The sequence below is a fragment of the Pseudorhodobacter sp. MZDSW-24AT genome (assembly GCF_002794355.1).
GTDB lineage: Bacteria > Pseudomonadota > Alphaproteobacteria > Rhodobacterales > Rhodobacteraceae > Pseudotabrizicola.
Window position 1 is genome coordinate 1 of sequence record NZ_PGOI01000001.1, and the last position, 55,478, is coordinate 55,478.

Annotated in this window: 57 protein-coding genes, 1 pseudogene and 1 riboswitch (1 of these 59 running past the window's edge); of the genes and pseudogenes, 16 read left to right on the forward strand and 42 right to left on the reverse strand. The window is 63.4% G+C overall.

The window, feature by feature from the left end; genetic code table 11:
* The 9 genes and pseudogenes from CUR21_RS18500 to CUR21_RS00055 all read right to left on the reverse strand — a co-directional run.
* Positions 1–1,302: pseudogene (locus CUR21_RS18500) on the reverse strand (chromosome segregation protein SMC); the annotation flags it as partial.
* Complete coding sequence (locus tag CUR21_RS00015; RefSeq protein WP_100194969.1) at positions 1,299–2,417, reverse strand: metallophosphoesterase; 1,119 nt, start codon at positions 2,415–2,417, stop codon at positions 1,299–1,301. The pseudogene CUR21_RS18500 and the gene CUR21_RS00015, both read right to left, overlap by 4 nt.
* 113 nt (positions 2,418–2,530) lie before the next feature.
* Positions 2,531–4,375 carry a response regulator gene (locus tag CUR21_RS00020; protein ID WP_100194970.1) on the reverse strand — a complete coding sequence of 615 codons (1,845 nt, stop codon included), beginning with the start codon at positions 4,373–4,375 and terminating at the stop codon, positions 2,531–2,533.
* A 2-nt stretch (positions 4,376–4,377) separates the two neighbouring features.
* Positions 4,378–5,229 (reverse strand): protein-glutamate O-methyltransferase CheR, encoded by an 852-nt coding sequence (locus tag CUR21_RS00025; protein WP_100194971.1) that lies wholly within the window; start codon positions 5,227–5,229, stop codon positions 4,378–4,380.
* Entirely contained in the window at positions 5,226–8,333 is a 3,108-nt protein-coding gene (locus CUR21_RS00030) for a response regulator (protein ID WP_232622624.1), read from the reverse strand. The genes CUR21_RS00025 and CUR21_RS00030 overlap by 4 nt, the downstream gene beginning before the upstream one ends.
* 395 nt (positions 8,334–8,728) lie before the next feature.
* Positions 8,729–9,058 carry a hypothetical protein gene (locus CUR21_RS00040; protein WP_100194973.1) on the reverse strand — a complete coding sequence of 110 codons (330 nt, stop codon included), beginning with the start codon at positions 9,056–9,058 and terminating at the stop codon, positions 8,729–8,731.
* A gap of 179 nt (positions 9,059–9,237) precedes the next feature.
* Positions 9,238–9,903: an HAD family phosphatase gene (locus tag CUR21_RS00045; protein WP_100194974.1), complete on the reverse strand. Its 666-nt coding sequence runs from the start codon at positions 9,901–9,903 to the stop codon at positions 9,238–9,240.
* A complete protein-coding gene (locus tag CUR21_RS19030) occupies positions 9,896–12,373 on the reverse strand; it encodes an ATP-binding protein (RefSeq protein WP_100194975.1) in 2,478 nt (825 codons plus the stop codon). Before CUR21_RS19030 ends, CUR21_RS00045 begins: the two co-directional genes overlap by 8 nt.
* Positions 12,370–13,125, reverse strand: coding sequence for a winged helix-turn-helix domain-containing protein (locus tag CUR21_RS00055; RefSeq protein ID WP_369802487.1), 756 nt, complete (start codon positions 13,123–13,125; stop codon positions 12,370–12,372). Before CUR21_RS00055 ends, CUR21_RS19030 begins: the two co-directional genes overlap by 4 nt.
* A gap of 222 nt (positions 13,126–13,347) precedes the next feature.
* Between CUR21_RS00055 and CUR21_RS00060 the strand changes: the two genes are divergently transcribed.
* From CUR21_RS00060 to CUR21_RS00070, 3 genes are all read left to right on the forward strand, one after another.
* Complete coding sequence (locus CUR21_RS00060) at positions 13,348–14,376, forward strand: ABC transporter substrate-binding protein (protein ID WP_100194976.1); 1,029 nt, start codon at positions 13,348–13,350, stop codon at positions 14,374–14,376.
* Between the two features lie 74 nt (positions 14,377–14,450).
* Complete coding sequence (locus CUR21_RS00065; protein ID WP_100194977.1) at positions 14,451–16,607, forward strand: iron ABC transporter permease; 2,157 nt, start codon at positions 14,451–14,453, stop codon at positions 16,605–16,607.
* Between the two features lie 11 nt (positions 16,608–16,618).
* Positions 16,619–17,668, forward strand: a complete 1,050-nt coding sequence (locus CUR21_RS00070; RefSeq protein ID WP_100194978.1) for an ABC transporter ATP-binding protein — start codon at positions 16,619–16,621, stop codon at positions 17,666–17,668.
* Positions 17,669–17,723: 55 nt separating this feature from the next.
* Here the strand turns inward: CUR21_RS00070 and CUR21_RS00075 are convergent, their stop codons facing one another.
* The 19 genes from CUR21_RS00075 to CUR21_RS00165 form a co-directional block, all read right to left on the reverse strand.
* Positions 17,724–18,371 (reverse strand): nucleoside triphosphate hydrolase, encoded by a 648-nt coding sequence (locus CUR21_RS00075; RefSeq protein ID WP_100194979.1) that lies wholly within the window; start codon positions 18,369–18,371, stop codon positions 17,724–17,726.
* Between the two features lie 254 nt (positions 18,372–18,625).
* Positions 18,626–19,321 (reverse strand): urea ABC transporter ATP-binding subunit UrtE, encoded by a 696-nt coding sequence (urtE, locus tag CUR21_RS00080; protein ID WP_100194980.1) that lies wholly within the window; start codon positions 19,319–19,321, stop codon positions 18,626–18,628.
* Positions 19,318–20,067: an urea ABC transporter ATP-binding protein UrtD gene (urtD, locus tag CUR21_RS00085; protein ID WP_100194981.1), complete on the reverse strand. Its 750-nt coding sequence runs from the start codon at positions 20,065–20,067 to the stop codon at positions 19,318–19,320. Before urtD ends, urtE begins: the two co-directional genes overlap by 4 nt.
* On the reverse strand, positions 20,064–21,296 hold the full coding sequence (gene urtC, locus CUR21_RS00090; RefSeq protein ID WP_100194982.1) for an urea ABC transporter permease subunit UrtC: 1,233 nt from the start codon (positions 21,294–21,296) through the stop codon (positions 20,064–20,066). The genes urtD and urtC overlap by 4 nt, the downstream gene beginning before the upstream one ends.
* Positions 21,297–21,384: 88 nt before the next feature.
* Entirely contained in the window at positions 21,385–23,346 is a 1,962-nt protein-coding gene (urtB, locus tag CUR21_RS00095) for an urea ABC transporter permease subunit UrtB (RefSeq protein WP_100194983.1), read from the reverse strand.
* Positions 23,347–23,413: 67 nt separating this feature from the next.
* A complete protein-coding gene (gene urtA / locus CUR21_RS00100) occupies positions 23,414–24,691 on the reverse strand; it encodes an urea ABC transporter substrate-binding protein (protein WP_100194984.1) in 1,278 nt (425 codons plus the stop codon).
* Between the two features lie 411 nt (positions 24,692–25,102).
* Positions 25,103–25,747 carry an urease accessory protein UreG gene (gene ureG / locus CUR21_RS00110; RefSeq protein WP_100194986.1) on the reverse strand — a complete coding sequence of 215 codons (645 nt, stop codon included), beginning with the start codon at positions 25,745–25,747 and terminating at the stop codon, positions 25,103–25,105.
* A complete protein-coding gene (locus tag CUR21_RS00115) occupies positions 25,744–26,379 on the reverse strand; it encodes an urease accessory protein UreF (RefSeq protein ID WP_100194987.1) in 636 nt (211 codons plus the stop codon). The genes ureG and CUR21_RS00115 overlap by 4 nt, the downstream gene beginning before the upstream one ends.
* A 9-nt stretch (positions 26,380–26,388) precedes the next feature.
* On the reverse strand, positions 26,389–26,943 hold the full coding sequence (locus CUR21_RS00120; RefSeq protein ID WP_100194988.1) for an urease accessory protein UreE: 555 nt from the start codon (positions 26,941–26,943) through the stop codon (positions 26,389–26,391).
* 252 nt (positions 26,944–27,195) lie between these two features.
* Positions 27,196–28,932: an urease subunit alpha gene (ureC, locus tag CUR21_RS00125; RefSeq protein ID WP_100194989.1), complete on the reverse strand. Its 1,737-nt coding sequence runs from the start codon at positions 28,930–28,932 to the stop codon at positions 27,196–27,198.
* A gap of 16 nt (positions 28,933–28,948) precedes the next feature.
* Entirely contained in the window at positions 28,949–29,263 is a 315-nt protein-coding gene (locus CUR21_RS00130; protein WP_100194990.1) for an antifreeze protein, read from the reverse strand.
* 11 nt (positions 29,264–29,274) lie between these two features.
* The gene (locus CUR21_RS00135; protein WP_100194991.1) at positions 29,275–29,580 is read right to left on the reverse strand and encodes an urease subunit beta; all 306 of its coding nucleotides are present in this window, start codon (positions 29,578–29,580) and stop codon (positions 29,275–29,277) included.
* Between the two features lie 10 nt (positions 29,581–29,590).
* The gene (locus CUR21_RS00140) at positions 29,591–30,163 is read right to left on the reverse strand and encodes a HupE/UreJ family protein (protein ID WP_100194992.1); all 573 of its coding nucleotides are present in this window, start codon (positions 30,161–30,163) and stop codon (positions 29,591–29,593) included.
* 13 nt (positions 30,164–30,176) lie between these two features.
* On the reverse strand, positions 30,177–30,479 hold the full coding sequence (locus CUR21_RS00145) for an urease subunit gamma (RefSeq protein WP_100194993.1): 303 nt from the start codon (positions 30,477–30,479) through the stop codon (positions 30,177–30,179).
* Positions 30,480–30,489: 10 nt separating this feature from the next.
* Positions 30,490–31,320: an urease accessory protein UreD gene (locus CUR21_RS00150; protein WP_100194994.1), complete on the reverse strand. Its 831-nt coding sequence runs from the start codon at positions 31,318–31,320 to the stop codon at positions 30,490–30,492.
* A 54-nt stretch (positions 31,321–31,374) separates the two neighbouring features.
* Positions 31,375–31,575: a hypothetical protein gene (locus CUR21_RS18505; RefSeq protein WP_157791900.1), complete on the reverse strand. Its 201-nt coding sequence runs from the start codon at positions 31,573–31,575 to the stop codon at positions 31,375–31,377.
* A gap of 72 nt (positions 31,576–31,647) precedes the next feature.
* A complete protein-coding gene (rbsK, locus tag CUR21_RS00155; RefSeq protein WP_100194995.1) occupies positions 31,648–32,568 on the reverse strand; it encodes a ribokinase in 921 nt (306 codons plus the stop codon).
* Between the two features lie 2 nt (positions 32,569–32,570).
* A complete protein-coding gene (locus tag CUR21_RS00160; RefSeq protein ID WP_100195251.1) occupies positions 32,571–33,023 on the reverse strand; it encodes an RbsD/FucU family protein in 453 nt (150 codons plus the stop codon).
* 87 nt (positions 33,024–33,110) lie between these two features.
* Positions 33,111–33,785: a Crp/Fnr family transcriptional regulator gene (locus CUR21_RS00165; RefSeq protein WP_100194996.1), complete on the reverse strand. Its 675-nt coding sequence runs from the start codon at positions 33,783–33,785 to the stop codon at positions 33,111–33,113.
* Between the two features lie 430 nt (positions 33,786–34,215).
* On the opposite strand from CUR21_RS00165, the gene CUR21_RS00170 reads away from it, so the two are divergent.
* A complete protein-coding gene (locus CUR21_RS00170) occupies positions 34,216–35,241 on the forward strand; it encodes a sensor histidine kinase (protein WP_100194997.1) in 1,026 nt (341 codons plus the stop codon).
* Here CUR21_RS00170 and CUR21_RS00175 read toward each other — a convergent pair.
* On the reverse strand, positions 35,238–36,152 hold the full coding sequence (locus CUR21_RS00175) for an exopolysaccharide biosynthesis protein (protein WP_157791901.1): 915 nt from the start codon (positions 36,150–36,152) through the stop codon (positions 35,238–35,240). The genes CUR21_RS00170 and CUR21_RS00175 overlap by 4 nt on opposite strands.
* Before the next feature lie 7 nt (positions 36,153–36,159).
* Between CUR21_RS00175 and CUR21_RS00180 the strand changes: the two genes are divergently transcribed.
* Entirely contained in the window at positions 36,160–36,663 is a 504-nt protein-coding gene (locus CUR21_RS00180) for a hypothetical protein (protein ID WP_157791902.1), read from the forward strand.
* A 176-nt stretch (positions 36,664–36,839) separates the two neighbouring features.
* Here CUR21_RS00180 and CUR21_RS00185 read toward each other — a convergent pair whose 3' ends face one another.
* Positions 36,840–37,013, reverse strand: coding sequence for a DUF1328 domain-containing protein (locus CUR21_RS00185; RefSeq protein ID WP_100195000.1), 174 nt, complete (start codon positions 37,011–37,013; stop codon positions 36,840–36,842).
* Positions 37,014–37,273: 260 nt separating this feature from the next.
* Here CUR21_RS00185 and CUR21_RS00190 point away from each other — a divergent pair, with 260 nt between their 5' ends.
* Genes CUR21_RS00190 through CUR21_RS00200 form a run of 3 tightly spaced genes read left to right on the forward strand, consistent with a single transcriptional unit; the run spans position 37,274 to position 38,968 of the window.
* A complete protein-coding gene (locus CUR21_RS00190) occupies positions 37,274–37,480 on the forward strand; it encodes a PLD nuclease N-terminal domain-containing protein (protein ID WP_232622625.1) in 207 nt (68 codons plus the stop codon).
* Between the two features lie 21 nt (positions 37,481–37,501).
* Complete coding sequence (locus tag CUR21_RS00195; RefSeq protein ID WP_100195001.1) at positions 37,502–37,882, forward strand: phage holin family protein; 381 nt, start codon at positions 37,502–37,504, stop codon at positions 37,880–37,882.
* 24 nt (positions 37,883–37,906) lie between these two features.
* On the forward strand, positions 37,907–38,968 hold the full coding sequence (locus tag CUR21_RS00200) for a hypothetical protein (RefSeq protein WP_157791903.1): 1,062 nt from the start codon (positions 37,907–37,909) through the stop codon (positions 38,966–38,968).
* A gap of 79 nt (positions 38,969–39,047) precedes the next feature.
* Here CUR21_RS00200 and CUR21_RS00205 read toward each other — a convergent pair whose 3' ends face one another.
* From CUR21_RS00205 to CUR21_RS00220, 4 genes are all read right to left on the reverse strand, one after another.
* Positions 39,048–40,607: a phospholipase D-like domain-containing protein gene (locus CUR21_RS00205; protein ID WP_100195003.1), complete on the reverse strand. Its 1,560-nt coding sequence runs from the start codon at positions 40,605–40,607 to the stop codon at positions 39,048–39,050.
* Between the two features lie 75 nt (positions 40,608–40,682).
* A complete protein-coding gene (locus CUR21_RS00210) occupies positions 40,683–42,482 on the reverse strand; it encodes a sensor histidine kinase (RefSeq protein ID WP_100195004.1) in 1,800 nt (599 codons plus the stop codon).
* A complete protein-coding gene (locus tag CUR21_RS00215; RefSeq protein WP_100195005.1) occupies positions 42,479–43,054 on the reverse strand; it encodes an RNA polymerase sigma factor in 576 nt (191 codons plus the stop codon). The genes CUR21_RS00210 and CUR21_RS00215 overlap by 4 nt, the downstream gene beginning before the upstream one ends.
* A complete protein-coding gene (locus CUR21_RS00220; RefSeq protein ID WP_232622626.1) occupies positions 43,051–43,212 on the reverse strand; it encodes a NepR family anti-sigma factor in 162 nt (53 codons plus the stop codon). Before CUR21_RS00220 ends, CUR21_RS00215 begins: the two co-directional genes overlap by 4 nt.
* An 89-nt stretch (positions 43,213–43,301) precedes the next feature.
* Between CUR21_RS00220 and CUR21_RS00225 the strand changes: the two genes are divergently transcribed.
* The gene (locus CUR21_RS00225; protein WP_100195006.1) at positions 43,302–44,111 is read left to right on the forward strand and encodes a response regulator; all 810 of its coding nucleotides are present in this window, start codon (positions 43,302–43,304) and stop codon (positions 44,109–44,111) included.
* A gap of 152 nt (positions 44,112–44,263) precedes the next feature.
* Positions 44,264–44,746: a hypothetical protein gene (locus CUR21_RS00230; RefSeq protein ID WP_100195007.1), complete on the forward strand. Its 483-nt coding sequence runs from the start codon at positions 44,264–44,266 to the stop codon at positions 44,744–44,746.
* A gap of 105 nt (positions 44,747–44,851) precedes the next feature.
* Here the strand turns inward: CUR21_RS00230 and CUR21_RS00235 are convergent, their stop codons facing one another.
* From CUR21_RS00235 to CUR21_RS00250, 4 genes are all read right to left on the reverse strand, one after another.
* A complete protein-coding gene (locus CUR21_RS00235) occupies positions 44,852–45,346 on the reverse strand; it encodes a Dps family protein (protein WP_100195008.1) in 495 nt (164 codons plus the stop codon).
* A 48-nt stretch (positions 45,347–45,394) separates the two neighbouring features.
* Positions 45,395–46,378 (reverse strand): GGDEF domain-containing protein, encoded by a 984-nt coding sequence (locus CUR21_RS00240; protein ID WP_232622627.1) that lies wholly within the window; start codon positions 46,376–46,378, stop codon positions 45,395–45,397.
* 99 nt (positions 46,379–46,477) lie between these two features.
* A complete protein-coding gene (locus CUR21_RS00245; protein WP_100195254.1) occupies positions 46,478–47,065 on the reverse strand; it encodes a heme NO-binding domain-containing protein in 588 nt (195 codons plus the stop codon).
* Positions 47,066–47,151: 86 nt separating this feature from the next.
* A complete protein-coding gene (locus tag CUR21_RS00250) occupies positions 47,152–48,885 on the reverse strand; it encodes a DUF4153 domain-containing protein (RefSeq protein WP_100195010.1) in 1,734 nt (577 codons plus the stop codon).
* A gap of 367 nt (positions 48,886–49,252) precedes the next feature.
* Between CUR21_RS00250 and phoU the strand changes: the two genes are divergently transcribed.
* From phoU to CUR21_RS00270, 4 genes are all read left to right on the forward strand, one after another.
* Complete coding sequence (gene phoU, locus CUR21_RS00255; protein ID WP_100195011.1) at positions 49,253–49,975, forward strand: phosphate signaling complex protein PhoU; 723 nt, start codon at positions 49,253–49,255, stop codon at positions 49,973–49,975.
* A gap of 8 nt (positions 49,976–49,983) precedes the next feature.
* Positions 49,984–50,676, forward strand: a complete 693-nt coding sequence (gene phoB, locus CUR21_RS00260; RefSeq protein ID WP_100195012.1) for a phosphate regulon transcriptional regulator PhoB — start codon at positions 49,984–49,986, stop codon at positions 50,674–50,676.
* A 70-nt stretch (positions 50,677–50,746) separates the two neighbouring features.
* A riboswitch (FMN riboswitch) is annotated at positions 50,747–50,885 on the forward strand.
* 74 nt (positions 50,886–50,959) lie between these two features.
* Positions 50,960–51,439, forward strand: a complete 480-nt coding sequence (locus CUR21_RS00265; RefSeq protein WP_100195013.1) for a 6,7-dimethyl-8-ribityllumazine synthase — start codon at positions 50,960–50,962, stop codon at positions 51,437–51,439.
* A gap of 89 nt (positions 51,440–51,528) precedes the next feature.
* Positions 51,529–51,885: a thiol-disulfide oxidoreductase DCC family protein gene (locus CUR21_RS00270; RefSeq protein ID WP_100195014.1), complete on the forward strand. Its 357-nt coding sequence runs from the start codon at positions 51,529–51,531 to the stop codon at positions 51,883–51,885.
* Here CUR21_RS00270 and CUR21_RS00275 read toward each other — a convergent pair.
* The 4 genes from CUR21_RS00275 to CUR21_RS00290 form a co-directional block, all read right to left on the reverse strand.
* A complete protein-coding gene (locus tag CUR21_RS00275; protein WP_100195015.1) occupies positions 51,882–52,259 on the reverse strand; it encodes a YigZ family protein in 378 nt (125 codons plus the stop codon). The genes CUR21_RS00270 and CUR21_RS00275 overlap by 4 nt on opposite strands.
* Before the next feature lie 49 nt (positions 52,260–52,308).
* The gene (locus tag CUR21_RS00280; RefSeq protein ID WP_232622628.1) at positions 52,309–52,572 is read right to left on the reverse strand and encodes a DUF6455 family protein; all 264 of its coding nucleotides are present in this window, start codon (positions 52,570–52,572) and stop codon (positions 52,309–52,311) included.
* Positions 52,573–52,636: 64 nt separating this feature from the next.
* Positions 52,637–53,929: a DUF2254 domain-containing protein gene (locus CUR21_RS00285; protein ID WP_157791904.1), complete on the reverse strand. Its 1,293-nt coding sequence runs from the start codon at positions 53,927–53,929 to the stop codon at positions 52,637–52,639.
* Positions 53,930–54,005: 76 nt separating this feature from the next.
* Entirely contained in the window at positions 54,006–54,746 is a 741-nt protein-coding gene (locus CUR21_RS00290; protein ID WP_100195256.1) for a M48 family metallopeptidase, read from the reverse strand.
* A gap of 144 nt (positions 54,747–54,890) precedes the next feature.
* Between CUR21_RS00290 and CUR21_RS00295 the strand changes: the two genes are divergently transcribed.
* Both CUR21_RS00295 and CUR21_RS00300 read left to right on the forward strand, forming a co-directional pair.
* Complete coding sequence (locus CUR21_RS00295) at positions 54,891–55,133, forward strand: hypothetical protein (protein ID WP_100195017.1); 243 nt, start codon at positions 54,891–54,893, stop codon at positions 55,131–55,133.
* Positions 55,134–55,256: 123 nt separating this feature from the next.
* Positions 55,257–55,478 carry the 5' end (the start) of a nitroreductase gene (locus tag CUR21_RS00300; protein WP_100195018.1) on the forward strand. It continues 351 nt past the right edge of the window, so 222 of the gene's 573 nt are visible here — the first part of the coding sequence; the start codon lies at positions 55,257–55,259; its stop codon lies off the right edge, out of view.

The window sequence follows — 55,478 nt, forward strand, 5'->3', positions numbered from 1 at the left end:
CAGCCGGTCCAGCACCGCCTGCGCCGCCTCGGCCCGCTCCAGCGCCGCCGGGGTCACGCGCAGCACCGCGCGCGCCGCACTCTGCGCTTCCCAATGCCGCCGCTGCGCCTCGGCCTGCGCCAGCTGCGCCGCCAGTGTCACCGCCCGTGCCCGGGCCGCGCGCGCTTGATCGGCCCGGCGTGCGCGCTCCACCCTGTCGGCCGCGACGCCAAGAGCTGTCACCGCCGCGCCATGCTGGCCCTGCGCCGCCACCACCTCCGCCGCAGCCGCCGCCACCAAGCCTTCGGCGCGGTCAGACGCGACCACGCGCTCGGCATGGGCCGCGGCGGCCTTGTCCAAGCGCCCTTGCAGATCCTCGATCCGGCGGATCTCGGCCCGCGCCTGCGCCAGCGTCACCTGCGCCAGCCGCACATCGGCCGCTGCCTTCCGGCTTTGCTCCGCATGGCTTTCGGCGGCCTGCAGCGCCGCTTCGGCCCGGGCCAAGGCCTCGGCCTCGCGCGCCTGCGCCTCCGGGTCAGACAGCGCCTGCAGGCGGCGCAAAAGCCCCCCGCGCTGGCTCAGCGCATCTGTCAAGCGGCGCGCCTTTTCTTCCAAAGCGTCGCGCGCGGCCTCCAGACCGGCGGCCTCCTCCACCGCCCGCGCCCATTCGCCCCCGGCCTTGGGTTTCAAGGTGCTGGTCGCCAGCCGTGCCAGCGCCTCATTCACCCGCGCCAGCACCTGATCCATCCGGCGCCCGCCCGTCATCGCCTCGATCTCGCCCGCGACCGAAGACACCAGATCGCGCCGCGTGGCAAAGGCACGGTCCCGCTCGGCCCGGTCGGCGGCGGTGCTGCCTTCCGGCTCCAGCCCCAACAGCCCCTGCCGCACCCACAAAAGACCCGAGGGCCCCGCCAGCCCCTGCCCCTGTCCAGCCAGCCCCTGCCCCGTCAGCCCCTGACCCGCCAACCGGTCGATCCACGCCTCGGCCTCATCCTCCTGCGCGATCACCCGCCCGGACGCATCCAGCACCCGCGCGCTCTGCCGCGACAACCAGCGCTTTTCCAGCCGGAACCGGCCCTCGGCCACCTCCACCTCCACCGCAGCCTCAGGCGCGCCTCCGGCATGCGGCTGCAAGGCCCGCGTCTGCGCCGTCTTGCTGCGATGCGGCTGAAAGAACAGCGCATGAAGCCCGTCGAAAAACGTGGATTTGCCGAATTCATTGGGCTGGGACAGCACCGAAATCCCATCCCCGATGCCCTCGATCCGCGCCCGCTGCCCGCCAAAACGGCGCAGATTGGTCAACTCGATCGCCCGGATCTTCATGGCTGCACCTCCTGCACCAGCGCGAACAGCCGCGCCAGCGCCGCCTCGGCCAACGCGCGCTCGGCCGCGCCCAAAGCCGGGTCTTGCGCTTGCCCCAACAGGGTTTCCGCCGCCTCGCGCAGCGCGCCGCTGCGGTCGATCGCCTCCAGATCGCCCCGGCCCACATCGGTGCCCAACCGGCTCAGGTCCCCCTCGAACCAACCGAAATCCGGGCCAAGCCCTGCCAGTTCGGCCTCCAGCCCCGCGCGCTCGGCCAAGGTCAACCGCCCCGTCACCTCGATCCGCATCAGCACATCGCGCCGCGCGGCCTGCGGCGGCAGCACATCCGACAAACGGCGCGCCACATCGTCACCGGGCAACAGATCCAGCCCGGGCCGCCGCCAGTGGAACTGCCCTGTCGGCACCGGCTCGGCCACCGCCCCGCCCCCTGCCAAGCACACCCGCACCGCCCCCGGCGCGCTTTCGTGCTTGAACCCATCCGCTTCCGGCGTGCCGCTATACCATGTCGCCGGGCCAACCTGCATCCGCCCATGCCAATCGCCCAACCCCAGATAATCCAGACCCGACAGCCGCGCGCGGTCCGGCGGAATGATCCCCGCGCCGCCGTCCTCGCCGCTGAAATCGGTGATCGCCCCATGCCCCAGACCAATGCGCAGGCAGCCTGCCGGGGTCGCCCCCGACATCGCCTCGGTCAGGTCCCGCCCCGGACGCCGCTGGGTGCAAGGCGCCGGCAACAGCCACACATCCGGTTTAAGCGCCTGTGGCTCCGGCGTCAGCAACACCCGCAGATTGGCAGGCGCATCGCCGCTGATCCGCCGCCACAATTCCGAGGCCGCCAGACTGTCATGATTGCCGGGCAGCAGGAACCAGCGCAGATCCGACTCCGCCGCCATCGCCCGCAAGGCATGGCGCAGCGTTTCGGGCGAAGGCGTCTCGGCGTCGAATGTGTCGCCCGCCAGCAGCACATCTTGCGCACCCCCCGCCCGCGCCGCCGCCGCCAGCCGCTGAATCACCCCATGCCGCGCCTCGCGCAGGCGGCCCCGGATTCCTTCGGGAAAACTGCCAAAGGCCTTGCCCAAGTGCAGATCCGCGCTGTGCAGGAAAGTATAGGTCATGCGTCATCCGTCCCCAACAGCGGCGGCTGCGCCCTTGTGGCGCCTCCACCGTGCCGGGCCGACCTTCCCGCAAAGGAAAGGCCGCGGCAACCCCTTGCGCCCTGCGCGTGCCTTCAGCCTGCCAGCGCCACCGGTTGCCCCATCGAGTCAGACACCATCTTTTCCAGCACCAGCCGCAGCTTCGCCGGGTCCACCGGCTTTTGCACCATTGGCACAGACTGGAAATCCGCCGGCAGATGCTCCGGCCCATAGCCAGAGACAAAGCAGAACGGAATGTTGCGCTTGCGCAGGATCTTGGCCACGCCATCCACCCGCTCGCCGCCCAGATTGCCGTCCAGCAGCGCCAGATCGACCGTCTGCTCTTCCGCCGCCACCAGTGCATCGCGCAAGGTGCGGGCCACGGCCACCACCTCGGCCCCGGCATCCTCCAACTCGCAGCTCAGATCCAGCGCAACCAGCGGCTCGTCCTCGATCAGCAGGATGCGCCGACCGATCAGCAAATCCTCGGACAAGGTCACCGGCGCCGCCACAGGGCGCGCGGCCGCGCTGCCTTGCAGGAGGGTCACGCCTTCGGTCAGACGAATGGTCCAGACCACGCCGGTCGGCTGCCAGTCCACCGCCACCGTGCCTTCTTCGCCGCCAGCACTCGCCCCGATCAGCGTGTGGCCAAAGCCCTTGCGCGTGGGCGGCACCACCGTAGGGCCGCCGCGCTCCTGCCATGTCAGGATCAGCCCGTCGCCCTCACAGCGCCACGACAGGATCACCTCGCCCCCGGGCACTGAAAACGCGCCGTATTTCTGCGCATTGGTCCCCAATTCGTGCAGCGTCAGCGCAAGCCGCAGCATGTTCTCCGGGGAAATCTGCACCTGCGGCCCATGGCGCTGCAAACGGTCGCCCACAAGCGTGCCCGCCTTCACCTGATCCTCGATCAAGCCATCCAGTGGCGCGCTCGACCATGTGGCATCCGACAAAATCGAATGCGCGCGCGACAGTGCCTGCAAGCGGCCCGAAAAGCTCTGATCAAAGGCTTGCAGACTGGCCGATTGCCGCAGCGTCTGCCGCGCGATGGCCTGCACATTGGCCAAGGTGTTCTTGATCCGGTGGTTCAGCTCCCCGATCAGCAACGAGCGCATTTCTTCCGCCTGCCGCCGCTCGGTGATGTCCAGCACCTGCAAGGTCAGCGACATATGCTTGCCATCCGCCTCGCACAGCGATGATCCGTGCAGCTCGCAGGCGATCTCGCGACCATCGGCACCAAAGGCCACCGCTTCCATCGTATAGCGTGGCGCCGCTTCGCTCGCGTTGTCGGCGGCGATCCACCCCCGCAGCACCTCGATCGTCTCGGGTGCAAGCCAGCGCGTCTCGCCCACCGGACGGCCCAGCATGTCGCGCGCCTTGTAACCAAAGATCCGCTCCGCCCCCTGCGACCATGCGCGCAGCATCAGCGCGCAATCCAGTTCGATCGTCGCCAGCGGCGAATTGTCGGTATGCGCCTTCAGCCGCGCCATCGCCTGATCGCGGTGCTGCGCAATCGCACGCATCTCGTCGCGCTGGCGGGCCAGATCGCGCGCCTGCTGGCCCAGTTGGAAAAACACCTCCGACTTGGACTTCAGCACCACGGGATCAATCGGCTTGAAGATGAAATCCACCGCCCCCGCTTCATAGCCCCGAAAGCGGCGGGTTTCGTCCACATCGGCGGCGGTCACAAAGATGATCGGCAGCCGCCGCGTTTTCTCGGCCCCCCGCATCAGCTCGGCCAGTTCGTAGCCGTCGGTGTCGGGCATATGCACGTCAAGCAAGGCCAAGGCGTAATCATTGACCAGCATCAGCTCCAAGGCCTCGGCCGCCGATTGCGCCTTGTGAATCTCCAGCCCGTCCCGCCGCAGCAAGGCTTCAAGCGCCACCAGATTTTCCTTGATGTCGTCCACCAGCAGAAAGCGGATCGCTCTATCCGGCATGGTCACCCTCCCTGAACTGCATTGCGGCGCCAAATGCGCTGAGACTCGTCAAACGCCGAATACAGCGGCGCATGCGCTGAAAAGCGCAAGGTCTCATGCGCCCCAAGGCCCAAGAACCCGCCCCGCGCCAAGGAGTCTGCGAACAGCCCCAACGCGCGGTCCTGCAACGTCGTATCAAAGTAAATGAGCACATTGCGGCAAGACACAAGATGCACTTCCGAAAACACCTGATCCGAGGCCAGATTGTGTTCGGTGAACACCGTCTTGCGCCGCAGGCTCCGGTCAAAGGCAGCCCGGCCATAAGCTGCCGTGTAGTAATCCGACAAAGAGGCCCGCCCCCCCGCCTGATGGTAATTTTGTGAAAACTGCGCCATTCGGTCCATATCATAGACCCCCGCCTCGGCCTTGGCCAGCGCGCGGCGGTTGATCTCGGTCGCATAAAAGATGGTGCGGTCGAACAGCCCCTCTTCCCGGAAGAGGATCGCCAGCGAATACAGCTCTTCGCCATCCGCACAGCCCGCCACCCAAACCTTGAGCGAAGGGAAGGTGCTCAGATGCGGGATCACCTCGCGCCGGATCGACAGATAATAGCTGGGGTCGCGGAACACCTCGCTCACCTGAACGGTCATCGCATCGATCACCGTCGGCAACACATCGGGTTCATGCAGCAGGCGGCGCTGCAAATCAGACAGCGTCGCGCACTCCAGACGGCTGCGCGCAAGATCGGCGCGCCGCTGCAAGGACGTGCGCGAATACGACCGGAAATCATAATGATACCGCCGGAACAGCGCTTCGAGAAACAAATCCAGCTCAACATCCGCCGGAGCGGGAACAGGCACAGGCGCCGGGATCATCGCGGCATCCAGACACGGGTCAGCGACAACAGCTTGTCCACATCCAGCGGCTTGGACAAATAGTCATTCGCCCCCGCCGCAAGACATTGGTTCTGGTCATCGGCCATCGCCTTCGCCGTCAGCATGATGATGGGCAACCCCTTCCAGCGGTCGATCTTGCGGATCTCGCGGGTGGCGGTCAGCCCGTCCATCTCGGGCATCATCACATCCATCAGCACCAGATCAATCTTGGGCTGCGCCCCATCCGCGATCCGCCCCAGCACCTCCAGCGCCTCGCGCCCGTTGCGGGCAATCTGCACCGTGGCGCCATGAGGCTCGAAGATCCCGGTCAGCGCATAGACATTGCGAATGTCATCCTCGACAATCAGGATACGCCGCCCTTCCAGCATCGCATCGCGGTTCAACGAGGCCGCCAGCATCTCGCGCTGCTTTTCCGGCAGGTCCGACACCACCTGATGCAGGAACAGCGTCACCTCGTCGATCAGCCGCTCGGGCGATTTCGCGCCCTTGATGATGATCGATTTCGAATGCCGCCGCAGCCGCTGCTCTTCCGCCTCGCTCAGCGCGCGGGCGGTGTAAACGATCACCGGCGGGAAGCTCGGGTCATCATCGGAATCCAGCATCTCCAGCAGGTCAAACCCGCTGGCATCCGGCAAGGTCATATCCAGCACGATGCAATCCACCCGCTGGCTGCGGAAGGCGGCCAAGGCCTCGGCGGCGGTGGCCGCACCCACGGCCTCCACCTCGTCATTGCCAAGCAGCGCCTTCAGCCCTTCCAGCTGGGCCGGATCGTCTTCCACGATCAGCACCCGCCGCACCCGCTGCTCCAACCGCTGCTCCAGCCGCTGGATGGCCTGCGAAAGCTCATCGCGCTGCACAGGCTTCATCATATAGCTGATCGCCCCCTGCGACAGCGCCTCATGCGTGTAATCCTCGGCCGAGCACATGTGCACCGGAATGTGCCGCGTCGCCACATCGCGCTTCAGCTGATCCAGCACCGACAGGCCCGAATGGTCGGGCAGCCCCACGTCAAGCACAATCGCATGCGGCTTGTAATGGCGCGCCGCCTGAATGGCCTCATCCGCCCGGCCCACGCACAGGCATTTGAACCCAAGCTCGGTCGCCAAATCACGCAGCACCTGCGCAAACGCCACGTCATCCTCGACCACCAGCATCACCCGGTCGCCGGGCGACAGGGCCTCGCGGTCATCGGTGATCCCCGGCAGCGGCGTCAGCGCCGGGGGCAGCGTCTTGCCTTGGGCGCTTTGCTCGGGAACAGGCGCAGCCAGCGGCGTGCGCGGCACTTCCGCCGCAACCGAAGGCGCGCGCGTCATCCCCGCTTCCTGCGGCAGATCCAGCGGCAGCGTCAGCGTGAAGGTGCTGCCCTTGCCCGGCGTGCTGGCCAAGGTGATCTCGCCGCCCAACAGATCCGCCAACTCGCGCGAGATCGACAGCCCAAGCCCGGTCCCGCCATAGCGGCGCGAAATCGTGCCATCCGCCTGCCGGAACGCATCGAACACCGCCTCCTGCTCGCTTTCGGAAATCCCGATCCCGGTGTCCTGCACCGCAAAGGCAATTCCCTCCGGCACCGGAGAGATCAGCAAGGACACCCGGCCCCGGTCGGTGAACTTCAGCGCATTCGACAGGAAATTGCGCAGCACCTGCTCCAGCCGGTTGCTGTCGGTGTGGAAAGCCGCGATCCCCGGCGCCACTTCCGCCGTCAGCTGCAAGCCTTTCGATCGCGCCTGCACCTCGAATCCACGCAACAGCTTGCGCGCCACCGCTTGGGGGTCAACCTCGGTGCGGATCAAGTCCATCTTGCCCGCTTCGATCTTCGACAGGTCCAGAATGTCATTGATCAGCGTCAGCAAATCCTGACCCGAGCTTTCAATGGTCTGCGCCCAGCGCACCTGCTCTGCCGTCAGCGTGCGGCCCCGGTTTTCCGCCAGCAAGCGTGACATGATCAAAAGCGCATTCAGCGGCGTGCGCAACTCATGCGACATGTTGGCCACGAATTCCGATTTGTAGCGGCTCTCGCGCTCCAGCGTTTTTGCTTGCTCTTCCAAGGTCTTGCGCGACTGCACCAGCGCATTGCGCTGATCTTCCAGCAGTTGCGTCTGGCTTTCCAGCTGGGCGTTCTGCTCTTCCAGCTCGGATTGCTGATGTTCCAGCATCTGCTGGCTTTCCTTCAGCGCGCGCGTCTGCTCTTCCAATTCCTCATTGGTCGCCGCCATCTCTTCGCTATAGCTGCGCAACTCTTCCGCCTGACGGCGGCTCTCTTCCAGCAATTGCTGCAACTGCGTGCGGTATTGCGCCGACCGGATCGCCACACCCACCTTGTCGCTCACCCGCTCCAGCAATTTGCGCGCAGGCTCGCTCAGCGGGGCGTCCAGACCAATCTCAATCGCACCATTGCAGGAAATGCCATCATGGGTCGGGACAATCACGCTATAGGCGGCATGCCCGCGCATCAGCCCCGATCCCCAGCCCAGCGCCACCGACGGATCGGCCTTCAGGCTCACGATCGCATTGCTCTGTGTCGCCCGTGTCAGGTGGCCGTCACCCTCGGCAATCGTCTTGGGCAGACTCTCGGCATCCGTGCCCCACTGGCCGAACCGCTCAAACCCGCCGCCTTGGCGAAGATACACCACCGCCGCCCGCGCGCCCAGTTTCTCGCCAAGCGAGGTCAGCACCTGCGCGCCCAGCTTGTCCAGCGACATGTCGCCCTGCACGGCGCGCGACATCTGAACCTGTCCTTGCTGCACCCAGTCCGAATCCGCCAGCCGCATCCGGCTGATAATCAGATAGCGCCCGGCCCAGCCCAGCATACAGGCCAGACTGCCCGCCATGATCCGGTTGGCGGCGGCGATGGTGGGGTCTATCCCGACGCGGTCCAGCGCAAAGCCCGCCGCAAGTCCAAGGATGATCACGCCCGACACCGCGACAGGCAGGATCGGCCGCGTGCTGACAAAGCTCAGGATCAGCGGAATAAAGTAGCCCAGCCACACCGCTGTGCCCAAGGGGAACATCAGATCCAGCACGAACACAAAAGCAAGCGCAACGCCCACAACGGCGATGACGCCGCTATCCTGCCTGAAATTCACGAACGCTGTCCCCTTCACGCATGCCGATATGGGCGGCCGGGCTCCGCCCGCACCGTCCGAGTGCCTTAAACGCCGCGCAGTGTGACGCAGTTCCCTGCCATGTGAAATTTCTTTTTACATATCTACAGCCGCCATCGGGCGATGACAGGGCAAACATCGCTGGCCTGCCGGACCCGCCGCCAAGCCTCGGTCTTCCGCCACTTGGCAACCCGCACAGGCACCGTGCAAATCGGCAAAAGCCCCGGCGTCTTGGGGCCGGAGTGGGCATCCAGCCCCCCACCCGCCATCGGCAGCCGCACGCGCTGCAATCCACGGTCTTTTCGGCCACGCAGGCATCCGAACCTGCGGACGGGTCGCGGGTCAGTCTTGCCTTGTCGAAAGCCAAGGTGCCGGGCTCAGGCGCTGCCCGGCAACCTGCGGTAAATCACATGATGGTGGCGCCCGTCATAAAGCGGGCGCACCCGTTCCAGCGCCTGCATCGCCGCGATCCGGCGCGGCGAGGCCAGTGCCTCGTCAATCGCCGCGCGGCTGGGGTAGTCAATCTCTTGCACCAGAAACACATCGCTCAGCGCGGCTTCCGACTCCATCGGCTGATACACCCGCACCGCCTGTGCATGCAGCATCTGCGACCACGCAGGCACCAGAAATTGCGCCACCTCCGCGTAGAACTCCTCCTCGCGTCCGGGCTTGATCCGCCCACGAAAAATCGCGCTTCGGGTCCACATCGCGGCATCCTCTCCGGGTCACATCCCGCCAGCCACAGGCGGCTTGGCGGTGTTATCGTTATCATAACCCGGGATCTGCAAAAGTCCACCCATCGCAAAGCGGATAGCCGCAAGCAACACGCGGCCAAGGCCCTGAAAGATCTTTCAGATCTGCGGCTCGCCCCCGCTTTGCGCGGTGCTCAGCCGCGGGTCAGGGCGGCGCGGTGGGCCGTGATCTGCGCCACCAAGGCCTGCGCCCGCGCCGGCCAGTCGGGGCGGCGCACATCCGCCCACGCCATCCCCGCCGCCTGCGCCGCCGCGATGCCCTGATCGCTGTCCTCCAGCACAAGGCACCCTTTCGCCGCCACGCCCAAGCGCGCGGCCCCCGTCAGATACAGGTCCGGCGCGGGCTTGGCGCGCGGCGCATCCTCCACCGCGACGATGGCACCGAACAGCGGGGCCAGCCCGATGTGATGCAGCACCGCCCGCGCGATCTCGCCCTCGCAATTGGTCACCACCGCCATCGGCAGCACCCCCGCCCCCGCCCGCGCCAGCGCCGCCACCGTCGGATTCTCGCGCGCCTGCCGTGCCATGCGCGCCGTCTGTGCCACAGACTCCGCCACCAGCCGCGCGATGTCCGGCGTGCGCCCGAAATCCTCGGCGAATTGCGCAAACAGCCCGCGCCGGTCCAGCCCGGTCAGCCCCAGATACCACGCCCGCGGCAATTCCAGCCCCTGCGCCGCAAAGGCCTGTGCCATGCCGTTGAAATGCATGTCGGCGGTCAGCGCCAAGGTGCCATCGCAGTCGAACAGCAAGGCGGTGGGCAGGTCTGGCCCGGCACCGGGCATCACAGGCAAATCAGGCATCTTCCGTCTTTCTCAGCAAAAAGGTCAGCGCCGCCCCCACCGCCTCGGCGGTGAGGGGCTTGGCAAGGGTGGTGATCCGCCCCGGAAACCGGGACGACATAGGGTCAACCTCGGGCAGATGGCCCGACACAACCAGCGCCCGCGCGGCGGGCCAGCGCTGCAACGCCGCCTCCGCCAGCCGCCAGCCTTCGATCCGGCCCGCCAGCGACAGATCGGTCACGATCAGATCCAACGGCCGCGCCAGCTGCAAAAGCGCGCCCGCCGCCTCCTCGGCCACGCGCAGCTCTGCACAAAGCGGGCCCAGCAAAGCCAGCGCCGCCTTGCGTTCCTCCGGGTTGTCCTCCACCAGCAGCACCCGCCCCAGCCTCGGCACCGCCACCGGCACCGCCCCATGCAGCGGCAGCGTCAGGCGCACCACCGTGCCTTGCCCGGGGGCCGAGGTGATCGCAATATCCCCGCCCGATTGCCGGATGAACCCGTAAACCATCGCCAGACCCAGCCCGGTCCCGGTGCCATCGGCGCGCGCGGTGAAGAACGGCTCCATCGCATGGGCCAGCACCTCGGGCGGCATCCCCGCCCCGGTGTCGGCCACCTCGATCACCGCCAGATCCCCCGCCCGCGCCACCCGCAGCGTCACCCGCCCCGCGCCCTCGATCGCCTGCCCCGCGTTCAGGCACAGGTTCAACAGCGCGCTCTCCAGCTGGCCCGGGTCCACCCGCACCGGCAACGACTCCTCTGGCACCGTCGCCACCACCAGCTCCACCCGGTCGGGCAGCGCCAGCCCCACCAGATCCACGATCCCCTCCACCAAGGCCGGCAATTCCACCAGTTCCGGCTCCAGATGCTGGCGGCGCGCAAAGGCCAGCAGCCGCCCCGTCAGCGCCGCCCCCAGATCCACCGCCGAAGCCATGCTCTGCCGCAGCGCCGCCTGCCGCTCGGGCGGGGCGCGGTCCATCAGATGCAAACTGCCCGAGATCGTCGACAGGATATTGCCGAAATCATGCGCCACCTCGCCCGTGACCTTGCCCAAGGCCTCGATCCGCTGGATCTGGCGCAGCCGCTCTTCCATCTGCCGCCGCTCGGTCGCGTCCGCGATCAGCACCACCGACCCGCCCGCCGGCAGCGTGCTTTCGCGCAGCTCAGCCCGATGCGTCTCGCCCAAGGACAAGATCCCCAGCCCCGGCTGCCCAGCATCCGGCACCCAGCCCGCCTCGCCGATCACCTCCATCAGCCGGGGCCGCCCCGCCAAGCGCGCCGGGTCCACCCGCAGCACCGGGGCCAGCCGCGCGTTCTGCGCCACGATCTGCCCCTGCTCCGACAGGATCGCCACCCCGTCACTGATCCCCGCCATCATGTTTTCGTAAAGCGCGGTCCGCTGCGCCATCTGCCGATGCGACCGGTCCAGCCGCAGCGCATTGGCGCGGAAAATCCGAAAGGCATGAAACAGCTTGCCAATCTCGTCGCCCTGCCCCGCCCCACGCGGCAGCCGCGTCTGCCGGTCGCCCGAGGCCAGCCGCATCATCGCCTCGGAAATCGCCCGCAGATTCCCCGTCACATAGCCCGACACAAACAGCGCCGCCACCAAGGCCAGCGCCGCACTGGCCAGCACCACCAACAGCAGGGTCGATTTGGCAAAGGCAATCGCCGTGGTGGTGCTCGCCCGCTCTGCGGCAATCGCCGCCTGCGCCCGCGCGGTCGCCGCCGCGCCCTCGGCCGTCACCTGCGCCGCGCCCAGCCGGATGCGCACCAGCGCCGCCTCGGCGCCGATCTGCCGCGCCAACTCGCGCCGCCGCAACTCGAACATGCCTTCCGGCCCTTCGGCAATGGCGCGCAGGCGGGTCAGCTCAACCGCCTCATCCGCCGGACGCTGCCCGGTGATCCGCTGCATCAGCCGCGTGTATTCGCGCTGAAACTCGCCCACACCCACCAGATTTTCCGACCGTCCCGCCCCCAGCAGCGCCGCCGCACTCCGCTGCAAGGTCAGCCAATCCTGCCGGGCCTGCAAAGGGGCTGTCACCCGCGCCGACTGCGCCGCATAGCGCCGCTCGGCCGCGGCCAGTTCCGCATTCAGCCGCAAGGTGCGGTCGCGCAGTTCCGCCCGCACCGAGGCATCGCGCACCAGATCGGCAATCGCGCCGCGCATCTCGGCCAAGGTCGGGCGCAAGGCATCCTCCGCCGCCAGCCCCGCCGCGATCCCGTCCACCAGCCGCGTGGCCTCTTGCCCTTCCTGCGCCACGCGGAAAGGGCTGTCCAGCGTCAGCAGATAGGGCGCAAGCGTGGCCAGATCCGCCGCTTGCCGCGACAAGGTCAGCGCCTGATCCACCCCGGCCAAGGTGTCGCCCAAAAGCCGGTCCATCCGGTCATTGCCGCGCGACAGCGCGCCCCAGGCGATGATCCCCACAATCAGCACCGCTGCCGCCAAAAGCCCCAGCGCCCCCAAAAGGCGGCTGCGCACCGAAAGGCGTGTCACGCCGCCGCCCCGGTCACAAAAATATACCCTTGGCCGCGCCGGGTCTGCAAATGCACGGGCTTTGACGGCACCGCCTCGATCTTGCGGCGCAGCCGCAGGATCAGGACATCGATCGTGCGATCCATGTAAAGCGACAGGTCATTGCCCAATTCGGTCAGCAATTCGGTGCGCGGGATGATCCGGCCCGGATGGCGCAGGAAATAGTCCAGCAGCCGGTATTCGGCATTGGTCAGCGCAATCTCGGCCCCTGTCTCATCCAGCAATTCCCGCCGGGTCAGATCCAGCCGCAAACGGCCAAAGGCGCGCAGGTTGCTGGCGCTGCGGTCGGGGGGCAGCACGCCGGGGTGCCCGGTGCGGCGCAGCACGGCCCGCAACCGCGCGATCAGCTCGCGCGGGTTGAAGGGCTTCATCATGTAATCATCCGCCCCGGTTTCCAGCCCGATGATCTTGTCCATCTCGTCGCCGCGCCCTGTCAGCATCACGATGGGAATCCCCATCGTCTCGCGGATGCGGATGGCCAGTGTCAGGCCATTCTCGCCGCGCAGCCGCAGATCGATCAGCGCCAGATCCACCGCCGGGCGCGGCCCCAGCGCCAGAAAAGAGGCACCATCCGGCAACGGCAGCGGATCAAAGCCGTTTTCCGCCAGCAGATCCGCCACCGTGCGGCGCAGATCCGCATCATCATCTATGATGGCCACAACCGGAGACTTGCCCAAAGGCATCTCCCCCTGCGGCATGGACGCATGTTCCATGGCCTTTGTCCTCCCTGCCGCCATGATGGGCAAAGCGTCGCGGGGTGCAATCTTATTCCGGTTGCGAAAATTCTGGCTTTTCTGGCGGTTTGTAACATTGTTCATCATAATCCCCGCTTGCGGTCAGTCTGTTAACCGGGCCACCCCTCCCCCCCGGCCAGCCTCCTGTGCAACTCTTTGCCGGGGCCACTCGGGAGAGGTGGCCATTCCGGGAGGACCACGATGAAAACCACACTGATCAGTGCTTTGGCACTGGCTGCCGCCATGGCCGCAAGCGGCGCTTCGGCGCAAAGCCTGAACGTCGTCTGCTCGAACGAGCAGGCATGGTGCGACCTGATGGCGCAAAACTTCAAGATCGACACTGGCATTGACGTGGCGATGGTGCGCAAATCCACCGGCGAGGTTCTGGCGCAGATCCGCGCCGAAGCCGGCAATCCCAAGATCGATGTCTGGTGGGGTGGCACGGGCGACCCGCATCTGATCGCCGCCAATGAAAACCTGACCGTCGCCAGCGGCGTCGATGTCTCTGAACAGCTCGGCTGGTCGCAGAACATGACCGAAATGTCGGGCGGCAAGGCGGTGGGTGTGCATGTGGGCCTTCTGGGCATCCTGTACAACACCGAAGTTCTGGCCGAAAAGGGCCTGCCCGCGCCAGCCTGCTGGAAGGATCTGGCCAAGCCCGAATACAAGGGCGAGGTCACGGTCTCGAACCCGCAATCCTCCGGCACGGCCTATACCCAGCTTGCCACGCTGGTGCAGCTCTTTGGCGAGGACGAGGCGTTCAAGATGCTGGCCGACATCGGTCAGAACGTGAACCAGAACACCAAATCCGGCTCGGCCCCCAGCAAGATGGCCGCGCGGGCGGAAACCACCATCGCGGTCGGCTTCATGCATGACATGGTGAACCTGAAAAAGCAGGGCTTCCCCGTCGAGATCGTCTCGCCTTGCGAAGGCACCGGCTATGAGGTCGGCGCCGTGTCGGTGATCGCCAACACCCCCAATCTCGAAGCCGCGACGAAATGGGTGGAATATGTGATCTCGGCCGAAGCGCAGTCGCGCGGGCTCGAGGTCGGCGTGTTCAACATCCCCTCCCACCCCGCCGCCGAAACCGACCCCGAGGCCCCCGACATGGCCGCGGTCAAGCTCATCGACTACGATTTCGCCACCTATGGCGCCTCTGAAACCCGCGAGCGTCTGCTGGCCCGCTGGGAAGCCGAAGTGAAGTCCAAGGGCGGCAACTTCGAACAGTGATCGCCTGACCGGCCCGCCCCCATCCGGGGCGGGCCCTTCGCGCATCCACCGGCAGTTTTCCAAAGGATAAGACAATGCGGCGCACGGCGGGGCTTTGGCTCTTGATCGGGCTGGCAGGCTATGCCCTGCTGCCTTGGTATATGGTGGCAGGAGGATTCTGGTCCTTCGGCTGGATCTCTTCACTGGGCAGCGACGCGCGCCCCGCCCTGCTCTGGGCGATGGAGGCGCGCGGCTGGCTCTGGCTGCCGCTTCTGGGCTTTGCCATCGCCGCCGCCGCCCTCGCGCTCCGCCGCGACCACCTCACCACCGCCCGCGGGCTCGTCCTTGGCGGCGGCCTCGGCCTCGCGCTGATGGCCGCTCAAGGCCTTGTGATCCTTGGCAACGGCACCCGCTTTGGCCTGCTGGACGGCGCCAGCCAGCCCGGCATGGGCGGCGGCGCCTTTGTCACCGCCACCGCACTGCTCTTTCTCCTCACCACCGGCATCTCCGGCATGGGCCGTGGTCGCGGAGACGCCTTCATCACCGGCCTCATCGGTGCCATCATCGCCCTCGTCGGCATCTTCGTCTTCTACCCGATGAGCTTCATCCTGATCCGCGCCTTCGAGCTGCGCGGCGGCGCGGGCCTTGGCGTCAGCGAATTCCTCCCGCGCTTCTTCGCCCCCGAAATCTGGTCCGCCGCCTGCCTCACCGGGCGCGGCACCTGCGGCGCGGCGCTCAACTCGCTCTTGCTCGCCCTTGCCACCGCCACCGGCACCACCCTCATGGGCCTTGCCTTCGCGCTCATCTTCACCCGCACCAATTTCCGCGCCAAAAAGCTCCTGCGCGTCCTCACCATCCTGCCCATCATCACGCCTCCCTTCGTGATCGGGCTCGTCCTCATCCTCCTCTTCGGCCGCGCCGGCACCATCACCGAGTTCTTCTCCGACACCTTCGGATGGGAGAAAACCCGCTGGCTCTACGGCTTTTACGGCGTCTGGCTCGCCCAGATGCTCTCCTTCACCCCGATCGCCTTCCTCGTGCTGATCGGCGTGGTCGAAGGCGTCAGCCCCAGCATGGAGGAAGCCTCGCAAACCCTCGACGCCGACCGCTGGCAAACCTTCCGCTTCATCAGCCTGCCGCTGATGCGCCCCGGCCTTGCCAATGCCTTCCTGCTCGGCTTCATCGAAAGCCTTGCCGATTTCGGCAACCCGCTCGTGCTCGGCGGCAATTTCAACGTGCTGTCCACCGAAATCTACTTCGCCATCGTCGGCACCGTGGCCGACCCGGCCAATGCCGCCATCCTCTCGCTCATCCTTCTGGTGATGACGCTGGGCGCCTTCCTTGCCCAACGCAAATGGCTGGGCCGCAAGAACTATGCCACCGTCACCGGCAAGGCCGACTCGGGCCGCAACGCCGCGCTGAACGATGGCCTGCGCTGGACCTGCTATGCCGTCGCCCTGCCTTGGGCCGCCTTCACGCTGGTGCTTTACCTGCTCATCGTCTTTGGCAGCTTCGTCAAGCTCTGGGGCTATGACCACACGCTCACCTTCGAGCATTACACCCGCGCCTTCGGCATCGTCTATCGCAACGGCATCCACTTCACCGGGGCCGCATGGAACAGCTATTTCACCACTCTGACCATCGCGGCCATCGCAGCCCCGCTCACCGCAGCCGTCGGCCTCGCCACCGCCTATCTGCTGGTGCGCCAGAAATTCGCGGGCAAAGAGGCGTTCGAGTTTTCCACCATGCTCTCCTTTGCCATTCCCGGCACGGTGATCGGGGTGGCCTATGTGATGGCCTTCAACTTCCCGCCGATTGAATTAACCGCCACCGGCCTGATCCTGATCATCGTCTTCGTGTTCCGCAACATGCCGGTGGGCGTGCGCGGCGGCATCGCCGCGATGAGCCAGCTCGACAAATCGCTGGACGAGGCCTCGATCACCCTTGGCGCCAATTCGGCCACCACCTTGCGCCGGGTGATCCTGCCCTTGATGGGTCCGGCCATTCTTGCCGCGCTCACCTACAGTTTCGTGCGGGCCATCACCTCGGTCTCTGCCGTCATCTTCCTTGTCTCGGCCCGCTACAACATGGCCACAAGCTTCATCGTCGGCCGGGTCGAGAATGGCGAATTCGGCATCGCCATCGCCTATGCCACCGTGCTGATCGTCACCATGCTGGTCGCCATCCTTGCCCTGCAACTGATCATCGGGCGGCGCAAACTGCGCCGGGCCGATCGCATCGAAGCCCATTGAAAGAGGCCGCCATGAAAGGCTCTGTCCGTTTCGAAAATGTCACCAAGACCTTCGGCGATGTTGTGGCGCTCAAGCCGCTGTCGCTCGACATCACCCCCGGCACGCTCGTCACCCTGCTTGGCCCGTCGGGCTGCGGCAAGACCACCACGCTGCGCCTGATCGCAGGGCTTGAAAGCGCAAGCTCTGGCCGCATCCTGATCGGGGGGCAGGATGTCACCCATCTTTCGGCCACCTACCGCGCGGTGTCGATGGTGTTTCAGTCCTACGCGCTGTTCCCGCACATGACCGTGCTCGAAAACGTGGGCTACGGCCTCTCGGTCAAGGGCACGGCCAAATCCGAACTCCGCGACCGCGCCGAAGCCGGGCTCGAGATGGTGGGCCTCAAGGGCTTTGGCGCGCGGCTGCCGTCCGAGCTGTCGGGCGGCCAGCAGCAGCGCGTCGCCGTGGCCCGCGCCATCGTGCTGGAACCCGAGGTTCTGTTGCTCGATGAACCGCTCTCGAACCTTGATGCGAAATTGCGCCGCCATGTGCGCGAGGAAATCCGCCAGATCCAGCAGCGCCTGGGCCTGACGGCGGTCTATGTGACGCATGACCAGGAAGAGGCGATGGCGGTGTCGGACCGCATCATCGTCATGAAAAACGCCGAGATCGCCCAAGAAGGCGCGCCGCAAGATCTTTATGATCGCCCGGCCTCGGCCTTCATCGCCGATTTCATCGGAGACGCGAACCTGATCGATGTCGAGGTGACGCGCGCGGGCGACACCACCGAAGTGGCCCTGCTCGACCGCCGCCTCGCCCTGCCCTTGGCCAGTGCCGCCACCGGCCCTGCCCGCATGGTCTTGCGCCCGCATCATGTGCGCTTGTCGCGCGATCCGGCACCGCACAGCCTCCCGGCCGAGGTCACCTATGCCGCATGGCTGGGCAATTCGGTGCAATACACCTTGTCCACCGCCGCAGGCTCGATCTTTGCCATCGGCGCGCCCCAGCCCTTGCCCTTCCGGCAGGGCGACACGGTCCACATGGGCTTCGCGCCCGAAGATGTGCGGCTGGTCCCCGCCTGACCGCGGGCCGGACAGGTTTTCTCTTGGGGGGGCGGGCATCTGCCCCCCCTCTTTTTCAGTCTGAAGCCGTGTCTTGGCGCAGGGTCACATCCGCCGCGCGCGAGTGCGCCACCACCAGCCGCGCATTGGGAATGTCATTGCTCAGCGCCCGTGCCCGCGCCGCCTCGGGCGCATGGCCATAATGCAGCCAACGCGCCACAAGGCGGCGCTCCAACTCGGCCTCGGGCACCTCGACAAACACCGTCATGTCGAACATCGGGGCCAGATCGCGCCACGGCGCCTGATCCAGCAGCAGGTAATTGCCTTCGATCACGATGATCGGCACCTCTGGCCCCACTTCGCGCGCGCCAGCCCGCGCCAGATCCAGATCGCGGTCGAAGACGGGCAGAATCACCGGCCTGTCCGCTGCCCGGACCCGCGCCAGATCACGCGCCAGCCCGTCCACGTCAAAGGTCGGAGGAGAGCCTTTGCGGTCGCGCAGGCCGCGTGCGTCCAAAAGGGCATTGTCCAGATGATAGCCGTCCATCGGCATCACCACCGCCACCCCCGGCTGGCGCTGGTTCAGCGCGTCGCACAAGGCCTCGGCCAGCGTCGATTTGCCCGCCCCGGGTGCGCCCGCGATGGCCACCACCATCCGCGCGCCTGTCATCCGCGCGCCCGTCATCCGGCCCAGCACGGCCTCGGCCAAGGCTTGCGTCTCCATCGGTTCCTCCCTTGCGGCCTCGCCTCCCTTTCTTGGCCAGCCCCCACCGCTTCGCAAGGGCAAAAGCGGCGCCGACGAAACGGGGAACTGTGGCCGCGAAAGGGTGGTGGCCTGTCCCGCCTGCGCGTCCCACACCACCACCCGCCCCGTGTTCAAACGTTAAGTTTTGGTAAATTCCCGCAGCCAAGAGCTTGATTTCAAATGACTTCAAAAATGACCCCCTGTGTGACAGCGCGTGTGTCACACACCCGGCGTCAAACCGAAACCGTCGCCTTCAGAACCTCTTTCGACAGCGTGGCCTTGTCTCCCTCCAAAGCCACCTCCCCCCGCTTCAGAACATAAAACCGGTCGGCCAGCCCATAGGCAAAGTCAAAATATTGCTCGACCAGAATGATCGCCATGTCCCCCTTCCCCTTCAGGTAGTCAATGACCCGCCCGATCTGCTGGATGATGTTGGGCTGGATGCCCTCGGTCGGCTCATCCAAAAGCAAGACCCGCGGCTTCATGATCATCGCCCGGGCGATCGCCAGCTGCTGCTGCTGCCCCCCCGACAGATCCCCGCCCCGCCGATGCAGGAACTCTTTCAGGATCGGGAAAAGCTCGAAGATCTCGTCAGGGATGCGATGCTCCGCCCGCGGCAGCAGCGCATAGGCCGTCTCCATGTTTTCCCGGACAGTCAGCAAGGGAAAGATCATCCGCCCCTGCGGCACCACCGCCAGCCCCCGCCGCGCCATGCCCTGCGGCGGCACGACGGGCACCTCTTCACCGCCCAGCCACAGCTGCCCGCCCGACCGAGGATGTGTCCCCGCCAGCGCCTTCAACAGCGAGGTCTTGCCCACCCCGTTGGTCCCCATCACGCAGGTCACCTCGCCCGCGCGCGCCTCCATGCTGATCCCGTGCAGGATCTGGCTGCCCCCATAGTGCAGTGTCAGGCCTTCGGTTCTGATCATCTCTCGGACCGCCCCAGATAAACGTCGATCACCTGCGGATTGCGGGTGACATGGTCCAGACTGCCCTCTGCCAGCACAGACCCTTCGTGCAGCACCGTGACCTTGCAGTTCAGGCGGCGCACGAATTCCATGTCATGCTCCACCACCACCACCGCGCGGGTCCGCGCCAGATCCACCAGCAGGCGCGTGGTGTGCTCCCGCTCGGCCAGCGTCATGCCCGCGGCGGGTTCGTCCACCAACAGAAGCTGCGGCTCTTGCGCCAGCAGCATCCCGATCTCCAGCCATTGCTTTTGCCCGTGGCTAAGCTCGCCCGACTTGCGCGCCAAAGCGTCGCCCAAGCCCACCTCGGCCGCGAGCGCCGCCACCCGCGCATGATCCGCCACCTTGGGCGACCAGAACAGCACCGCCAGCGGCCCGCGCGCGGCCTTCAGCGCCATCATCAGATTGTCAGCCACCGTCTGATCCTCGAACACTGTCGGTCGCTGAAACTTGCGCCCCACTCCGGCCCGCGCGATCTGGGCCTCGGACATCGACAGAAGCGATTGCAGCCGCGAACCCCACAACACACGGCCTTCGTCGGGACGGGTCTTGCCGGTGACGATATCCATGAAGGTGGTCTTGCCCGCCCCATTCGGCCCGATGATCGCCCGCAACTCGGCCGGACCGATCGAGAAGGACAGGTTGTTGATCGCGCGAAAGCCGTCAAAGGTGACCGAGACGCCGGACACTTCCAGAAGCTGGGTCATTCCTTGGCCTCCTTTTCCAGCAAGGCACCATCATCGGGGCCAAGGGCTGCCCCTTTGCGGTCGGGGTGGCGCAGGCCTTGCCACAGGTCGAACAGACCCCCGATGCCCTTGGGCGCGAAAAGCGTGACGCAGACAAAGGTCAGGCCCAACAGGATCAGCCACCAGTCGACCCAGTTGACGGTGTAGAAGCCCAGGTTGAGCGATGGCGCCCGCCCGCCGGTGAACCATGAGGACAAGAGCGACACCAGCGCCGCCCCGATCACCGCGCCATAGAGCCGCCCGCGCCCGCCAATGGCGACCCAGACCGCCAGATAGATGCTGGCGATGGGGGCAAGCTCGGCCGGGTTGATGATGCCGGCCTGAGGGTAGTAAAGCGCGCCAGCGATGGCGGCGATGATGGCGGTGAGGGTGAAGACAAAGAGCTTATACCCTTCGACCGAATAGCCAAGGAAGCGCACCCGCGCCTCGTCATCGCGGATGGCGCGGATGACGGAGCCGAACTTGCCCGAGACGACCCAGGCCACCAAAAGGTAGCCAAGCCCGAGCGCCGCCGCCGAAGCCCAGAGGAACCAGACCGAGATCCGGTCCTGAGAGACAGCGTCCAGACCGGGGATGTTCTGCAAGCCCGAAAGCCCGTTGTTGCCCCGCAAGCCGGAATCGTTCTGGAAGAGGTAAAGGGCAAGCGCAAGCGTCATGGCCTGGGTCAGGATGGAGAGGTAAACCCCCGTCACCCGGCTGCGAAAGGCAAGCCAGCCGAAGATCAGCGCGAGGAGGCCCGGGACCAGCACGACGAGCAGAAGTTGAAGGGGGAGCGAATGGGCAAAGACCCAGACGCCGGGCAATTCGGATGCCCCCACCACACCAAAGATCTGGGCGGCGATGCCGTTCTGGATTTCCTGCGCGGTGGCGGGCAGCGCCTCGTTCGAGAGGGCGGTGATGACGATGGCCTCGGTGCGGGCATACATCAGCCACATGCCGATCATGTAGCCGCCAAGCGCGAAGAAGGCCATGTGGCCGAGGCTGAGGATCCCCGCATAGCCCCAGATCAGATCCATCGCGAGCGCGGCCAAGCACAGGCAGAGCGTCTTGCCCAGCGTCTTGATGAAGGAGGTGGAGATCAAGGCCAGGCCGTAAGCCTCGGACAGGAGTGTGACCCCCAGCGTGAACAGCGACAGGAGCAGCAGGAACCAAAGGACCGATGGGTTGCGGGCGAGAAAAGTTCGGGTCATGCGCGGCCTCTGGCGTTGGCAGCGGGGGTTTCACACCCCCGCACCCCCGTGGGATATTTGTGAACAGATGACAGGGGGAGCATGGGTCTTAATCCCCCGCGGCGCGGCCCTTGAGGGCGATGATGCCCCTTGGCCGGAACTGGATGAAGAGGATGATGAACAGGATCATATAGGTTTGAGCGGCCAGGGTGTTGGAGGGGTTGAACCACTCGATCCCCTTTTGCAGTGTGCCAATCATCAGCGCGCCCGCCAGCGTGCCCCAGATGTTGCCGACGCCGCCCACCACGACCGTCATGAAGCTTTGCACGATGTAATCATTGCCGAGTTCCGAGGTGACCTTGGCGAAGAGGCCGATGGCGATGCCAGCAATGCCCGCAATGCCGGAGCCCAGGCCAAAGGTGAGCATGTTGATGCGGTCGGGGTTGATGCCCATGGAGGCGGCCATGGAGGGGTTTTGCGTGACCGCCCGCACTTCGAGGCCGAGCCGGGTGCGCTTCATCAGCCAGAGGAAGACCATCAGGAACAGGATGGCCAGAACAAAGATGCCAACGCGGATGTAGCTGATCGAGACAATGTCATTGAAGGTGAGGGCGCCATCGAGCCAAGCCGGGGAGGTGAGCGGGCGCGCTTGAGTGCCGAAGATGTTCTTGGCCAATTGTTGCAGCGCGATCGAGATGCCGAAGGTGGCAAGCAGCGTTTCCAGCGGGCGCTTGTAGAGATGGCGGATCACCAGCCGCTCCATGGCGACCCCGGCGGCGAAGGTGACGAGGAAGGCCAGCGGCAGCGCCACGATCAGCGACAGCGTATAATTGGGGATGAACAGTTGCACCACATAGCCGGTGTAAGCGCCCATCATGATGAATTCACCATGCGCCATGTTGATTACCCGCATCACGCCAAAGGTGATGGCAAGGCCGATGGCGGCGAGGAAGTAGATGGAGGCCAGAGACAATGCGTCGAGGGCAAGGTCGGCTGTCTGCATCGCCCCCAGTTTGATCTCGATCCCGGCCAGCACCTCTTGGGCCGCGGTGGTGATGGCGGGGTCAGGCTCGGCATAGGTTTCGACGAACTGGTGGCTCGCAACGATCTGCGTCACCTCTTCATCGGTGGCGGCCACGGGCACTGTGCCTGCCACCTCCAGCGCGGTATAGGCGCGGTTGCGGGCGGCTTGGGTGTTGAGATCGGCCAGCGGGATGCCGGCAACGGCGCCGTCGACGATATTGGCGGCGAGAGAGGCTTTCAGCTCGGCGGTCGTCAGGCGTGGGGGGGCAAGACCGGCGGCGACCAGACTGTCATAGGCCTCTGTCTCGGTCAGGTCATCGCCGGGCTCGAGCGTGCGCGCGATGTTGCCGTCGAAGGCGGCTCCCTCGGGCGCCGCGCGGCGGGTGGTGGCCAGCAGTGGGTTGAGGGCCGCGCGCAGATCGAGCCCGAGATCGCCCGAGAAGCTTTCGATCGCGGCAATGCGCGCGGCGGCGTCCGGATCGAAGCGCAGGGTCAGCAGTCGGTTCAGGCGGTCCTTCTGGGCGCGCAAGGCGGGATCGGTTTCGGCCTCGATCGAGGCGCGCAAGGGCGTGAGCAGTTCGGGGGCCGGGTCACGGGCGATGGTGGTCAGTGCCTCGGCACGGCGCGCGCGGTCGGGATCGCTCAGCTGAAACTGGACAAGCGCATTGGCGATGATCCCGCGCACGCCTGCATTGGGGCGCAGCTCGGTGATCTCGGCGCGGGGGGCGGTCCCGGCGTCGCTGCCGTCTAGCCCGCGCAGGGCATAGCCCTCGGGCGCTTCAGAAAGCAGGACAAAGGCGCCATCGGATTTGCGCAGCCCAAGACCCCGGTTTGCCCAAGCCTGCAAGATCATCACCGCCTGTGGATCCCCGCTTGCGGCAAGCGCGGCAATGACCGGGCCGATGGTCTGGCGCGACGGCTTTTCGATCTGCGCGCGGTTGTCTTCGACGATGGCCGCAGCCGTGACCGGCGAGGCGGTCTGCGCGTGCGACGCCACTGGCATCAGCAGCAGCAGCAGACAGAGAAGGGCGACAAGAGCGGCGCGCATGGGTGGGCCTTGGATTTGGGGAAAGGAAGTGGCGGGAGGGGGACGTGCCCTCTCCCGCCCCGGCAGATCAGTAGTTCGATTTGATCTGAACGCAGGTCTTGGTTTCGGTGTTATACATGCCGCAGTCGAGTTCGGCCCAGTCGGCCTCGAGCACCGCCGATTCCGGCAGGAAATCGGTCCAGGCGTCGCCGGGGACCGGCTCGGTGGAGGAGACGATGTCGAACTGGCCATCGGCGCGGATTTCACCGATCAGCACCGGCTTGGTCAGGTGATGGTTCGGCAGCATCTTGGCGATGCCCCCGGTCAGGTTCGGGGTTTCCAGCCCATACATCGCCTCGCGCACGGCATCGACATCAGTGGTGCCGGCCTTCTCTACGGCCTGAACCCAAAGGTTGAAGCCGATGACATGGGCCTCCATCGGATCGTTGAAGACGCGGTTTTCGCCAGCGAAGGCCTTCCACTTGGCGATCCATTCGCTGTTCAGATCCGATTCCGCCGACTGGAAGTAGTTCCAGGCCGCCAGATGACCGACAAGGTTCGAGGTGTCGAGGCCCGAGAGTTCCTCTTCGCCGACCGAGAAGGCGACGACCGGAATGTCATCGGCGGAAATGCCAGCTGCGGCCAGTTCCTTGTAGAACCCGATATTCGCATCGCCGTTGATGGTGGAGATCACACCCACCTTTTTGCCGTCTGCCCCAAGCGCCACCACATCGGCCACGATCTTGGACCAGTCGGAATGGCCAAAGGGGGTGTAGTTCACGAAGATATCGCTTTCGGCAATCCCTTTGGATTTCAGATAGCTGTCGAGGATATTGTTCGTGGTGCGCGGATAGACGTAATCGGTGCCCAGAAGCGCGAATTTCTCGACGCCCAGTTCTTCGAGGAAATAGTCGGTGGCCGGGATGGCCTGCTGGTTTGGCGCCGCCCCCGTGTAGAACACGTTTTTCGAGGATTCTTCGCCTTCATACTGCACGGGGTAGAACAGCAGACCGTTCAGTTCCTCGATCACCGGGAGCACGGATTTGCGCGACACGCTTGTCCAGCAGCCGAACATCACGTCGACATTCGACACGGTCATCAACTCGCGCGCCTTTTCGGCGAACAGCGGCCAGTCCGAGGCCGGGTCCACCACCACGGCTTCCAACTGCTTGCCCAGCACGCCGCCCTTGGCGTTCTGCTCTTCGATCAGCATCAGCATCACGTCTTTCAACGTGGTTTCCGAAATCGCCATCGAGCCCGACAGCGAATGCAGCACGCCCACCTTGATCGTTTCATCCTGTGCGATGGCCTGCCCAGCCGTCATGGCAATGGCAGAGGCCAGCAACGCTCCCTTGAATTTCGACATGGTTTTCCCTCATTGGGCCGCGCAGGCGAACGGGCTTTCCCTGCGATGTGGGAAAGTCTATTCTGGCGCGGCAACTCTGTTGCACCCCGTGCGGTGGTGGCGGAGGTCCATTTCGCGGCCGCCACCGCACATCTTTTGTTCTTGTGCAGGCCAAGTGTGGCCTGCCTTGTCACGAAAGCGTCATTGCCGCAGCGCGGCAAGTTGCAGGTGATGCAAGGCTGGAACCGCAGGCTTTGATCGTCGGAAATGCCCGACAATTAGGCTACGACACAGATCACAGCCCAAGAAACAAGCGCAGAGGTGCAAAATCGGGCGACTCAGCCCCCGCAACTGACCGATCTTTGATCAAAAACGCGCAAACCCCGGCACGCCGGGGTTTGTCAGGCAACATTGAGGTCTGTGGCGCTTTGGTCAGGTCGTCTCGGCCAAGGCCCCTTTGGCATCTAAGGCCAGCCCGCCTTCCCTCTCCAGAAAGGCCACCACATCCGCCACGCCTTTGCCTTGGCGCAATTGCGCCATGACATACGGCCGGCTGCCCCGCGCCCGCGCGGTGTCAGACTCCAGCAGCATCGGATCTACGCCGACATAAGGTGCCAGATCGGTCTTGTTCACAATCAGCAAGTCCGAGCGCGTGACGCCCGGCCCGCGTTTGCGCGGGATGTCCTGACCGGCGGCGGTGTCGATTACATAGATGGTGATGTCTGCCAGCTCGGGGCTGTAGGTCGCTGCCAGATTGTCACCGCCTGATTCAATCAGGATCAAGTCCAGATCAGGGTGCAGTGCCCGCAGATCGGCGATGGCGGCAAGGTTGATGCTGGCGTCTTCGCGGATTGCCGTGTGCGGGCACCCCCCGGTTTCGACGCCGCGAATGCGGTCAGCCGGCAGAACCTGCGCCCGCATCAGGAACTCGGCATCTTCGCGGGTATAAATGTCATTGGTGATGACAGCCATTGAGCAGCGGCTGGCCAAGGCGCGCGCGAGCTGTTCGGTCAAGGTTGTCTTGCCTGCGCCGACAGGGCCGCCGATGCCCACGCGCAAAGGTCCGTTCTTGCTCATGTGCGAAATATCCTTACTTCCATGGTTTCATGCGCCATTGCCGACAGATCCGCGCCAAAGGCCGAGGTGCCCAGATCGTCCAGAGAGAGCAGGACAGCGTCTTGCGACAGCCTATCGATCAACGGATGAAGCGCGGCCAGAACCTGCTGACCTTCGGCTTGCCCCAACGGGACAAAGCGCATGGCAACCGAGGTCAAATTGCTGGCAAAGGCGTGCAGGTAAAGCGCCGCCACCTGCGCCTTGGGCAAGGCGAGGCCTGCCGCCGCCTCTCCCAACGCGATCGGCAGGCACCGCGGCGGCAAGTCACGCCCCGTTAACCCTGCCACAGTGCGGGCAAAGGCCGTGCCCTGATCCAGCGTTTCACGCAACCGTTCGGACGAGGGTTGCAGCGCGCGCGCCAGCATGTCGAGCGCGGGATGGTCTGCGTCACGCTGCAAGGCCTGGATCAGCAGGATCGCATCCTGCCGGCCCGCTCCGAACTCCAGCACCTCGGCCAGCCAAAGCTGCACGCCAGCCGCATCGGTGACCTGACCATTGGCAATCACCGCCTCCAACCCGTGTGAATAGGCGAAGCCTCCGGTCGGAAACGCCGGGGAAAGCCATTGCACAAGGGTCAGAAGATCATGGCTCATCGCGGCACCTCAGGGCTTGCGGTGCGGGTGGGCGTGACCGTGGTCATGGTGGTGGGAATGATCGTGGCTGTGCGAATGACTGTGGGAGTGGCTGTGGCTGTGCCCTTCTGCAGGGCCATGGTCATGCCCCATCGGGCGGCCCAAGCCATAGGCGCCCACTTCCGGCGCAAAGGGTTCGGTCAGGGCGCGCACAGATGCGCCAAGCTGGTGCAGCATCGCCTCCAGCACATGATCGGCGCGGATCACCAGACGCGCAGGCTCGACCTGACACGGGGTATGGCGGTTGCCGATGTGCCAGGCATAGCGCGCCAGATCCGGCCCAGTGATCTCCAGCACCGGTTCTGCCGCCGCGACCACCTGAATGGCGCGGCCGTCTTCCAGCTCGAACCCCCAGAACAGATCAAGGTTCACCACCTCGGGCAAATCCACCAGAAACCCGGCGCCTTGCGCAGTCTGAAGCCGTTTGCGGCGCACCAGTCTTTCGTCATAGGTCAGTACAACCACATCGTCGCACGTCTCTCGCGGGTATTGCAGCAGGCGGTGGGCGGGGGGCAGGTCAGTCATCTGGTGTCCTTGGCTTATGGTCTTTTCTCACAACACGCGCGGGTGTGAGAGGTTTGTTAATCCTGTCGGCGCAGTCTGATCGAGACTTTGCCAGAAGGGGGAGATCATGCCGGTGAGGGAGATCGAGGGAGAACTGACGCTGCCGCGACAGCGGGCGCGGCCAGTGCTGGACGCGTTTCAGCCCGCCACCACCCCGCCCCGGATGGCCGATTCAGCGGGTGGTGGCGGGGGCGCTGCATTAGATCCCGCACTTCAATACAGGAAATAGCGCTGCGCCAGCGGCAATTCCTCGGCCGGTTCGCAGGTCAGCAACACGCCATCGGCCCGCACCTCATAGGTTTCGGGGTCCACGTCGATGTGCGGGGTGGCGGAATTCAGTTTCATATCGGCCTTTTGCACCCCACGCGTGCCGCGCACCGCCAGCGTTTCCTTGGCCAATCCCAGACGCGCGGCAATGCCGTCGTCCTGCGCGGCTTGGCTGACAAAAATCACCGCATTGCGTTCCACACTGCGGCCATGGGCCCCGAACATCAACCGGCTGTGGACCGGCTGCGGCGTCGGGATGCTGGCATTGGGGTCGCCCATCTGGGCCACCATGATCACGCCGCCCATCAGCACCATCTCGGGCTTGGCGCCAAAGAATGCCGGGCTCCACAGCACCAGATCGGCGCGCTTGCCCACCTCGATGCTGCCGATGTGGTCACTGATGCCATGCACGATGGCCGGATTGATGGTGTATTTCGCGATGTAGCGCCGCACGCGCAGATTGTCATTCGCGCCCTGCTCCCCTTCCAACCGCCCGCGTTGCATCTTCATCTTATGGGCGGTCTGCCAAGTGCGGGTGATCACCTCTCCGACGCGGCCCATGGCCTGACTGTCAGAGGACAGCACCGAAAACGCCCCCAGATCGTGCAGGAAGTCTTCGGCAGCGATGGTTTCCCGCCGGATGCGGCTTTCGGCAAAGGCCACATCCTCGGGCACCTTGCGGTCAAGGTGGTGGCAGACCATCAGCATATCGAGATGCTCTTCGATGGTGTTCACCGTATAAGGCATCGTCGGATTGGTGGAAGAGGGCAGGATGTTCTGCGATCCCACCACTTTGATGATATCGGGGGCATGGCCGCCGCCTGCGCCTTCGGTGTGGAAGGCGTGGATGGTGCGCCCCGCGATGGCCTTCAACGTGTTCTCGACAAAGCCGGATTCGTTCAAGGTATCGGTGTGGATCATCACCTGCACATCCATTGCCTCTGCAACGCTGAGGCAGCAGTCGATGGCGGCGGGGGTGGTGCCCCAGTCTTCGTGCAGTTTGAGGCAGGATGCCCCGCCGCGCACCTGCTCTTCGATCCCGGCGGGAAGCGAGGCATTTCCTTTTCCGGCGAAGGCGAGATTCATCGGGAGCGCATCCGCCGCCTGCATCATCCGCCCCAGATGCCAAGGCCCCGGCGTGCAGGTGGTGGCCAGCGTCCCATGCGCAGGGCCCGTGCCGCCGCCCAGCATGGTGGTGAGACCCGAATGCAAAGCATCGTCGATCTGTTGCGGGCAGATGAAATGGATATGGGCGTCCATTCCCCCCGCTGTCAGAATCCGCCCCTCGCCTGCGATGATCTCGGTCCCCGGCCCGATGATGACATTCACGCCGGGCTGGGTGTCAGGGTTCCCGGCTTTGCCGATCACCGCGATCTTGCCATCCCGCAGGCCCACATCCGCCTTGTAGATCCCAGTGTAATCCACAATCAGCGCATTGGTGATGACCGTGTCCATCGCGCCTTGTGCGCGGGTGATCTGGCTTTGACCCATCCCGTCCCGAATGACCTTGCCGCCGCCGAACTTCACCTCTTCGCCAAAGCGCAACTCTCCTGCGCCGCTGCGTTCCGCGATCAGATCACGCTCGACCTCGATGATCAGGTCCGTGTCTCCCAGCCGCAGCCGGTCCCCCACCGTCGGGCCATACATATCGGCATAGGCCGCACGGGAAAGCACGAAGGGCATGGGACAAACCTTTCTGTCAGAACGGAGTTTTGGGGCCGCCGCGTGTCAGACGACGGGCGTTGGCGGCAGTTGCACGTTTCACCGGGGCAAGGGCTGCCTCGGCAATCTGGGTGACGGACCCGCCCGACAGGGCAGATTTCTGAGCGGCTGCCCCGGCCTTCACCACCGCACGCATCTTTTCAGACACCATGCGCGCGTTTTCCGTGGGCGAAACCACCCAGACCCCCGCCATGCCCATCATGCGCATGGCAATCACACTTTGTGCCTGCACCAACATGGTGGCGGTGTTCATCGACAGGCGCATCAGATCGAAGGGGGTAAAAGGCAGCATGGCATGAGCTCCTACAAGGCGCCCATCACTTGGGCGTTGAACCCATAGACATGGCGTGTGCCTGCCAGCGGCACAAGGCGCACCTCACGAGATTGTCCCGGCTCAAAGCGCACCGCCGTTCCGGCTGGGATGTCCAGCCGCTGACCACGCGCGGCGGCACGGTCAAACGAGAGCCCCGGGTTGGTCTCGGCAAAATGGTAGTGGCTGCCAACCTGAACCGGGCGATCGCCCGTGTTGGAGACCATAAGCACCGTCACCAACGCATCCGCATTGAGGGTGATATCCCCTTCAGCGGGAATGATTTCGCCAGGAATCATAGGACCCTCCTTATGCAAAGGCCAAGGCGAGGCCCGCGATTGCCGTGCCAGCACCGAGTGCCCGCGCAGCGCTTCGGGCCGACAAAGCGTTCAGAGCCAGACCAAAGGCGAGCCCCGCTGCATGCAAGGCCAGCGTCGCCAGACCAAAACCTGCCGCATACATCAGCAGGCCGTCCGCCGGGCCTTCGGTGCCATGCGCATGACCGTGAAACAGGCCAAAAACCGTCACGACGCCCACCCCAATCGCCAGAGGCGCGCGCCATGCCAAGGCCGCCAGCACGCCCAGCAAGACGATAGAGGCCAAAATCATCGGCTCCACCCCCGGCAAAGCGACACCGACAGCCCCCAAAGCGCCCCCCGCCAGCATTGCGCCGACAAATCCCGCTGGCAGCGCCCAAAGGGCGCGACCGCCGCTGACAGCGGCCCAAAGGCCGACCGCGACCATGGCCAGCACATGGTCGGCGCCCCCGACCGGGTGCTGCAGGCCCGACAGGAACGCCGAACTGTCATGATTGCCCGGATGGGCAAGCACGGCCTGTGGCATCGCGGCCAAGGTCCCCAGTGCGAACAGAAATTTTTTCATCGGAAGACCTTTCTTATCGGATCGGATGGTGCACGGTGACAAGCTTGGTGCCATCGGGAAACGTGGCCTCGACCTGCACAGAATGGATCATCTCAGGCACGCCGGGCATGCATTGGTCGGCGGTGATGACGGTGGCGCCCGCCTCCATCAGATCAGCAACCCGCCGCCCGTCACGCGCCCCTTCCACCACGAAATCCGTGATCAGCGCGATGGCCTCGGGGTGGTTCAGCTTGACGCCACGCGCCAGCCGACCGCGCGCAACCATGGCGGCAAGACTGACCAACAGCTTGTCTTTTTCGCGAGGCGTAAGGTTCATGATCTCTCCTTTAATTCTGCCAGACGCGCGGCAAGGGTTGCCCCCGGCGCAAGACCGTAAGGCATCGGGCTATCTGACGGCGCAGCGGCCAGCCATCGCGGGCCGCCATGCGCAGCATCAGCCGCCCGTCAAACGCCGAGGCTGCGGCGATGACCCCCGGTTCATCCAAGACCGCGCGCACGGCCTGCAACAGATCAGGCGCGCCCTGCCCCACCATCGCCACCGATGCAAAGGCGCGCTGCCCCGCCAGCCCCGCCACGCCAGTGCGCAGGGCAGCATCATTGAGCACCAGCGGCTCAACCATCAGCGGCCGCCCGCCTTGCCGGATTTCGCGCCAGTCGCGCAAAGCCAGTTGCGCCACCGTCTCCCCCATTGCAGCACGGCCCAAGACCACGGTCTCAACCAGCAGACACCCCGCGCCGGGGGCAAGGGTAATCACGGTGCGGCGATCAAGGCGGCTGCTGTCGAACAGAATGGTTTCCTGCGGCAGCCAATCGAGCCAAGCGCCCTCGCCCACCTCCATCGTGACCCGCACCCGCGCTGCGTCGCCGCTGGAGCGATAGGCGCGTTCCGCCGTCTGGGTCGTTGCAACGGCCCGTGTCTGCGGGCCTAGACGCACCGCGTATGACAAGCTATCGCCGCCCGTCAGTCCCCCTGACGTGTTCAGGAACACAATCTCGGGGACGCCCGCAACGCCACGCGGCCCGTGCGGAAGAATACATTTGGCCGATCCCTGCTGCCGAAGACCCGTCAGCCGCAGCCCAGCCCCCCCACAGGAGAGCGCAACCGAGGCTTCGCCCCGGCTTCGCTGCATCGGCTCTGTGATGGAGACAGCAAACATGAAACCCCGCTTTGCGCCAAGGTGCTGCGGGATGCGGGCAGGCTCAATCCGAGATCAGAAGACAAACGAGCGATGGCGGAAAAACAGACGAATTGCGCTTAAGCGGTGCGCATTGTGATTAAGAAAAGTGCACCATACGAAAATGATGTCTTCAACCTGCCCGATCCATGCGCAGATGCACGCGTGCGAGGCGCAGGGCGTTGCGCCTGCCTTCACAGCTGAAGGGCGCAGAACAGGCAAGATCTCACGCAGCATCGTGTTCACTCTCTGCGCAAGTCCCAGCCTGATCGCCGCGACAGCGCCCTTCCCGCTGCCGACCCTGAGGCGTCAGCTCGCCAGAAAGGCCTCAATTTCCGGACGTGTCGGCATGGATGACGCGGCGCCATGACGGGTGACGGATATCCCTGCGACCGCGGTGCCAAACTGGAGCGCCCGCTCCATGCTCGCCCCTTGCGACAGCGCAACAGCAAGCCCTCCGTTGAACGCATCACCCGCCCCGGTCGTATCGACCACCGGGCCAGAGGCGCGGGCAGGCACATGCAACGTTTGCCCGTCCTTGCGGTAGAGCACACCCTTTTCCCCCAAGGTGATGATCGCAGCGCCGACACCGCGCGCGATCAGCCGGTCAGCGGCCGCTTCAGCATCGGCCCGTGTGGCAATCTTCACACCTGTCAGACCCTCGGCCTCGGACTCGTTGGGGGTGATGAGATCGCACAGCGACAGCATCTCATCCGACAGATCTGCCGCTGGCGCAGGGTTAAGGATGGTGCGCACGCCTGCCGCGCGCGCAATGCGCAAGCCGTGCATGGCCGCGTCCAACGGCTGTTCCAGCTGGGTCATGAACAGGCCCGCCGCCTCGATAAGCCCGCGCCGTGCCTCGACATCGGCGACGGCGATCCGCGCGGCCGCGCCGGGTGCCACGATGATCGCGTTCTGCCCGGTTGCGGCTTCCAGAAAGATGAACGCAGAGCCAGTGTAACTCTCCGCATCTTCCGTTACTGCGGGCGTGACCCCGGCCTTTTCCCAAAGGTCATAGGCCATCTGAGCAAAGGCGTCGCGGCCAAGGCGCGTGATGAAATGAACGTCCCCCCCGGCGCGTGCTGCCGCGACCGACTGGTTCGACCCTTTGCCGCCGGGCCCCAATCTGAAATCCTGCCCCAGAATGGTCTCACCCAAGCGCGGCAAGCGGTCCGCACGATAGGCCGCATCCGCCACAAAAATCCCCAAGATCACAATAGGCTGCTGCATGGTTACGCCTCAGGTCCGATCACGCCTTTGCGCAGCATGAAACAGCCGTAGAACCGTCGCTCTCCGGTCTGGATCACCGCATAGGCCCCACGCGCCAGATCATAAAAGGAGAACCGCTCGATTCCGGGAAGCGGGCGTGACATTCCTTCCGCGCTGTCCACCTCGGCCTGCACTTCGGCCTGCACGTCAGGGACCGTATGGGGCTCTCCCACCACCTGCATGCGCCCTGCGAAATCTGGCACGAATGTGTCGAGTGGCAAAACCGTCAGGATCGCCTGCACCGCCTGCGCCGAGGTCAGGTTCTCCATCCGCAGCAAACGCCCCGTCGCGGTTGACCGCGCGATGCTGTCGGCGGGAAAATTGGTATCCACCACCACGATGTAATCGCCATGTCCCATGGCGCGCAGAGCCCCCAGAACATCTGCGTTCAATCTGTGGTCAATTCCCTTGAGCATCCCAATCTCCCCCTCCCAGAGCATTTCCTATGCTCTGGCGGTTGTCAGATTGCCCGCTGGCGGCGTGCGCCGCAAGGGGGGCGCCCGCTAAAGAATGGGCCGCTTTTCGGCAGGCCTGTCGTGCAGATTGGCAATGCTTGCGAGTGCGTTGCGATCCGGAATGTGCAGGATGCCGCGTGACCAGTCCATCAAGCCGGCCGCGCGGAAGCGTTGCAGGCGCTTGTTGGTGTGCACGAGAGACAGGCCCAAGGCATCTGCCATATCCTGCTGGCGGTAAGGCAGCGACATCTTGCCGTCACGCACCAGTCCAAGGCTTTCGCCGCGCCGGAAAATCCGCAGAAACGCCCAAGCCAAGGCCGCCGTCGCATCGCGCTGTCCGATGGTTGCAACAGTCTCGCCCAGAAAATGCTCTTCCACAGCGGCGATCCATGTCAGATCATAGGCGCGCGCGGGATTGTTCTGAAACAAAGACCAGAGGCCACTTCGGTCGAAGACACACAGAACCATTGGCGTCACCGCTTCGACAGAATGGCCCATCTCCCCCATCAGCCCGGCCTGCAAACCCAGAAAATCGCCCGGAAAGATCAGGTTGAGAACCTGACGCTGGCCATTTTCCAATGTCTTGTGACGCAGACCAAGTCCACTAAGGACGGTGTAAAGCTGCCCGCTTGGCTCGCCCTCTGAGAGGATCGTGGCCCCGCGCGCAACCGACAATTCGCCTTTCTTGAAACGCTCCATGAACCTGACTTCATCGTCGGTCATTGGCAAAAACGCTTCGCACTGGCGCAAAGGGCAGGCACGGCAACTTGTTTTCAACTTTTCCCTCCTTGAATATGTCCTAGTTAAGTGCGGGAGGCCATTTTTGGTTCCATGACACATTCTGAGTTTCAGAAAGTCGTCAGATGCCAAACATGATCCTTGTCGCGGCGGAGGTGCCGATCCGCTTCGACCAGTGGTTTGGAGGGCTCGGCCACTGCAGGTGTAACGCGCGGATGACAGTAAGACGCCGATTCACCCGGTTGCCGCAATGCGCGGACTTGACATGCCGACCCGAGCACAGCAAACCCGGGCGGCCCTACGAACGGCCTGCCCCCGGTAGGTCGTTCGCGCGGAAAGCCATTGCAATGCCATTGGCTTGGGATAACCTTTGCCTGACGCCGGGCAGGAACCGGACATAGGGTAAATAGACGGAATGGAACAACTGCGACTTTGGGCTGTCGCACAGCGTAGTCCTGCCTTTCAAATTTGCTTTGCGTGTCTTGCGATTGTTGTCTCGATTGCTTTACGCCATTACCTCGATCCGGTTTTGCCACCGGGCTTTCCCTATTTGACCTTTTTTCCTGCCGTGATCCTGACAGGATATTTTGCAGGAACGCGGGCCGGAATTGTGGTGGCTGTGGTCTGCGGGCTTGCGGCGTGGTATTGGTTCCTTGCGCCACACCAAAGCTTTTCGGTGACCTTCCCAAGCGTGGTTGCGCTTGTTTTCTATATGTTTATTGCGACAACCGAACTGGTTCTGCTGCATGCGATGCGCTACGCGCTTAGCAAGCTCGAGATCGAGAAAGACCGCTCTGACACGCTCGCTCAGGCGAACAAGACGATGTTCCATGAATTGCAGCACCGTGTGTCGAACAACCTTCAGGTGGTGGCATCGCTGCTTAAGATGCAACGTCGAAACGTGTCAGACGAAGCTGCGCGCGCGGCTTTGGATGTTGCGACCGCCCGCCTTCAAGTGGTAGCGAACATTCAGCGGCAATTGCACAATCCAAAGCGTCAAAGCACGGATATGGGCCAGCTGATGCGCGATGTTTTGCCTGAAGTGGTCAGCAACTCTGCCTTGTCCGACAGGATCGTCCTGGACTTCGATGTGGAACCCGTTGTCGTCACCGGCGATCAAGCAACGCCCTTGGCGCTGATCATTGTCGAACTCGTCTCGAATGCGGTCGAGCATGCGACGCATCAAGACAAGGATGCAGTGACGCATCTTCACCTCAAGATGTTCAGCCGCGGTTCAGAGGCAGTCATCATCGTGCAGGATGATGGAAAAGGCCTTCCCACCGATTTCGCACCAGAAAAGTCGCGCAGTCTCGGCCTGCGCGTGGCCTTGCAATTCACCGAACAACTCGGTGGCAAACTGGTCTTCGAGAAAATCGATGGCACGCGCGTGACATTGACCATCCCGCTTCACGCTGTGGACGGGAAAGAGGGAAGAGGCTAGATCAGCCAGACCACCGCATAAATCGCTGCCGACGCCAGCACGATCGCAACCATCGCGATTGTAAGACGCCCCGTCAGCATGGTCAGAGCGAGTGCGGCGATCAGTGTCGCGACGATCGATGACGAGAAGGGGATCAGCTCAAGCATGGGCATCCCGAGGCCCAGAAGCAGGCACATCGCCGCCAGCACTGGCATCCACCATGCATGTCTGCCGCCTTCTGGTCGGGCGGGCGCGAGCCCGTCGAAACGCCGCGCGGGTTTGCGCAACCATTCGAGACCTTTGCGCAATGTGCTGCCCGGCAAGGTCCGGTTTCGGATAAACTCGGGCAGCCAGACCTTTTCGCGTCTGAGAAGGATTTGCGCAGAGATCAGGGCGATCACGATCCCGCCCACCACCGAGGCCCCGGGCACGCCGCTGATCGGCGAAATCAGCAAAAGCGCTGGAACCAGCAGAACCGCGGCCATGGAGGAACGCCCCATCGCATCCACGAGATCCCCCAAGGACACGCGCTCGGCACCTTCGGCAGCGTCACTCAACTGGGAGATGACGCCCTGCAAATCCGCCGCCGCATCTTTTTTGCCATCTGCTTCGGTGCGGTGATCTGCCTTCGGATTTTTGGGGCCGCCCTCCACCATTCCCGCGCCGTGAAAATCGGAACCGCTTTGATTGGCAGACATGAAAAGCCCTTTATCTATAAATTTCGTCGGTCGTGACCGCCTGTAAAACGCGGCGGCGGGGTCGCGATCTTTCCCTAGCGCAACGCCGCCTTGCATAAATGGGTTCCTCGCGGCGTTCTCACAGTCAGAAGCAGTCAGATAGGCGATCTTTTGCCGGCCTATCCGGAAGATCGGAACTTTTGCCCCCCCTGTGCGCGTTACTGGGATGCCGCCCTTCGGGGTGCCCTGCCTCATGGAGCGCATGATGACCGTTACGGACCCTCAGCCGCACAAGCTCTCTCCTGCCTCACCCAGCCTCAAGCTGCTTTGGATGCAGGCCCTGATCGGGGCTGGTGCCCAACTCGCCCGGCCCGAGGTGGCGATGACCGACACCCCGGCGACTTCCAAGGATGCCGTGCATTACATCCTTTGTGGAGCAGGGCCCGGAACAACCGAGGCCGGGACCGATTTCCTCACCGCCGTCGCCAAAGCGCGGAAGCTTGTGGCTGGCGGCGCAAGACGTGTTGTATTCCTCACCTATGGCGACACGAAAGACGGACGCCTGCACCTGTCGCTGATCAGCTTTGCCCATCATGCAGGTCGCGCCTTGACCGCTCGGCCCGCGGAATTTGCGGTGGTTCCCATCCGGCAGCCGCTGACACTGTCTCCTGCGTCGGATGCCACGGAGCAGGCCCTTGCGCAACTGCGCAAGCCCGGCGCGCTGGAGCCCGTCTGGGACAGCGCCACCCAGAACGCGCCCCGCTGAAGAACCGGCAAGCGCCCCCGGTCATCGCATACCTGCAAGAGCCTACAACCCAACACCTTGACGCTTTGGTGTTGGGTCAGCGCGAGATTGATCAGCGATAGACAGACCCCGCGCGACAAAAAAGGCCGCCCGGAGGACGACCTTTTCTAGCATATCAACATGGTGTCACGGCCCGATCACACCGGAGGACGCCCCCGCACGGCACGTGCGATCATCGCAACCACAAACAGCACAATGAACACGAAGAAGAGGATCTGTGCGATAGAGGCCGAGGCACCTGCGATGCCGCCAAAGCCAAGAGCCGCTGCAATCAATGCCACGACCAGAAACGTCAATGCCCAACCAAGCATGGTAATCTCCTATAAATCTGGTTCAGGTCTATGCGCCTAAGCGCTCATGAATGGTCAACGTGCGCTGCTGCCCAGGGTTCCCCCGGCACCGCATTTTCCGATAACGCGGTGCGATGGCGGCTTCTTTAGCCTGCACATCAGCCGAGCTGTTTCTGCGTTCAAGATTTTCAGGGAACCCGGAACGCCAAGGCGCGTTGTCAAGCCAGAATGCCGTGACCGCGCGCCATGGCAGAACCGCTGACCCACAAAGGTGATCCGAGATGAACCAGCTTAGCATGTTTGAACTGTCCGGTTTCGGGGGGCTTCTGATCCTCGCCCTTGATCTTTGGGCGATCATCTCGGTCTTTGGGTCTTCCGCCAGCACCGGCAAGAAAGTTCTGTGGACCCTTCTCATCATCTTCCTGCCGATCATCGGCTTCATCGCGTGGTTCTTCCTGGGCCCGCGCGCTGCGCAGCGCAGAATATGACCGGTTTGGCAGGATAACCTGATGTCGCGCTCTGGTGTCGAAAGCTGGCTCGTCCCGTTGCTTGATCTTGTCATGCTGGCGCGGCGCACCGTCCAGCTTCGGCTGGCTCTTCTCAAGGCAGAGCTTCGGGTTCGCGCGTCTTCTCTTGTAACGGCAGGCGTGCTGGGCGCTATGGCCATGGTCCTTGTTGTCATCATGCTGGGACTTTTGGTTCAGGCAGGCCTATTATGGCTTGCCCTGCTGGGCCTGACGCCGCTGCAATCTTTGCTGACGGGTGCGGGCGTTTGCGCTCTTGCCGCCGTGGTGCTCGTGCTGGTCGCAGGCCGCCTCGTCAAACGCGCGACCCTTCCCCTTTCACCCCTCGCGGGCTCTGGCGAGACGCGTCCCGCCACCCGCCCCTGATACATTTTAAGTTTGGAGATTCACATGGCACGCTCCCGTCGATCTGAAGCGCTTTTCAATGAGGCCCGCGCAACTGAAGATGCCCTTCGCGCAGCGATTGGGCGACTGACCGGTCGCTTGGTCGGGGGTGGAAACGCATCGGATGATTTGCTTGGCCTCGCCACCGGGCCTCTGGGTCAAACCGTCCTCGCAACCGCCGCGACGCGCGCCTTGCGCACACATCCTTTGGCGACGGTGCTGGTAGGGGCCGGTCTCGCTTGGCTCGCGTTCGGTCAAAAAGACGACCAGAGCCTGACCGAGCGCGTCTCTGACACGTTGGAAGACTGGCAGGCGAAGGCTGATGACGCACGCGACGCGGCCCGCGAGCGGCTCGCCGCCCTCTATGACGACATGTCAGAAAGGGGCCACGATGCCGCTGCATTTGCCCGTGAAAAAGCCGCTGTCACCGCAGATCTCGCCTCCGACCTTGCATCTGCGTTTGCACATGGCCTGTCAGACATGAGCGCTGATGCCGCAGACCGCATCATCGCCGCCCGTGAGCGCGCCTATGCGGCCTTTGCCTCGGGCGCGGAGGCTGTCGAAGACAAGTTTGACGAGCTTACCGAAGAAGAAGACGATCGCAACATCCTGCGGCGTCATCCCGTCGCTTCCGCTGCGGTCGCCGTTGCCCTTGGCGCGGCACTGGCAACCGCCTTGCAGGCCAACCGCCGCGAGGGAGAATCGCTGAGCCAGTCTGCCGAGCATCTGATGAAGAAAGCCCGGGACGTGTTTGACACCGAGCGCAGTGCGGCCAGCCGCGCATTTGGCGAGGCCGCCAGTGCCTTGCGCGCACGCGGCACCGAGGCCGCCTTGGCCATGGTCTCCGATCTGTCGGAAATCCTTGAAAATGCACGCGACAAGGGGCGAAGCGTTGTCGAGACGGTAGAAGATGCCGCGGAGGACATTGAAGACTCCGCGCGCAGGACCACGCGCCGTGCGAGCGCCAAGGTCAACGACGCGGCAAAGCGCGTAAGCGCGCAGACCCGCAGCCGCCGGAAGGCGACCCAAAAGCTTGCCGACAAACTCACGGGCGGTCGCGCGCGTTAAACGCGGTCCCTACCCTGTCTTTCCCCTGCCTCCTCAAGGCAACCCCACCTCCCCATGGCTTCGCGCCATGGGGCTTTTTTTACACCATTTCAGGGGGAAGGAAGGGCAGCGGTGTTCCGAATTTTTCGGCGATCCGCACATCATAGGGCAAAACAAACCCCTGCCGAGATTCAGGAGGCCGCGCCGCATTCGACAGCGCGAGCCCGCGCCACGCAGCCACCGCAGTTTCTGGCGCAAAGTAACGTTGGTCGGCCTTTTCCGGGAGCCAATGCGCCATACAGCGGTGCCGGATGTCATCGACAACGTTCAGGTCTGTCAAGGATACGCCCGCCTCGGTGTCCCATCGCATGGAACGACCATTCAGGTTTGCGGATGAAATGATCGCCACATGGTCGAAGACCGAAACCTTGGCGTGAATATAGATCAGCGGCGCGTTCTTGAGATGATCGCGTCCGACCGTCTTGTCCGGCCTGCCTCGCCTTTGCTGGGCGGCGCTGCCAATAAAGAGACGCGCCCCGAAACTGCGCTGCAGACGGCGCAGACAGCGCGCCTGATGCCATTCCCCGACTTGGGAATCGAGCCCCGTCCGCCCTTCGAAGGCCAGTTCTTCGGGCGCCCCCGGCAGCATGAGCAGAAGGTGCAGATCGGGCCGCGCGGCTGCGGCCGCGCAAAGCGCGCGGGTCAAAGCTCCATCGCGAAAATACTGGGTTTCCAGATAGATCAGGCCCTTCGCCTTGGAAATCGCAGCACAATGCGCGTCAAATATGCTTTGAACTACGGGCTTGGGACCAAAGCGCACCAAAGGCCTGCGCCGCTGTGTCGAGAGTGTAACCAGCAAGTCGCCGCGTTCGACCGGGGGCATATCGCCTGCGGTCACGGCTTCGAAGCTCTCAAGGTGGCGCACCGCGTCTTCTGCCACCTTCCCCTCGACGATGATCTGCACATCATGCCAAGTCTGATCCGCCGGGCGTTCATGATCCTGATCGTCGTAGCGGCGCTCGTTGAGGTCCAGACCACCAACATACAGGAGGCGGCGATCAAACACGGCAATCTTTTGATGGTGCGTCCCGGGGAACAGGCGCGGCACCGGCCAGAGTCTTGGGCGCACGGTCCCATTTGGCCGAACGACGATAAGTTCGGCAGCACCGGGCATCTCACGCAAGGCAGCCGCGCGCAGGTCGGCCGGCTGTTTGTTCAGCCATTGGCACAGACGCCACACGCGCTTCATGATCACCGGCGACAACAAGAACCGGGGAAGAGAACCTGTCTCGGCCGGATGACGCGCGACCGTCGCTTTGAGCTTCCCTGCACCCGGCCCCGCAACTTCGGCTGCGGCCTGCAACAAGCGTATGCTGCGCCACGTCCCTCGATGCATCGCGGCACGCGCGATCGGGTCGAAATCCGAGAGTTTTAGCGTGATGTTCACACCGCGGCGCAGACAGTCGACGATCAGGTCGAACCAGCGCGGTCCGACGTTCTGCGCCTGCGCAGAGCGCAGGCGGGTTTCCGGGTCAAACACCAGAAAACTGGCGATGATTTCTGTCTCGGCGGTCAAAAACGCGTTTTCCAAGGCCGGATAGGCCTCGGCCGCCGTGATGAACACCTTCGGCATTGCGTCGGGCAGGGTGTCGGCGTTCATTTTTCAGCCTGTCACTGTGATGGACGCAGCCCGTCCTTGGCTTGTCCCAAGGCGGGACACCTCTTCTGCTTCCCCCTACCCGCGCGGCGCCTCTCTGGACGCAGCAGACCGTTCTTCGGCTTCTGAAAGCGGGCGCAGCGGAAAATCCATTGTAAGCAGATACTCATCGCCTTCGCGACCGCGAGTCACCTTCCCGTTCAACTGCTGAGAGAATGCCGTCAGCAATTGAGAGCCAAAACCGTCGCTGCCCGGCACCAAGGGATCGTCGCCCTGAGCCACCACGGGGCGCAGGCTGTTGCGCAGCGTAAATCTTGCGATCCCACCGCCCGTGCGCTCCAACCGCAGTCCTACGGTGGACCCGGCAGTACCTGCATTCCAAGAATGCTTGATCACATTCGCCATGCCTTCGGTCAGAAACAGCGCCAATGGCACAGCTTGGTCGGGCGTCAGACGAATATCATCCACACTGGCGACCAACTCAAAGCGGCGGCCGGGGGCAGAGCCGATCCGCAGCAGATCACCCGCGACGCGCGGCAAAAGCTCATCTGCGCGCACGTCTGTCAATCCGCTGGTCTGATACAGTTCGCGGTGCACCGTGGCGAGGCTGATCACGCGCTCCTGCACCGTGCGCATCGCTTCCTTCGCTTCCGCAGTCCGCGCCCCCCGCAACTGCATATTCAAAATCGAAGCAATGAGTTGCAGGTTGTTCTTCACGCGGTGATGCACCTCTCGGAGCAGCACTTCCTTTTGATGGATCGTGTTTTCCAGATCCGCTTCATTGCGCACGACGGCATCGGTCATGCGCTCATAGGCGCGGCCCACCGAACGCAGCTCGATGGCGGCACCGTCCATGTTGAGTTCCGGCAACTGTCGCTCCCCAGCCGCAAAAGCGGTGATACGGTCGCGGAGCAGACGTACATGGCGCAAGACTTGGCTTTCTGCTGCAAGCCACGCCACCAAAAGGCTGGCCGCCCACATCAGCATCGGAAACATGAAGGCAGGCAATGCGCCTTCGAGAATGGTATTGTCGAGCCGGTCGGCAGGCCAAGACCCAATCAGATACAGTGACCCGATCTGTAGGGGGACAACGGCAAAGGCCCGCCGCTCGCCGCTTGGCGTGCTTGCGATAAAGCTGCGGCCGTTGTTGTTGCGCGTGAAGCTCGCAAGATCCCGGCCCGCTGGAAGGCTTTGCTCGGCTGCGTCCATCCCGATCGAGGACGTCAGCAAAGCCCCGTTCGCATCGAAAGTAATAAGCGCAAGCGGCTGGTCGTCTGTTGTTGACGCCGTTTTTGTCTGCTGATCCAAGGCCTCATGTGGCAAGGAAACAAAGGCGAATCCCATCAAGCTTCCGGCGGCATCCACCACAGGGTGCGACACGATCAAAACCGATGCTTGGGTGACTGGTCCATAGGGATTGACCGCGATTTTAGGGCCCGGGTCATCCAGAAGGATGGCCATAGCCTCTGTTCCGGCAAGATCGCGCTGTTCGTTGCGCGCGCCGCACGCCATCTGGCCGTTCACATCCACATAGCCAGCAAATGTAACCACCCCGATGTTGGCATCGACGAGATTGTCCATAAGCCTGCGGCAGGCATCCAGGTTCGCAAGAACATCCCCTTGCACGACGGCAGGCAAAGCCGTTGCCAAGGTGGCAGCCTTCGCCTGCGCCTTCATCAGTTCTGCAATAAGCGGATTGGCTGCAATCAAGGTCTCACCCTTGATTACATTTGTGACCCTTGCTTCGGCCAGCTGCGCGGTTTTCAGTCCTTGAACATAGCTAAGGATGGCAAGCGGCAATAGGGCAACCCCCATCACGGCCATGAGGCGAAATCCAAGTCCTGAAAACCGCCGCGGTATCGCGGCCAACTTCGTCATGCTGCCTGAATACCCGATCGTCCCATCACCGCCAGAGTTGCCCCCGACTGTTCCGCCAGAATATCCTCACCCTCAGCAAGACCGAGCATCTCGCACAATTTGGCACGCGCGCGATTGGCTCGGCTTTTGGCAGTGCCGACAGCCACGCCCATCATATGCGCCGCTTCCTCATAGGAATACCCGTTCGCGCCCACAAGGATCAGAACTTCACGATGCTCGGGCGACAGCTTGTCGAATGCATGGCTGAAATCGGTGAAAGCGAGACGCCCGTCATGATGCGGCTTCTCAAACATTGAAGCTGCGTGAACACCATCGGTATCGGACACTTCGCGCCGCGTCTTGCGCTTGGACGAAAAGAACGTGTTGCGCAGGATCGTGAAAAGCCACGCGCGCATGTCAGTGCCAACGGTGAACTTCTCGATGTTCGACCAAGCTTTCAAAATGGTTTCCTGCACAAGATCGTCGGCTTCGCTCACATTGCGGGTCAGTGAGATGGCGAAGGCACGCAGGGAAGGAATGTGGGTTGCCATCTCGTCACGCGGGTCTGCATGGGTGACGGGGGCGCTGCTCATTTGCCAGCCTCCTTTGCTTTCAGCTGCTCGAGCAAAAGCTTAAACCTGTCAGGCACTTCTTCCTTCAGCGCCGCCTCGTAGACACGCTTCAGGTTTTCATCAATGTCTTTGCGCAAACTGGATTTCTGGTTGTCACCCGACATATGTTCCATCATCATGCTACTCTACCGATCCCGCATTTATTCATGGAACCAAACGCGACGCCAGTGCGTTTGGTTCCGTAGAAAACGAAACTGGGGAGAAAATAATGACTGCCTCCGCGACCTTCGATCTGACATCGGCCATCGCGGCCGATCTGCCGTTTTTGCGTCGCTATGCGCGTGCGCTCACCGGCAGCCAAGATACCGGCGACCGTTACGCTGCCGCGACCTTGGAAAGCATTCTGATCGAAGATACGCCGGTCCGCGAAGCCTCTACACCACGGATCGGATTGTTCCACTGCTTCCACCGCGTCTGGGCCAGTGCTGGCGCGCCGTTGGAAACCGAAGATGACATCTTGGCCAAACGGGCGCAGGTCCACATGGCAGGGCTGACGCCCAACTCGCGCGAGGCGTTGCTGCTCCATGCGATTGAAGGCTTTGACCGCCCCGCCATCGCCGAAATCATGGCGCATGATGAGACCGAAGTGCAGGCGCTTCTGGACGCCGCCATTCGCGAGATGGAGGCATCCGTGACCGGGAAGGTCATGGTGATCGAGGATGAGGCCATCATCGCGATGGACATCGTCGATATCGTGGGCCAGATCGGACACAAGGTTACAGGCGTTGCCAGAACACGCCGTGAAGCGGTCGAGCTTGCCGCGCGCGACCGCCCCGACTTGATCCTTTCGGACATCCAGCTGGCCGACGACTCGTCGGGGATCGACGCGGTCAATGATATCCTGGCCCAATTCGACGATATCCCGGTCATCTTCATCACCGCTTTCCCCGAGCGGCTGCTGACGGGCGACAAACCGGAACCGGCTTTCCTGATCACCAAACCCTTCTCGGAAGAGCAAGTGCGCTCGGCCGTCAGCCAAGCCATGTTCTTCTCTTCGACCGAGACCCTGCACGCCTGAGTTTTGTCCCTTCACACACCACCTTGCGCCTGCCCTCGTGGCAGGCGTTTTTTATTGAACTTCAGGAGCTTCGTGGAACTCCTCAGGCCGGATTGCGTTCTCTGTGCAAGCGAGGGCTGCCCTTCGCATCACATATCTGGAAGGATCTTTTCATGTTCCGCAAAGTTCTTATGGCAACCACCGCCCTCTTCATCGCGCAGGCCGCATTCGCGCAGGACACGATGGTGAAAGAAATCGACGTGACCGCCGATATCACCGCCATCTCGAATGCCGAGGCTGCGAGCTACTGGGCAAACACGGCGGCTGATCTGCAGAATGCCATCCTCGCGCGCCTTGTCGACCGGGTTGGCGAAGATGGCGTGAAGATCAGCGTCGATATCGACGAACTGTCCTTGGCAAACTCGTTCCAGAACCAGTTGAACCTCGAAGATGCTGTTCTGGTCGGCTCGGTGAATGTGACCAGCGACACCGACAATACCAAATTCGACAGCTATGAGCTGACCGTGACGGCCCTGACAGCGCAAGCCTTTGCGCCGGACGGTGCGGTGTTGGATGGCGCGTTCACCGACACGCCCGAGTATTACGCCGCACTTATCGCCGCATTCGCCGATGGTGTTGTGACCCGTATCAAGTGATCGAAACCCCAATGATGAAAGGCCCCGGAGTGATCCGGGGCCTTTTCATTTGCGCCAAGTGAAAGAAAAGGCCCGGAGAGCACTGCACCCCGGGCCCTTGCGTTTTTACTTGGAGGTGGCGCGCAGCATCCAAGCGGCTTTTTCGTGGAAGGCCACGCGTGCAGTGAGCAAATCGGCAGTTGCCACATCTTCACCGTCCTCGGCGCGGCCGATCACATCCCGCATACGGCGGACAACGGCTTCATGTTCTCCGGCGAGGTCTTCCACCATCTCTTGCGCCGAACCCAGTTTGGCAGGATCCTTGACGCAAGACATCTTGGTGACTTCAGACAATTGATAGGGTGCGATCCGGCCCAAGGCACGAATACGCTCTGCCAGATCGTCGGCCGCCTTGAACAGATTGTTGTACTGCGCTTCGGTCAGGATATGGATCGAGTGGAACAGCGGACCTTCAACGTTCCAGTGGACGGCATGTGTCTTGAACAGCAGGCGATAGGTGTCCGCGAGTGCCTCGCTCAGGCCTTTAGAAATGGCGGTGACGCCTGTGATGCCGGTGTCGATCTTGTCTGCCGCTGGCACGGCCTTCAGTGCTTCTGACATGAGAAATCCTTTCGGTGACGCACCGCCGGACATGGCAGCGCTCTGCCATCAAAACGCAGGTCCGTCCGCCGAGGTTCCTTCGCCCATTGCCAGATCCTTCGAAAAGACGACCACCTGCCCCCGTCCAGCGTGCTTGGCCGCATAGAGGGCGAGATCCGCATCGCGCAGCATCACCTCGGGGGCGGGAGTTTCATAGTGGGTCGAGACAGTCAGCCCAATGCTGCCGCCGATCTGGCACATCGTTGCTTCAACTGAAATCGGCCTTGCCAAGGCCGCGATGATCCGCGTCGCGACGGCGCGCAACCGCGATGGATCGGCCATTCCGGGCATCAGGATCACGAATTCGTCACCCCCCACCCGCGCCACCAGATCGCCCGACCTTGTTTCACCCGACAAGAGCCGAGCCACCACTTGCAAGACCTTGTCACCAGCGGCATGTCCCCAGCTGTCATTCACCTGTTTGAAACGGTCAAGGTCCAGATGCATGAGCGCAAAGGGCTGCGCAGAGAGCACCGCCTGCGCCAAGCCCAAATCAAGGGCACGGCGGTTGCGCAATCCTGTCAGGGTATCTGTCAGGGCCTGCTCTTCCGCTTTCGATTTTGCGCCTTGCAAGCGTAGGTTCAAGCGTTGCAGTTCGTCCATCACGGCCCGCTTCACCTCAACCAGATAGAGCAGTTCTACCGTCAGATCCGTGGCTGCAAAATCGGCATCTGTGAGTGCGTGCGCCTGAACCGCATCCGCGACGCCAATTCCGAAGGAAAGATTCATCACCATACCGCCGAAGGCATCAGCCACCGCCAGCCCGCGAAACTCTGCCCCCCCGCCGCGCAGGGCCACATGCAGGCGCTTTCCTTCATGACACCGCACATGGACCATTTCCGTCACACCGGAAGGTCGGCGCACCTCAAACAGATCGAAGAAATGCTGTCCGCTCTCCGAAGACGCTGTCGGCATCCTTGCGCCGCCGACGATCTTGGCAAGGGTCGCACCGATGCCCAAAATCTGGCCTGACGCTGACACATGCAAATGCATGGGTATCAGACGATCCAGCCCAGCGACAGGCAGCGCAACACCCGCAAACCCCTCGGTTGGTTTTGACGGCCAGAGCTCATCCATCGCGACACGCCCGGATCATGACGCCCGCAGGGCCAAGTCAAACTTGCGCCCTTCCGAATGGGCTTCATCCAGCAGCAGAACGGAAATCACATCCTCCTCCCGCTCAGACGGCATCATGTCCAGCAGCACCAAGGCGCCGTAATCGTCTGCCATGGCGCGCAGCAATCCGATCAGGATGAACCCCGCGCCAGCAAACGGCGGCAGCGCACGAATAGTAAACTGCCCGCCTCCCCGATCTTCCAGAACGATTGTCGGCAAATGCAGATCCGGCAAGGCGAGGCGCGCCCGGTTTGGCAATTCTTCCAAAGAATGCAGGAAGTCACGGAAGGTGACACCGCCAAATCGCAGCAGGCGGCGCAGTCCATCCCGATCGTGATGAGAGACCAAAGTGGTCCCCAGATCTTCCAGAATGCTCTCCCGTGGTCGCCCGAGTTCCACGCAGGCCGCGCGAATGACGGTTTCGGTCAGTGCCGGATCATAACTGAGCAGCGGCTCAAAGCTATCGAACGGCAACTGCGCCCGCAGCACGACCCGTTGCCAGACCGCTGAACCGTGCCGTCGCTTCAAAAAGTCTTCCAGCGCGCGATTGATCAGCCCCAGCATGGCCATCTCCCGTGTGGGTTGGGTAATCCGTGCCAGTCTAGGTCGGCGATGTTAAAGAAGCCTTGCGCAAACCCTGCGACTTACAGTCAGGGGGCCAGAATGAGCCCGCCACCACCCGGCAGATTCAACTGGTTCACCGATAAGGGCATCGCAGCCGGCGGAGACGCCTGCCAAGCGCGGATAAGCGCTTCCCCCGCCTCGTATTGCGGCAAGGCACCGTTGGCGGGCAAAACCTCACGCAGGCTTGGCCCATGCAGGGCATCATTGTGAAAGCCGGTAAACTGCACATAGCCTCCTGCACTGTATTCCAGAAGCAGTGCTTCCTCACCGGGAAGCCCCGGTTGCAGATCGGCAACCACCATCACACAGCCCGGCCCGCCGCCCGGCATCTGCCGCACACAGCTTTCACGCAAGGCGCCCAGACGATAGGTGTCGAGCGCAGTCAGATAGATGTCGCGCGTCGCTGACGCGCTTTCCGGCTGCAAAGGCATCAGGGTGGCGACTTCAGCCAACACAGACTCGCGATCCGCCGCCTTGGAGGGCGAGCGGGTCTGTGCCATCCATTCGGCCAAAGCCTCCTGCCCCGGTTCTGCTGACCTTTGTTCAAGCCGCGCCAAAGCCTCTGCCCCCGGTTTCCCCCAGCGGTCAAGCAGGCTCAGGTCCAGTTCGGCAAGGGGCAAACGCCCATCTTCCAGTCGCGCCATCAGACTGTTGGCCGAAAGACGCTCCGGACTCAGGATCGGTGTCATGCTCGCCGCCGCCATCGCCATAAGCACCAAAGCCATCATCACATTGGCCTGTCTGACCTTTGCCATCCACGCCGGACCACTCACCACGGCCCGCGCGTAAAGCACACCATAGCCCAAGCCCAATGCGGCGACCTGGCTGGCAAACAGACGGTCAGGTGTCCATCCGTATTGCGCCACACGCAACCAGACAGCCCAAGCCCCAAGACCCGCCAAAACGGGCAGCATAAGTGCCATCGCTTGCGCGATGCGCGCCAGAACAGGACTTGCCGTCGCCTCTGTGTCAGACTGGTCGATCACAACACTGACCAATGCGGCCACAGCCCCCGCCATCGTCAACAAAGTCACGGCAAAAGACCATGATCCAAACAGACCCGTCACCCCGCGAAACGGCAGCGCAAGAAGGAACACAGCCGACACCACAAAAACCACGGGAAGCAAGAGCCGGAGCAAGCGCAGGATCAAATAGGGGCTGACATACTCTGAAAGCTCCTGCACCACCGCAAGTGCCAACCCCAGCGCCGCGCCCGTCACCAGCCAGTTGAAGGGCCCGGTATCCATCATCCGGTCAATCAGATCGATCCCGACCGCCTTGAGCAAGGCGTCAGACAGCAGGATCATCGCCCAGACCAACCCTACAAAGGCCCAAGCTGCGACTGCCCGCACCACCATGGCCCAAGTCTCGCGGAACAAGGTCGCATAGTCGCGCCACCCTGCCCCATGCCGCGCAATCCAGAAAGGCAATGGCACCAGCGTCAGGATCACGGCGCCGAGAACCGCATGCGCACTGTCCAACACCTGTTGTGCCGGGGCAAACCCAAGGGCGGCGACAGTCAAAAGCAGCGTGACAGTGACCGCGACAAGCGCTGCGCCAACGGCAGCCCGGCCCAAGGTGAGCGGTCCCGCCATCGCAAGCAAGGCTGCGAAAAAGGCGGCGATCAAGGTCGCAACAGCCAGAAGTGGCAGCCCGATCAGGAGACTGTGCGCGGCAAGCTCTGACAGCGCAAAAAGCGCGAGCCCCGCCACCGCACCCGTGCCGGTCAAGAGGGCCCGCCGCGTGATAAGAGTGTCCATACCCTGCCCTTTGTCCCAAGTGCCGCGCGGCGAAACCTAACTTCCAGCGCCGCAAAGAGCCAGAGGTTGCACAGTGGAGAGCCGATTGATGACTGTCATTTACCTGTTACAAAACTGACGCATGAGGGTCATGCCGCCGAAGTAAGGAAGGCAAGATCGACTCGTCTTCGCCCTCTGGTAGAGCGGGACAACAGGAAAGTCTGCCTGCCATGACCGTCGCGTTACAAAGTTCTGACCCGGCACCCTGCGCCCTCAGCACCCGTGTGGCGATGGTCTGGCCAGCACAATACGCGCAGCATTTTGGCGCTTCGCAAGATGCGCCCGCCCATCATCTCTCTCCGGCCAGATCGGCAAAGGACCCAAGATCATGATCAGCGACCCCCATATCAGCTCTGCCTTTGACCGCGACCTCGAAGGTGTTCAGGCACTTGTGATGAAGATGGGGGGCTTGGTCGAGCACGCCTTGCTGCGGGCCGCCACCGCCTTGGAAACCCGCGACGAGGCGCTGGCCGCCGAAGTCCGTGCCGGCGACCGCGACATCGATGCCTTGGAAGATCAGATCCACACGGAATGCGCCCGCATCATCGCCTTGCGCGCCCCGACGGCCACAGACCTGCGCACTGTGCTGACAGTGATGCGGATCGTGGGCTCGCTCGAACGCTCAGGCGATTACGCGAAGAACCTCGCCAAACGGTCACTCGTGCTCAATCAGATGCGGCCGGTCAACGGGTCCGCAGGCTCCATCTCGCGCATGGCGCGATCTGTCGTCGGCCTTTTGAAAGACGCGCTGGATGCGTTTGTCACCCGCGATGCCCGGCTGGCCGAAGATGTCCGCCGCCGCGACGCCGAAGTGGATCAAATGTATAATTCTGTTTTCCGCGAATTCCTCACGCATATGATGGAAGATCCGCGCAATATTACACCCTGCATGCACCTGCATTTTATCGCCAAGAACATCGAGCGCGTCGGAGACCATGCCACCGGCATTGCAGAACAGGTTCTTTATCTGGTCAACGGCAGGATGCCCGATGAGGAACGCCCCAAAGGCGACCTCACCTCGCTGACCGATACACCCACAACAACCCTCTGAGGTCACCGATGGCTCATACCTCTCAACCCGTTGTCCTACTGGTCGAGGACGAACCCGCGCAGCGCGAAGTCTTGGCCTATAATCTGGAAGCCGAAGGCTTTCGCGTTGTGCAGGCAGCGAATGGCGAAGATGCGCTGATGCTGGTCGACGAAGAGATGCCCGACATCATCATCCTGGACTGGATGATGCCCGAACTCTCGGGCATCGAAGTCTGCCGAAGGCTGAAAATGCGTCCGGAAACCCGGGGGATTCCGATCATCATGCTGTCGGCCCGCGCCGAAGAGGTGGATCGCATCCGCGGGCTCGAAACCGGAGCCGATGATTATGTCATCAAGCCATATTCAGTGCTGGAACTCATGGCGCGCGCGCGTGTGCAGTTGCGGCGGGTGCGCCCCTCCTCCATCGGCGTGGTGCTGGAATGGGATGACATCCGCCTTGATCCAGAAACGCACCGGGTTTACCGGGGCAATCAGGTGCTTAAACTCGGTCCGACAGAGTTTCGTCTGCTCTCGACCTTCATGGAGAAACCCGGTCGGGTCTGGTCGCGCGAGCAGTTGCTCGATCGCGTATGGGGACGCGACATCTATGTCGACAGTCGCACTGTCGATGTGCACATCGGCCGCCTGCGAAAGTCCTTGATGCAGAATGGGGGAGAAGACCCGCTGCGCACGGTGCGCGGTGCAGGCTATGCCTTGGGATAAGCCTGACGGGCGCCCGTGGCCGCAGACGACAATCCGGACTTGCCCTGAAACGCGAAACAGCTTAGCCACGCGGCGTTCTCAGGGCGGGGCGCAATTCCCCACCGGCGGTATAGCCCGCGAGCGCCAAGCACCTTTTCCAAGGCGCTTGGGTCAGCAGATCCGGTGAAACTCCGGGGCCGACGGTATAGTCCGGATGAAAGAGAATGGCCATGTTCCGCCGACTTTCGGCGGGCCGTGTCCGTTTGTGCTCTGGGACCTGACGCAGCAACGCAAAGGTTCCAAAATGACCAACCCTCCTGCCTATCCTTCTTCGGCCCGAGTGGCCGTTATCCGCGCCCGCTGGCACAGCGAGATTGTAGACCGCGCTCATGACAGCTTTCTGAACGAAGCCGCAAAGATCCTGCCGCACGCACATATAGACAGTTTCGACGTGCCTGGCGCATTCGAGATGCCGCTCCTTGCCCAGAAATTGGGACGCAGCGGGCGTTATGATGCCGTGGTCGCAATCGCTTTTGTCGTCGATGGCGGCATCTATCGGCATGATTTCGTGTCCGCAGCGGTCATCGACGGGTTGATGCAAGCCCAGATGACCACCGACGTGCCGGTGTTCTCGGTCTCGCTCACCCCGCATAATTTCCAGCCGACCGAAGCCCTGACCGATTTCTTCGCAAATCACTTTGTGAAGAAAGGTCGCGAGGCGGCAGAGGCTGTGCGCCAGGTTCTTACCCTCAACGCAGAACTGGCCCTTCCTGCGCAAGCCTGAGGAGAAATGGGTGCGGCTACTGGCGCCGCACCCACCTGCGCTTGGGTGCCGCACTGGCGCGATGAGGACCCGGCGCTAGGTTGCGCACCATGACCAAAGAAACCCGCGTTCTTTACAATCGGACCTGCCCCCTGTGCCGGGCAGAAATCACCGCCTATCAGCGTCGCGCCTTGCGCGACGGGCTGCCCATCCGCTTTGACACGCTTGAGCGGGCCGCCGACTGGGGGTTGAGCCCGGACGACGCCGCGCGGCGCCTGCATGTTTGGCATCAAGGCAAGGTATTGTCTGGTCTTGCGGCCTTTCGCGCGCTTTGGGGCGAGTTGCCACATTTGCGCTGGTTGGCTTGGCTCACCGGACTGCCAGGGGTCCACTGGCTGGCGGCGCGCACCTATGACCACGTTCTCGCGCCTCTTCTCTATCGCGCGCATCGGCGCCGACAGAGCTAAGCCTTCGGCACCCCACCCTGTTGGCGCCATGCCTCAAGAAAGGCGCGCACGCAGGTTACGACATGGGCGAAGCGGTCGCCGCCCAGATGCACGCCGCCATACCACCTTGTGACCACCACCACGCAGTCCGTCAGCCCTTCGCGCTCCAGCATCTTCAAGATCACCGCAGCGGCGCCAGCCTCCCCGTCATCATTCTTCAGCGGGCCACCGTCTGACAGGATCACCGCCCAAGTGTTATGCGTTGCCTTGGCGAATTTCTTTTCGCGTTTGAGCGTTTGCAAAAAGCTATCCACCCCTGCCCGCCCGGCAACCCTGCCACCCGTCACCGTGTAGCGAGAGCCGCGGTCGCTCACCACCTTGTCCAGTCGGATCATCCTGCCCCCTTTCGCTGCCACCCTGTCCTGTAGGCGGCTAGGAGAAAGGTCAATGCCGCAGCGACAAGACTTCCAAAGCTGATTTGTTTGGACAAAAGACTGGAAGGCAGGGTGTGCCAGCCGCGATGGCCAGCCATGCCGTGCAGGCCGATTTCTGACCGCAGGCCTCGCAGCGCGCCACCAGTTGCCCCAACTCGCGACGGGTCAACCAGCCTTCCACCACAGCCGACGGCAGATTGACCCCCAGCAGCCTTGCCATTCCCCGTGTCAAACCCCAAGCCAGCGGGCTTTCCGCATATCCGATCATCGCCATACCTTTGCTTTGGCACCGTGCAGATCAGAGTGCGCCCCTTGGGTGGCTCCTGCCTTGATGCAGATCAAGCCGACGGTGGCAAACTTTCGCGCAAAGCCGCGTGCAACTGCTCAAGGCGCCGCAGATCCTCCGCATAAAGATCCGTCTTGCGCGCTTCGGCCAAGGCGCGGTCAGATAGCCGCAGTGCGGCGTTTCCGAACTGCGCGGGGTCGGTCTGGGCGAGCGCGGCCAAAAGTTTCTGAAGCCGCAACTGCACCGAAATGACACCAGCGCCATCACGGGCCACACCGGCAAAGGCGTCTTCCAACAAGTCCTGCATTTCCAATCCGGGCACGGAAACCAGCGGATATTCCGCCTCTGCCGCAGTCCCGCGCTGTGTCCACAGATCCAAGATCTTGAATTGTCGACCTAAAACATCCAGCGCCGTTCCCGGATCATTCACCGCCGGAGACAGTGCGCGCTCCGCAATCTCGGACAAGACCGAAAGTCCAAAACGGGGATCTTGCTCATAGGTGCGCGCCGTGCCGATGGTAAAGGCCTGCCGCGCCCTCTCCAGCCGATCATCGCTTTCTGGACCTTGCGCAAGCTCGGGTGCCAGCCATGCCAGCAGCCGCTTGCGATGGACAAAGCTGCCCGGAACCAGATCCAACCGGATCACCGGCCCGATGGGCGCGCCTTTGATTTCGGACCCGAGCTTTTGCAGCGCAGGCATATCGACATGGCACAGATATCCTGACTTTTCTGGGTAGATTGGCACCCATCCTTGGACCGGTCCCTGCGGCGGCACCCCTCCCAGGTAAGGTGCCGCCACCCGCGCCTTCATCGCTTCGGCAGCCGCCGTTTCAACCCGGCTGACTGTGTCGATCAGCCTGCCAAAGTTGGTCAGGTGCGTGATCCAGCGGACAAGGGCAATGACCACCGCAAGCGTCACCCACATCGTGGCAAAAAACAACACGACTCGCCCGGCAGCATCGAAAACACCGCTGCGGATGCCGATAAGCGCGAACAAGGAAAACAGGAACGCACCTAGAAACGTGGCCAGCACCATCTGTGAGGTGACGTCCTCTTTCAGCAAAGACACCGCACGCGGCGTTCCGGACACGGATGCAGCGTTATAGGCTGTCAGCATGATAGAGACTGAGAACGTGGTCACGGCCAACATCGACGAGGCAAGGATGCTCAGGATGCTCTCAATCGATTCGGCAGCTTCGATCTCGGCAAGCCAGTCCGGCAAGAGCGGCGACACCAGCGGCGTTAGCACCACCACCGCAACGCCTGCCAAGGCGAAGGCCGATGTCCTGACCCACAGCTTGCGCCAGACGCGGCGCAATTCGAACATGAACCGTGTGCCAATCATCTGCGCGCGCCCCTCGCCTGCCCTCGTCACGCTTGACTGAGCAGAGATAAGCCCCGGATGCAATGACACAAGCGGATCAGCGCAGGCCGGCCACGACGCGCCGCACAATCTCCTTGCGCTGTGCGTTTGGCGGGTGGCTTCCCAAGAACTCATCGCCCGGGTCCGGCAATCGGTCAAAGAAGGCCGAACCCCGCACTGGATCGAAACCCGACCGGAAGGCGATCTCGGCCCCCAGCGCATCGGCCTCAAGCTCGAACTCGCGCGCATAGGTCCGGGCCCCCATGTTGGCCCCCATCTGCTGCGCCGCACGCACGGCGTCAGGCGGGGCGCCAGAGGCCTGTGCCAAAACGCCTGCCAGCACCGCCCCCGTCACCGCAGTGCGCTGCACTTGAGGAATATGCCCTGCGATGTGATGCGCCGTCTCGTGGCCCACCACAAAGGCGATCTCATCCGCGTTGCGCGCATCCGCAATCAGCGCAAGGGTAAAGCCCACAATCGGGCGGCCGTTTCGATCGAGGGTCTGAAAGGCATTTGGGGGCTGGCCCGGGCGGTCATCGACGACGATCTGGAAGTCACAATTGCTGCGCGGGTTGCGTTCCCGGCACATCGCTTCGGCCACCGGCTCAACCCGGTTCACCACGGCCACAAAATTGCGCGCAGCCTGCTCAGGCGGCAATACCCCTTCGAAGGCGGGCGCCGCGGGCACTGGCAGCGGCGTGGGGGAAACGACCGCCCCGCCTGCCGGGTAAGCGACTGGCTGGCAGGCTGCCAGCAAAGCGGCAACGCCGATCGCCAAAGCCAATCTTTGAATGCCCATATCCGCCTCGTGCATGAGATTTTTGTGGCGAAGATAGCAGGTGCCTGCGCAGACGAAAGGCCCCCCGCTTGACCTCACGCCAAGTTGCAAATCACGCCGCAATTGCCATTGCCCTCGCGGCGCCTGCAGGGCTACTCTCCCTTTATGTTTACAATCGAACACGATTTTGATGCGACCGTCATCACGCTGATTGACGAAGGGCAAGACCCGCTGGAAGAGGACGTAACCATTCTGGCATTTGAAGAATGTGTCGTTCTGGAACAGGAAGATCCGGTCTCTGGCGATGTGGTGCGCATCAGCCTGTCCATGGGCCAGCTTGCCGATCTTGCGGCAGCGCTTGATCTGCCCGAGGGCAGCTACCGGATCGAGCGTCCGTCCAAGCCCTAGACCCGAGGCACGACCAATCCGGTCGCCCCGGCAAGCAGGCGCATGGTGCAGGCCAGCTGCGCGGCAGGGTGGCATTCTGCGAGCCTCGCGCTTAGCTTGGCGTCAAACCGACCGGAGCCACAGATGCCAGACCCCAACCCTGCCGTTCTCGACTACCTTGCCACCCGACGCTCGCCCGGCGCAAAGACCTTCACAGGCCCGGTGCCCGATCGTGGTCAGCTCATGCAGATCCTGACCTTGGCGACGCGGGTGCCTGACCATGGCAAGCTTGAGCCTTGGCGACTCGTCGTGCTCGAGCGGGCTGCGATGGCGCGGCTTGCCGATCTGGCAGAAAAGCGCGCACGC

Coding starts and splice junctions, on each gene's coding strand:
- CUR21_RS00015 (WP_100194969.1), bottom strand. CDS start 2,417: ATGACCTATACTTTCCTGCACAGCGCGGATCTGCACTTGGGCAAGGCC.
- CUR21_RS00020 (WP_100194970.1), bottom strand. CDS start 4,375: ATGCCGGATAGAGCGATCCGCTTTCTGCTGGTGGACGACATCAAGGAA.
- CUR21_RS00025 (WP_100194971.1), bottom strand. CDS start 5,229: ATGATCCCGGCGCCTGTGCCTGTTCCCGCTCCGGCGGATGTTGAGCTG.
- CUR21_RS00040 (WP_100194973.1), bottom strand. CDS start 9,058: ATGTGGACCCGAAGCGCGATTTTTCGTGGGCGGATCAAGCCCGGACGC.
- CUR21_RS00045 (WP_100194974.1), bottom strand. CDS start 9,903: ATGCCTGATTTGCCTGTGATGCCCGGTGCCGGGCCAGACCTGCCCACC.
- CUR21_RS00055 (WP_369802487.1), bottom strand. CDS start 13,125: ATGGAACATGCGTCCATGCCGCAGGGGGAGATGCCTTTGGGCAAGTCT.
- CUR21_RS00060 (WP_100194976.1), top strand. CDS start 13,348: ATGAAAACCACACTGATCAGTGCTTTGGCACTGGCTGCCGCCATGGCC.
- CUR21_RS00065 (WP_100194977.1), top strand. CDS start 14,451: ATGCGGCGCACGGCGGGGCTTTGGCTCTTGATCGGGCTGGCAGGCTAT.
- CUR21_RS00070 (WP_100194978.1), top strand. CDS start 16,619: ATGAAAGGCTCTGTCCGTTTCGAAAATGTCACCAAGACCTTCGGCGAT.
- CUR21_RS00075 (WP_100194979.1), bottom strand. CDS start 18,371: ATGGAGACGCAAGCCTTGGCCGAGGCCGTGCTGGGCCGGATGACGGGC.
- urtE (WP_100194980.1), bottom strand. CDS start 19,321: ATGATCAGAACCGAAGGCCTGACACTGCACTATGGGGGCAGCCAGATC.
- urtD (WP_100194981.1), bottom strand. CDS start 20,067: ATGACCCAGCTTCTGGAAGTGTCCGGCGTCTCGGTCACCTTTGACGGC.
- urtC (WP_100194982.1), bottom strand. CDS start 21,296: ATGACCCGAACTTTTCTCGCCCGCAACCCATCGGTCCTTTGGTTCCTG.
- urtB (WP_100194983.1), bottom strand. CDS start 23,346: ATGCGCGCCGCTCTTGTCGCCCTTCTCTGTCTGCTGCTGCTGCTGATG.
- urtA (WP_100194984.1), bottom strand. CDS start 24,691: ATGTCGAAATTCAAGGGAGCGTTGCTGGCCTCTGCCATTGCCATGACG.
- ureG (WP_100194986.1), bottom strand. CDS start 25,747: ATGAGCAAGAACGGACCTTTGCGCGTGGGCATCGGCGGCCCTGTCGGC.
- CUR21_RS00115 (WP_100194987.1), bottom strand. CDS start 26,379: ATGAGCCATGATCTTCTGACCCTTGTGCAATGGCTTTCCCCGGCGTTT.
- CUR21_RS00120 (WP_100194988.1), bottom strand. CDS start 26,943: ATGACTGACCTGCCCCCCGCCCACCGCCTGCTGCAATACCCGCGAGAG.
- ureC (WP_100194989.1), bottom strand. CDS start 28,932: ATGCCCTTCGTGCTTTCCCGTGCGGCCTATGCCGATATGTATGGCCCG.
- CUR21_RS00130 (WP_100194990.1), bottom strand. CDS start 29,263: ATGCTGCCTTTTACCCCCTTCGATCTGATGCGCCTGTCGATGAACACC.
- CUR21_RS00135 (WP_100194991.1), bottom strand. CDS start 29,580: ATGATTCCTGGCGAAATCATTCCCGCTGAAGGGGATATCACCCTCAAT.
- CUR21_RS00140 (WP_100194992.1), bottom strand. CDS start 30,163: ATGAAAAAATTTCTGTTCGCACTGGGGACCTTGGCCGCGATGCCACAG.
- CUR21_RS00145 (WP_100194993.1), bottom strand. CDS start 30,479: ATGAACCTTACGCCTCGCGAAAAAGACAAGCTGTTGGTCAGTCTTGCC.
- CUR21_RS00150 (WP_100194994.1), bottom strand. CDS start 31,320: ATGTTTGCTGTCTCCATCACAGAGCCGATGCAGCGAAGCCGGGGCGAA.
- CUR21_RS18505 (WP_157791900.1), bottom strand. CDS start 31,575: ATGCTGCGTGAGATCTTGCCTGTTCTGCGCCCTTCAGCTGTGAAGGCA.
- rbsK (WP_100194995.1), bottom strand. CDS start 32,568: ATGCAGCAGCCTATTGTGATCTTGGGGATTTTTGTGGCGGATGCGGCC.
- CUR21_RS00160 (WP_100195251.1), bottom strand. CDS start 33,023: ATGCTCAAGGGAATTGACCACAGATTGAACGCAGATGTTCTGGGGGCT.
- CUR21_RS00165 (WP_100194996.1), bottom strand. CDS start 33,785: ATGACCGACGATGAAGTCAGGTTCATGGAGCGTTTCAAGAAAGGCGAA.
- CUR21_RS00170 (WP_100194997.1), top strand. CDS start 34,216: ATGGAACAACTGCGACTTTGGGCTGTCGCACAGCGTAGTCCTGCCTTT.
- CUR21_RS00175 (WP_157791901.1), bottom strand. CDS start 36,152: ATGAGGCAGGGCACCCCGAAGGGCGGCATCCCAGTAACGCGCACAGGG.
- CUR21_RS00180 (WP_157791902.1), top strand. CDS start 36,160: ATGATGACCGTTACGGACCCTCAGCCGCACAAGCTCTCTCCTGCCTCA.
- CUR21_RS00185 (WP_100195000.1), bottom strand. CDS start 37,013: ATGCTTGGTTGGGCATTGACGTTTCTGGTCGTGGCATTGATTGCAGCG.
- CUR21_RS00190 (WP_232622625.1), top strand. CDS start 37,274: ATGAACCAGCTTAGCATGTTTGAACTGTCCGGTTTCGGGGGGCTTCTG.
- CUR21_RS00195 (WP_100195001.1), top strand. CDS start 37,502: ATGTCGCGCTCTGGTGTCGAAAGCTGGCTCGTCCCGTTGCTTGATCTT.
- CUR21_RS00200 (WP_157791903.1), top strand. CDS start 37,907: ATGGCACGCTCCCGTCGATCTGAAGCGCTTTTCAATGAGGCCCGCGCA.
- CUR21_RS00205 (WP_100195003.1), bottom strand. CDS start 40,607: ATGAACGCCGACACCCTGCCCGACGCAATGCCGAAGGTGTTCATCACG.
- CUR21_RS00210 (WP_100195004.1), bottom strand. CDS start 42,482: ATGACGAAGTTGGCCGCGATACCGCGGCGGTTTTCAGGACTTGGATTT.
- CUR21_RS00215 (WP_100195005.1), bottom strand. CDS start 43,054: ATGAGCAGCGCCCCCGTCACCCATGCAGACCCGCGTGACGAGATGGCA.
- CUR21_RS00220 (WP_232622626.1), bottom strand. CDS start 43,212: ATGATGATGGAACATATGTCGGGTGACAACCAGAAATCCAGTTTGCGC.
- CUR21_RS00225 (WP_100195006.1), top strand. CDS start 43,302: ATGACTGCCTCCGCGACCTTCGATCTGACATCGGCCATCGCGGCCGAT.
- CUR21_RS00230 (WP_100195007.1), top strand. CDS start 44,264: ATGTTCCGCAAAGTTCTTATGGCAACCACCGCCCTCTTCATCGCGCAG.
- CUR21_RS00235 (WP_100195008.1), bottom strand. CDS start 45,346: ATGTCAGAAGCACTGAAGGCCGTGCCAGCGGCAGACAAGATCGACACC.
- CUR21_RS00240 (WP_232622627.1), bottom strand. CDS start 46,378: ATGCATTTGCATGTGTCAGCGTCAGGCCAGATTTTGGGCATCGGTGCG.
- CUR21_RS00245 (WP_100195254.1), bottom strand. CDS start 47,065: ATGCTGGGGCTGATCAATCGCGCGCTGGAAGACTTTTTGAAGCGACGG.
- CUR21_RS00250 (WP_100195010.1), bottom strand. CDS start 48,885: ATGGACACTCTTATCACGCGGCGGGCCCTCTTGACCGGCACGGGTGCG.
- phoU (WP_100195011.1), top strand. CDS start 49,253: ATGATCAGCGACCCCCATATCAGCTCTGCCTTTGACCGCGACCTCGAA.
- phoB (WP_100195012.1), top strand. CDS start 49,984: ATGGCTCATACCTCTCAACCCGTTGTCCTACTGGTCGAGGACGAACCC.
- CUR21_RS00265 (WP_100195013.1), top strand. CDS start 50,960: ATGACCAACCCTCCTGCCTATCCTTCTTCGGCCCGAGTGGCCGTTATC.
- CUR21_RS00270 (WP_100195014.1), top strand. CDS start 51,529: ATGACCAAAGAAACCCGCGTTCTTTACAATCGGACCTGCCCCCTGTGC.
- CUR21_RS00275 (WP_100195015.1), bottom strand. CDS start 52,259: ATGATCCGACTGGACAAGGTGGTGAGCGACCGCGGCTCTCGCTACACG.
- CUR21_RS00280 (WP_232622628.1), bottom strand. CDS start 52,572: ATGGCGATGATCGGATATGCGGAAAGCCCGCTGGCTTGGGGTTTGACA.
- CUR21_RS00285 (WP_157791904.1), bottom strand. CDS start 53,929: ATGATTGGCACACGGTTCATGTTCGAATTGCGCCGCGTCTGGCGCAAG.
- CUR21_RS00290 (WP_100195256.1), bottom strand. CDS start 54,746: ATGGGCATTCAAAGATTGGCTTTGGCGATCGGCGTTGCCGCTTTGCTG.
- CUR21_RS00295 (WP_100195017.1), top strand. CDS start 54,891: ATGTTTACAATCGAACACGATTTTGATGCGACCGTCATCACGCTGATT.